The sequence below is a fragment of the Limosilactobacillus sp. genome, from assembly GCF_022482365.1.
Classification (GTDB): domain Bacteria; phylum Bacillota; class Bacilli; order Lactobacillales; family Lactobacillaceae; genus Limosilactobacillus.
Map to the genome: position 1 here is coordinate 1,668,282 of NZ_JAKVPE010000001.1, position 56,367 is coordinate 1,724,648.

General features: G+C 51.1%; 57 protein-coding genes, 1 tRNA gene, 2 rRNA genes, 1 pseudogene and 1 other annotated feature (2 of these 62 running past the window's edge). Of the genes and pseudogenes, 37 read left to right on the plus strand and 24 right to left on the minus strand.

Annotated features, from left to right (window positions below):
• The 7 genes from LKE23_RS07810 to LKE23_RS07840 all read left to right on the plus strand — a co-directional run.
• Positions 1-948 (plus strand): 23S ribosomal RNA (locus LKE23_RS07810); it begins 1,975 nt to the left of the window's first position.
• 76 nt (positions 949-1,024) lie between these two features.
• A 5S ribosomal RNA gene (rrf, locus tag LKE23_RS07815) occupies positions 1,025-1,141 on the plus strand.
• A 4-nt stretch (positions 1,142-1,145) separates the two neighbouring features.
• A tRNA-Thr gene (locus tag LKE23_RS07820) sits at positions 1,146-1,218 on the plus strand.
• A gap of 738 nt (positions 1,219-1,956) precedes the next feature.
• Positions 1,957-2,547 carry a plasmid mobilization relaxosome protein MobC gene (gene mobC / locus LKE23_RS07825; protein WP_086142742.1) on the plus strand — a complete coding sequence of 197 codons (591 nt, stop codon included), beginning with the start codon at positions 1,957-1,959 and terminating at the stop codon, positions 2,545-2,547.
• Complete coding sequence (locus tag LKE23_RS07830; RefSeq protein WP_225358214.1) at positions 2,510-3,709, plus strand: relaxase/mobilization nuclease domain-containing protein; 1,200 nt, start codon at positions 2,510-2,512, stop codon at positions 3,707-3,709. The genes mobC and LKE23_RS07830 overlap by 38 nt, the downstream gene beginning before the upstream one ends.
• The gene (locus LKE23_RS07835; RefSeq protein WP_291976794.1) at positions 3,645-4,343 is read left to right on the plus strand and encodes a hypothetical protein; all 699 of its coding nucleotides are present in this window, start codon (positions 3,645-3,647) and stop codon (positions 4,341-4,343) included. The genes LKE23_RS07830 and LKE23_RS07835 overlap by 65 nt, the downstream gene beginning before the upstream one ends.
• A complete protein-coding gene (locus tag LKE23_RS07840; protein WP_225358213.1) occupies positions 4,343-4,642 on the plus strand; it encodes a hypothetical protein in 300 nt (99 codons plus the stop codon). The genes LKE23_RS07835 and LKE23_RS07840 overlap by 1 nt, the downstream gene beginning before the upstream one ends.
• A gap of 449 nt (positions 4,643-5,091) precedes the next feature.
• Here LKE23_RS07840 and LKE23_RS07845 read toward each other — a convergent pair whose 3' ends face one another.
• A complete protein-coding gene (locus LKE23_RS07845; RefSeq protein ID WP_366512174.1) occupies positions 5,092-5,460 on the minus strand; it encodes a helix-turn-helix domain-containing protein in 369 nt (122 codons plus the stop codon).
• A 23-nt stretch (positions 5,461-5,483) separates the two neighbouring features.
• Positions 5,484-6,407, minus strand: coding sequence for an IS30 family transposase (locus LKE23_RS07850; protein WP_152720014.1), 924 nt, complete (start codon positions 6,405-6,407; stop codon positions 5,484-5,486).
• Between the two features lie 259 nt (positions 6,408-6,666).
• On the opposite strand from LKE23_RS07850, the gene LKE23_RS07855 reads away from it, so the two are divergent.
• Positions 6,667-8,904, plus strand: coding sequence for a KxYKxGKxW signal peptide domain-containing protein (locus LKE23_RS07855; protein WP_291976795.1), 2,238 nt, complete (start codon positions 6,667-6,669; stop codon positions 8,902-8,904).
• A gap of 160 nt (positions 8,905-9,064) precedes the next feature.
• Here LKE23_RS07855 and LKE23_RS07860 read toward each other — a convergent pair whose 3' ends face one another.
• Together LKE23_RS07860 and LKE23_RS07865 are read right to left on the minus strand one after the other, a co-directional pair.
• Positions 9,065-10,300, minus strand: coding sequence for an ISL3 family transposase (locus tag LKE23_RS07860; protein WP_291976796.1), 1,236 nt, complete (start codon positions 10,298-10,300; stop codon positions 9,065-9,067).
• A gap of 227 nt (positions 10,301-10,527) precedes the next feature.
• Entirely contained in the window at positions 10,528-11,658 is a 1,131-nt protein-coding gene (locus LKE23_RS07865) for an IS30 family transposase (protein WP_291976173.1), read from the minus strand.
• A 225-nt stretch (positions 11,659-11,883) separates the two neighbouring features.
• Here LKE23_RS07865 and LKE23_RS07870 point away from each other — a divergent pair, with 225 nt between their 5' ends.
• On the plus strand, positions 11,884-13,185 hold the full coding sequence (locus tag LKE23_RS07870; protein WP_291976797.1) for a replication-associated recombination protein A: 1,302 nt from the start codon (positions 11,884-11,886) through the stop codon (positions 13,183-13,185).
• A gap of 31 nt (positions 13,186-13,216) precedes the next feature.
• Here the strand turns inward: LKE23_RS07870 and LKE23_RS07875 are convergent, their stop codons facing one another.
• From LKE23_RS07875 to LKE23_RS07885, 3 genes are all read right to left on the minus strand, one after another.
• Positions 13,217-13,714 carry a hypothetical protein gene (locus LKE23_RS07875; protein WP_291976798.1) on the minus strand — a complete coding sequence of 166 codons (498 nt, stop codon included), beginning with the start codon at positions 13,712-13,714 and terminating at the stop codon, positions 13,217-13,219.
• Between the two features lie 171 nt (positions 13,715-13,885).
• Complete coding sequence (locus LKE23_RS07880; RefSeq protein ID WP_291976799.1) at positions 13,886-15,061, minus strand: CynX/NimT family MFS transporter; 1,176 nt, start codon at positions 15,059-15,061, stop codon at positions 13,886-13,888.
• A gap of 7 nt (positions 15,062-15,068) precedes the next feature.
• A complete protein-coding gene (locus LKE23_RS07885; protein ID WP_291976800.1) occupies positions 15,069-15,734 on the minus strand; it encodes an HAD family hydrolase in 666 nt (221 codons plus the stop codon).
• Between the two features lie 260 nt (positions 15,735-15,994).
• On the opposite strand from LKE23_RS07885, the gene LKE23_RS07890 reads away from it, so the two are divergent.
• From LKE23_RS07890 to LKE23_RS07900, 3 genes are read left to right on the plus strand one after another with little or no spacing between them, the layout of a single operon-like run.
• Positions 15,995-16,879 (plus strand): ABC transporter ATP-binding protein, encoded by an 885-nt coding sequence (locus tag LKE23_RS07890; protein ID WP_291976801.1) that lies wholly within the window; start codon positions 15,995-15,997, stop codon positions 16,877-16,879.
• Positions 16,876-17,634, plus strand: coding sequence for an ABC transporter permease (locus LKE23_RS07895; RefSeq protein WP_291976802.1), 759 nt, complete (start codon positions 16,876-16,878; stop codon positions 17,632-17,634). The genes LKE23_RS07890 and LKE23_RS07895 overlap by 4 nt, the downstream gene beginning before the upstream one ends.
• 13 nt (positions 17,635-17,647) lie before the next feature.
• Positions 17,648-18,418, plus strand: coding sequence for an ABC transporter permease (locus LKE23_RS07900; protein ID WP_291976803.1), 771 nt, complete (start codon positions 17,648-17,650; stop codon positions 18,416-18,418).
• Between the two features lie 45 nt (positions 18,419-18,463).
• On the opposite strand, the gene LKE23_RS07905 is transcribed toward LKE23_RS07900, so the two are convergent.
• Entirely contained in the window at positions 18,464-19,006 is a 543-nt protein-coding gene (locus tag LKE23_RS07905; protein WP_434737616.1) for a L,D-transpeptidase, read from the minus strand.
• A gap of 314 nt (positions 19,007-19,320) precedes the next feature.
• Here LKE23_RS07905 and LKE23_RS07910 point away from each other — a divergent pair, with 314 nt between their 5' ends.
• Positions 19,321-19,548: a hypothetical protein gene (locus LKE23_RS07910; RefSeq protein ID WP_291976805.1), complete on the plus strand. Its 228-nt coding sequence runs from the start codon at positions 19,321-19,323 to the stop codon at positions 19,546-19,548.
• Positions 19,549-19,604: 56 nt separating this feature from the next.
• Here the strand turns inward: LKE23_RS07910 and LKE23_RS07915 are convergent, their stop codons facing one another.
• The gene (locus tag LKE23_RS07915) at positions 19,605-20,207 is read right to left on the minus strand and encodes a nitroreductase family protein (protein WP_291976806.1); all 603 of its coding nucleotides are present in this window, start codon (positions 20,205-20,207) and stop codon (positions 19,605-19,607) included.
• Between the two features lie 125 nt (positions 20,208-20,332).
• On the opposite strand from LKE23_RS07915, the gene LKE23_RS07920 reads away from it, so the two are divergent.
• Entirely contained in the window at positions 20,333-20,668 is a 336-nt protein-coding gene (locus LKE23_RS07920) for a winged helix-turn-helix transcriptional regulator (RefSeq protein ID WP_291976807.1), read from the plus strand.
• Here LKE23_RS07920 and LKE23_RS07925 read toward each other — a convergent pair.
• The 8 genes from LKE23_RS07925 to LKE23_RS07960 all read right to left on the minus strand — a co-directional run bounded on the left by LKE23_RS07925 (position 20,637) and on the right by LKE23_RS07960 (position 28,358).
• A complete protein-coding gene (locus tag LKE23_RS07925) occupies positions 20,637-21,827 on the minus strand; it encodes an MFS transporter (protein ID WP_291976808.1) in 1,191 nt (396 codons plus the stop codon). The two genes, LKE23_RS07920 and LKE23_RS07925, sit on opposite strands and share 32 nt — an antisense overlap.
• Positions 21,828-21,940: 113 nt before the next feature.
• On the minus strand, positions 21,941-22,723 hold the full coding sequence (trpA, locus tag LKE23_RS07930) for a tryptophan synthase subunit alpha (protein WP_291976809.1): 783 nt from the start codon (positions 22,721-22,723) through the stop codon (positions 21,941-21,943).
• Positions 22,716-23,930: a tryptophan synthase subunit beta gene (trpB, locus tag LKE23_RS07935; RefSeq protein ID WP_291976810.1), complete on the minus strand. Its 1,215-nt coding sequence runs from the start codon at positions 23,928-23,930 to the stop codon at positions 22,716-22,718. The genes trpA and trpB overlap by 8 nt, the downstream gene beginning before the upstream one ends.
• A complete protein-coding gene (locus LKE23_RS07940) occupies positions 23,927-24,517 on the minus strand; it encodes a phosphoribosylanthranilate isomerase (protein WP_291976811.1) in 591 nt (196 codons plus the stop codon). Before LKE23_RS07940 ends, trpB begins: the two co-directional genes overlap by 4 nt.
• Positions 24,517-25,299, minus strand: a complete 783-nt coding sequence (gene trpC / locus LKE23_RS07945) for an indole-3-glycerol phosphate synthase TrpC (RefSeq protein ID WP_291976812.1) — start codon at positions 25,297-25,299, stop codon at positions 24,517-24,519. Before trpC ends, LKE23_RS07940 begins: the two co-directional genes overlap by 1 nt.
• Entirely contained in the window at positions 25,300-26,313 is a 1,014-nt protein-coding gene (gene trpD, locus LKE23_RS07950; RefSeq protein ID WP_291976813.1) for an anthranilate phosphoribosyltransferase, read from the minus strand. It abuts the gene before it with no gap.
• Positions 26,306-26,902 (minus strand): anthranilate synthase component II, encoded by a 597-nt coding sequence (locus LKE23_RS07955; protein ID WP_291976814.1) that lies wholly within the window; start codon positions 26,900-26,902, stop codon positions 26,306-26,308. The genes trpD and LKE23_RS07955 overlap by 8 nt, the downstream gene beginning before the upstream one ends.
• The gene (locus tag LKE23_RS07960; RefSeq protein ID WP_291976815.1) at positions 26,886-28,358 is read right to left on the minus strand and encodes an anthranilate synthase component I family protein; all 1,473 of its coding nucleotides are present in this window, start codon (positions 28,356-28,358) and stop codon (positions 26,886-26,888) included. The genes LKE23_RS07955 and LKE23_RS07960 overlap by 17 nt, the downstream gene beginning before the upstream one ends.
• 646 nt (positions 28,359-29,004) lie before the next feature.
• Between LKE23_RS07960 and LKE23_RS07965 the strand changes: the two genes are divergently transcribed.
• The 5 genes from LKE23_RS07965 (at position 29,005) to LKE23_RS07985 (ending at position 34,392) form a co-directional block, all read left to right on the plus strand.
• Entirely contained in the window at positions 29,005-30,351 is a 1,347-nt protein-coding gene (locus LKE23_RS07965; protein WP_291976816.1) for an SLC45 family MFS transporter, read from the plus strand.
• A complete protein-coding gene (locus LKE23_RS07970) occupies positions 30,351-32,117 on the plus strand; it encodes a glycoside hydrolase family 13 protein (protein ID WP_291976817.1) in 1,767 nt (588 codons plus the stop codon). The genes LKE23_RS07965 and LKE23_RS07970 overlap by 1 nt, the downstream gene beginning before the upstream one ends.
• A gap of 240 nt (positions 32,118-32,357) precedes the next feature.
• Entirely contained in the window at positions 32,358-33,014 is a 657-nt protein-coding gene (locus LKE23_RS07975; RefSeq protein WP_291976818.1) for an HAD hydrolase-like protein, read from the plus strand.
• A gap of 123 nt (positions 33,015-33,137) precedes the next feature.
• Complete coding sequence (locus LKE23_RS07980; protein ID WP_291976819.1) at positions 33,138-33,803, plus strand: DNA alkylation repair protein; 666 nt, start codon at positions 33,138-33,140, stop codon at positions 33,801-33,803.
• A 13-nt stretch (positions 33,804-33,816) separates the two neighbouring features.
• Positions 33,817-34,392 (plus strand): TMEM175 family protein, encoded by a 576-nt coding sequence (locus LKE23_RS07985; protein WP_291976820.1) that lies wholly within the window; start codon positions 33,817-33,819, stop codon positions 34,390-34,392.
• A 257-nt stretch (positions 34,393-34,649) separates the two neighbouring features.
• Here the strand turns inward: LKE23_RS07985 and LKE23_RS07990 are convergent, their stop codons facing one another.
• From LKE23_RS07990 to LKE23_RS08000, 3 genes are all read right to left on the minus strand, one after another.
• On the minus strand, positions 34,650-35,096 hold the full coding sequence (locus tag LKE23_RS07990) for a GNAT family N-acetyltransferase (RefSeq protein WP_291976821.1): 447 nt from the start codon (positions 35,094-35,096) through the stop codon (positions 34,650-34,652).
• Positions 35,097-35,111: 15 nt separating this feature from the next.
• Positions 35,112-35,540, minus strand: coding sequence for a MarR family winged helix-turn-helix transcriptional regulator (locus LKE23_RS07995; RefSeq protein WP_291976822.1), 429 nt, complete (start codon positions 35,538-35,540; stop codon positions 35,112-35,114).
• Between the two features lie 116 nt (positions 35,541-35,656).
• Entirely contained in the window at positions 35,657-37,252 is a 1,596-nt protein-coding gene (locus LKE23_RS08000) for a cation:proton antiporter (RefSeq protein WP_291976823.1), read from the minus strand.
• A gap of 123 nt (positions 37,253-37,375) precedes the next feature.
• On the opposite strand from LKE23_RS08000, the gene LKE23_RS08005 reads away from it, so the two are divergent.
• The 3 genes and pseudogenes from LKE23_RS08005 (at position 37,376) to LKE23_RS08015 (ending at position 39,017) form a co-directional block, all read left to right on the plus strand.
• Positions 37,376-37,720, plus strand: a complete 345-nt coding sequence (locus tag LKE23_RS08005; RefSeq protein ID WP_291976824.1) for a cyclophilin-like fold protein — start codon at positions 37,376-37,378, stop codon at positions 37,718-37,720.
• Positions 37,721-37,852: 132 nt separating this feature from the next.
• Positions 37,853-38,578 (plus strand): SDR family oxidoreductase, encoded by a 726-nt coding sequence (locus tag LKE23_RS08010; RefSeq protein WP_434737594.1) that lies wholly within the window; start codon positions 37,853-37,855, stop codon positions 38,576-38,578.
• A 13-nt stretch (positions 38,579-38,591) separates the two neighbouring features.
• A pseudogene (locus LKE23_RS08015) lies at positions 38,592-39,017 on the plus strand (MerR family transcriptional regulator).
• Between the two features lie 56 nt (positions 39,018-39,073).
• Here LKE23_RS08015 and LKE23_RS08020 read toward each other — a convergent pair.
• Genes LKE23_RS08020 through LKE23_RS08030 form a run of 3 tightly spaced genes read right to left on the minus strand, consistent with a single transcriptional unit; the run spans position 39,074 to position 41,448 of the window.
• Positions 39,074-40,054 carry an NAD(P)H-dependent flavin oxidoreductase gene (locus tag LKE23_RS08020; protein WP_291976825.1) on the minus strand — a complete coding sequence of 327 codons (981 nt, stop codon included), beginning with the start codon at positions 40,052-40,054 and terminating at the stop codon, positions 39,074-39,076.
• A 26-nt stretch (positions 40,055-40,080) separates the two neighbouring features.
• Positions 40,081-40,755, minus strand: a complete 675-nt coding sequence (locus LKE23_RS08025; protein WP_291978283.1) for an NAD(P)-dependent oxidoreductase — start codon at positions 40,753-40,755, stop codon at positions 40,081-40,083.
• 21 nt (positions 40,756-40,776) lie between these two features.
• Positions 40,777-41,448 carry an NAD(P)-dependent oxidoreductase gene (locus tag LKE23_RS08030; protein WP_291978284.1) on the minus strand — a complete coding sequence of 224 codons (672 nt, stop codon included), beginning with the start codon at positions 41,446-41,448 and terminating at the stop codon, positions 40,777-40,779.
• A 163-nt stretch (positions 41,449-41,611) separates the two neighbouring features.
• On the opposite strand from LKE23_RS08030, the gene LKE23_RS08035 reads away from it, so the two are divergent.
• The 4 genes from LKE23_RS08035 to LKE23_RS08050 all read left to right on the plus strand — a co-directional run bounded on the left by LKE23_RS08035 (position 41,612) and on the right by LKE23_RS08050 (position 44,980).
• Positions 41,612-42,496 (plus strand): LysR family transcriptional regulator, encoded by an 885-nt coding sequence (locus LKE23_RS08035; RefSeq protein WP_291976826.1) that lies wholly within the window; start codon positions 41,612-41,614, stop codon positions 42,494-42,496.
• Between the two features lie 112 nt (positions 42,497-42,608).
• Positions 42,609-43,424, plus strand: a complete 816-nt coding sequence (locus LKE23_RS08040; RefSeq protein ID WP_291976827.1) for an aldo/keto reductase — start codon at positions 42,609-42,611, stop codon at positions 43,422-43,424.
• Positions 43,421-44,053: an NAD(P)H-binding protein gene (locus tag LKE23_RS08045; RefSeq protein ID WP_291978285.1), complete on the plus strand. Its 633-nt coding sequence runs from the start codon at positions 43,421-43,423 to the stop codon at positions 44,051-44,053. The genes LKE23_RS08040 and LKE23_RS08045 overlap by 4 nt, the downstream gene beginning before the upstream one ends.
• A gap of 12 nt (positions 44,054-44,065) precedes the next feature.
• Positions 44,066-44,980, plus strand: coding sequence for an alpha/beta hydrolase (locus LKE23_RS08050; protein WP_291976828.1), 915 nt, complete (start codon positions 44,066-44,068; stop codon positions 44,978-44,980).
• An 86-nt stretch (positions 44,981-45,066) separates the two neighbouring features.
• Here LKE23_RS08050 and LKE23_RS08055 read toward each other — a convergent pair whose 3' ends face one another.
• A complete protein-coding gene (locus LKE23_RS08055; protein ID WP_291976829.1) occupies positions 45,067-45,807 on the minus strand; it encodes an SDR family NAD(P)-dependent oxidoreductase in 741 nt (246 codons plus the stop codon).
• A 185-nt stretch (positions 45,808-45,992) separates the two neighbouring features.
• Between LKE23_RS08055 and LKE23_RS08060 the strand changes: the two genes are divergently transcribed.
• The 11 genes from LKE23_RS08060 to LKE23_RS08110 form a co-directional block, all read left to right on the plus strand.
• Positions 45,993-47,024: a zinc-binding dehydrogenase gene (locus tag LKE23_RS08060; protein ID WP_291976830.1), complete on the plus strand. Its 1,032-nt coding sequence runs from the start codon at positions 45,993-45,995 to the stop codon at positions 47,022-47,024.
• 130 nt (positions 47,025-47,154) lie between these two features.
• Positions 47,155-47,970, plus strand: coding sequence for an aldo/keto reductase (locus tag LKE23_RS08065; protein ID WP_291976831.1), 816 nt, complete (start codon positions 47,155-47,157; stop codon positions 47,968-47,970).
• 130 nt (positions 47,971-48,100) lie between these two features.
• A complete protein-coding gene (locus LKE23_RS08070) occupies positions 48,101-48,502 on the plus strand; it encodes a hypothetical protein (protein ID WP_291976832.1) in 402 nt (133 codons plus the stop codon).
• A gap of 146 nt (positions 48,503-48,648) precedes the next feature.
• The gene (locus LKE23_RS08075; RefSeq protein WP_291976833.1) at positions 48,649-48,936 is read left to right on the plus strand and encodes a DUF1828 domain-containing protein; all 288 of its coding nucleotides are present in this window, start codon (positions 48,649-48,651) and stop codon (positions 48,934-48,936) included.
• Positions 48,937-49,218: 282 nt separating this feature from the next.
• The gene (locus LKE23_RS08080) at positions 49,219-50,133 is read left to right on the plus strand and encodes a PLP-dependent cysteine synthase family protein (RefSeq protein WP_291976834.1); all 915 of its coding nucleotides are present in this window, start codon (positions 49,219-49,221) and stop codon (positions 50,131-50,133) included.
• 22 nt (positions 50,134-50,155) lie between these two features.
• Positions 50,156-51,301 carry a trans-sulfuration enzyme family protein gene (locus tag LKE23_RS08085; protein ID WP_291976835.1) on the plus strand — a complete coding sequence of 382 codons (1,146 nt, stop codon included), beginning with the start codon at positions 50,156-50,158 and terminating at the stop codon, positions 51,299-51,301.
• 149 nt (positions 51,302-51,450) lie between these two features.
• On the plus strand, positions 51,451-51,927 hold the full coding sequence (locus tag LKE23_RS08090; protein WP_291976837.1) for an S-ribosylhomocysteine lyase: 477 nt from the start codon (positions 51,451-51,453) through the stop codon (positions 51,925-51,927).
• Between the two features lie 163 nt (positions 51,928-52,090).
• Positions 52,091-52,336, plus strand: a binding site (T-box leader).
• Positions 52,337-52,542: 206 nt separating this feature from the next.
• Positions 52,543-53,352, plus strand: a complete 810-nt coding sequence (locus LKE23_RS08095) for a 2-keto-4-pentenoate hydratase (RefSeq protein WP_291976838.1) — start codon at positions 52,543-52,545, stop codon at positions 53,350-53,352.
• 45 nt (positions 53,353-53,397) lie between these two features.
• Positions 53,398-54,348 carry an L-lactate dehydrogenase gene (locus LKE23_RS08100; RefSeq protein ID WP_291976839.1) on the plus strand — a complete coding sequence of 317 codons (951 nt, stop codon included), beginning with the start codon at positions 53,398-53,400 and terminating at the stop codon, positions 54,346-54,348.
• A gap of 770 nt (positions 54,349-55,118) precedes the next feature.
• On the plus strand, positions 55,119-55,571 hold the full coding sequence (locus LKE23_RS08105; protein ID WP_291976840.1) for a methylated-DNA--[protein]-cysteine S-methyltransferase: 453 nt from the start codon (positions 55,119-55,121) through the stop codon (positions 55,569-55,571).
• A 50-nt stretch (positions 55,572-55,621) separates the two neighbouring features.
• Positions 55,622-56,367: the start of a glycoside hydrolase family 3 C-terminal domain-containing protein gene (locus tag LKE23_RS08110; RefSeq protein WP_291976841.1), read on the plus strand. It continues 1,477 nt past the right edge of the window; only the first 746 of its 2,223 coding nucleotides appear in the window; its start codon is at positions 55,622-55,624; its stop codon lies beyond the right edge, outside the window.

Genomic DNA, 56,367 nt, shown 5'->3' on the forward strand with positions numbered 1-56,367 from the left:
GTTCCGACCCGCACGAAAGGCGTAACGATCTGGGCACTGTCTCAACGAGAGACTCGGTGAAATTGAAATCCCTGTGAAGATGCAGGGTACCCGCGACAGGACGGAAAGACCCCATGGAGCTTTACTGTAGCTTGATATTGAGTGTTTGTACTGCTTGTACAGGATAGGTAGGAGCCGTAGAAAGCGGAACGCTAGTTTCGCTGGAGGCGTTGGTGGGATACTACCCTTGCATTATGACCACTCTAACCCGCAGCACTGAACGTGCTGGGAGACAGTGTCAGGTGGGCAGTTTGACTGGGGCGGTCGCCTCCCAAAAGGTAACGGAGGCGCCCAAAGGTTCGCTCAGAATGGTTGGAAATCATTCGCAGAGTGTAAAGGCACAAGCGAGCTTGACTGCGAGACAGACAGGTCGAGCAGGGACGAAAGTCGGGCTTAGTGATCCGGTGGTTCCGCATGGAAGGGCCATCGCTCAACGGATAAAAGCTACCCTGGGGATAACAGGCTTATCTCCCCCAAGAGTCCACATCGACGGGGAGGTTTGGCACCTCGATGTCGGCTCATCGCATCCTGGGGCTGTAGTCGGTCCCAAGGGTTGGGCTGTTCGCCCATTAAAGCGGTACGCGAGCTGGGTTCAGAACGTCGTGAGACAGTTCGGTCCCTATCCGTCGCGGGCGTAGGAAATTTGAGAGGACCTGTCCTTAGTACGAGAGGACCGGGATGGACATACCGCTGGTGTACCAGTTGTTCCGCCAGGAGCATCGCTGGGTAGCTATGTATGGACGAGATAAACGCTGAAAGCATCTAAGTGTGAAACTCGCCTCGAGATGAGATTTCCCATTCCCTTCGGGGAAGTAAGACCCCACAAAGATGATGTGGTAGATAGGATGGAAGTGGAAGTGCAGTGATGCATGGAGCGGACCATTACTAATCGGTCGAGGACTTAACCAAGAAGAGCGGTTAGGTTTATTGAAGGGAATAGATATTGTTTAGTTTTGAGAGCATAAGCTCTCACCCGAGAGGGTAGTGTGGTGATGATGGCTTGAAGGATACACCTGTTCCCATGCCGAACACAGCAGTTAAGCTTCAACACGCCGAAAGTAGTTGGGGGATCGCTCCCTGCGAGGATAGGACGTTGCCACGCTAATGCTGACTTAGCTCAGTTGGCAGAGCACCTCACTAGTAATGAGGAGGTCGGAGGTTCGAGCCCTCTAGTCAGCATAAGTTACACTTTATAAGTGTTCAGAAGTCTTCATGTCAGGTTGTTAAAAGCTTGATATGAAGGCTTTTTTGATACTTCTGATATTAAAATGAATTCTTTTTATATTGATCTAAATTACACCTCAGACACAATATCAGACACACTGGACGAGAAGAACAAAAGTTGTGTGTCTGAAAAATTAGAAGGGGCCTCGACACCTGATATATCAGCATTTATAAGCTAATTGTCAGTGTGTCTGGTGTGTTGAAAATCAATATTACGATATGATTGACTGTTGGCTACCTTATCGTCATTTGATAAGGTAGTCATTTTTTGTTTCTTTTTGATGATGCAAAAAGAAATGCTGAAATCCAAACAGAGCAGTCAGTTTGGTCGTTGTTGTTACTTATGGCGAAATCATAAGTAAATCAGATATGAAATCTCAAAAATGACCTTGAATGTCAATCTCGAGGTACTCATTTTTGAATGTAATATCTGATCGCTCGACAGGGTGCAGGGAAGCCTCGCAGGCTCCTCGCCAAGCTATAATTCGTATTACAAACTTGTTTGATATTACGAATTTAATTGCTTGCAAGTTCGTTTGTTCTTGTATTATAATATAGTTGAATAATTGGTCTAGACCAATACAAAAAACAAACGAACCCGACGAAATGAGGAATTTAGTCAGTCGTTGTCACGAGCACGTGAAGACTGAAAATTTCTTTTGCCGTCAGGCAAACTGAGGAGGTCAAGAACGAATGAAGCCATTGAAAAATAAATTGATTCAAACTCGCCTAAGTGAAGATGAACTTGCGGATTTTGAAGCAGTGAAGCATGAGCTAGAAATTGCTGGAAGTTCCAAGGCGATGCGGCAGATGATTCGAGATGAGAAGCTATTAATGCAAGCTAAGAATAACTGGCAAAAGGGCAAGTATGACGCGGTAACGATTTTAGTTCAGCAACTGAATGATCAAGGGCGGTTGCCATTAGTCGAAGCGTTATACGGCTTGACAAATACTAGTACATCAACCGAATTGAACCTTGTACGGGATCAATATACTGACATTCAACAGCAACTCGAATCAATCATGTATGCCGTGACCAAGAGTGGAAATAATCTGAATCAAATTGCCCATGTATTAAATGCCGCTAAGCAACAGGCAGAACAAGAAGATGATGACTTAGCTGACGATGATTTGTGGCAGTGGGTCGCTAAGCAGTTGGTTGAAAATAGCCAAATTTTGACTGACCTGCGATTAGAAATTAATAACCTTAAACATGATACTAGACGTGACAAACAGGAGGGCGGTGGTGAAGTTGTCAGTCCTGGAAACACACTCGTGTCGTAGTAGCTATAGAAGATTACAATACCTATTTCAGGAGCCACCACATAGCTACCGGAAGACATCACGAAGGGTACTTGCCTGCACTGGATTTAATATAAAGCTACTACATGATCCGGATGGCAATATTTCAACGACCCAAAATGGTGGATACCTAGAAAAGCAATTCAAGGATAACTTAAAGAAAGCTCACAATCCCAAACGAACCTACCAAGCACAAACATTGATTGTCTCATTTTCACCTGACGAGTTTGATACGAAAGACCTTAACCTACAAGCCAAACAAGCCTTAACGCTAGTCCAACACTTTGTCCACCAACATTTTTCTGACGCCCAATCCGTAATTGCAGTTCAGGCGGACGGTCAGGGCGGCAAGCTTCATGCTCATGTTGTTTTCAATACAGTCAAGCCAAATGGCAAAACCATTTCTACCAGCCGCTTTAACATACATCAACTACGAACCAACTTTGACCATGAAATGAGTCAGAACTACCAACGAGTAACTTGTCATAGTTGGACCAACCCCATACATAACCAACAAAAGCGGCAAGACGCTAACAATTTAACCACACGATCTGAATGGCAACAGAACTTAAAACAGATCATCACCCAAGTTAAGAGCGAAGTAGCTTCACTTAAAGCCTTTATTCAGCGATTAGGCGAACAAGGAATAACTGTGACTGACCGTAAAAAGAAAACGTCTTGGACCTACCATCAAATGGTCGATGGTAAAGAGTACAAAGTCCGAGATTTTTATCAACGGGTGAATAAGCAAACCGGTGAAGTACTGTCTACTCGTGGCCTGGGCCAGGAATTTACGAAGAGTTATTTAACAAGTTACTTTAAACAGAAAGAAAATGAAGAGGAGGAAGATACCAATGACAGAAAAGAAAACGACAGACTCGAAAAAGTCCGAACAATGGCAAGAGATGCTAAGATTAGGATTGCTAGACAACAACGCCTCAATCAGCTCAACCGACAGCGAAGTGAATCCGCTCAAGCTCGGGAGCAGAAACAAAGATCTATCAAAGAAGCTCGACTATCTGATCGACGAGACAGCAAAGCAAAACGACGTCAATCAAGTGTCGAAGAACGTCGACAACTTGAGCAACAAGCTCGACGAAAAAGGGCAGAAACTCAAAGATCAGCTGACGGACCAGAACTCTAAAGTCGTGAAGGCAGTGGCAGACGCCCGGGCGATTGGGTATGCTGATGGTATAGTTGACCGGGTTGACGCAATAGATCAGAAAATGCAAGGCTTAGAGGCTGACATTAACTTGCGAGAACAAAACTTGGACCAAAAAACTCAAGAATGTGTTGCTAAAGTGGCAGACCTTAACCAAGTTGGAAAGTACCTGGAACGATATACACAAGTCGTTAATAATCGCTTAGTGCCAACAATGCGTAATTTGATTTTGGCAATGAAAAATGGCATCACGCACCACACGGAAGACGTGGCTAAAGATGTTTATGAGCAGTTTAAGATGGATACTAATTTAACAGTTCAAGAGGTTATCAAACAAGCTGTAAGTCAGAATTTTGACAAAGAACGCAAAAAGACTGAGGGAGCGAGTGCCAGTGCCAAACTTAGTGCTAAAGCAAGTCAACAAGCAGTAAGGCAAGTCTCAGCAATGCTTAACGAGTTTATAAAATTTTTAGTTCTGTTTGGTATTGAGCTTGTTATCTTAGGGGCAATCGTAGCAGTAACCCCCGGCTGGCCAAAATTGTTAGCAGCACCAATTGGGCTGCTGTTAGGCGGCGTTATTGATTGGAAGATTTATAAGAACGGGGGCTGGGGCTAATGTCTTTCGATGTTGAGGTAATGAGTGACCAACAATTGGATGAATTGCTCTTAAAGCCAAAGAAGATTCCAACTTGGCGACTTGTCAATACGCAAAGTGAACGCGAGAAGAAGCGTATTCGGCAAATGGAGCGGCATAATAAGCAATTGGAAGCTGCTAGGTTGTATCAAAAGAAGAAGCAACGAGCACGATTATTGGCGACTAAACGTAAACAGGAAATGCAACGGCAAGAGCATCAAGAACGAATGAAACATAAGAAAAAGCCGTCAAATGAAAAGGATGACGGCTTGGAATTATAGTCATATAAACAGAAAGGCCGCCCAGCCTGCGAAGGCCAGACGGTCGCCAAAGTTGCTAACTCATGCTATAATATAGCTGTACTAAAGAAATATTATATTCAATAGTTGGGCTGATAAGTTTAGCAAGAGCGCTTCTATTCTGGTGTACTGCAATACACCACCAGCCAAGCGCAACAGAGTACACCCTCAAGGGGATCAGCTCCTAAGTTGACATCTTGTGCATTGGTGGTCGCCAGTGCACATTTTTTATTTTACCATGATTTAACAACTGGTGTTGTATCCGATTTTTTACGCAGGATTTAATTATTGCGTAGTTTGCGTTTTAATAAAAAGTCTCGTCAGTGGGGAATTATCTATGTAATTAAAAAACGGCCCTATTGGGGAAGACCCCAATTATACCAGTTTATGTAATTTATCATTATAGAAATGAAACGGCAAGCAACATTTTGTTACTTGTCGTTTTTGTTATTTATATCAGTTGTTGATGCTGTTTTGATTATTTCAATAAATAATTTTGACAATTGTTCACTCGTACTATCTTCGAGCATATCTAGTAAGTTGAAAAGCTTTTGTTGGTAAGGGTTTAGTTTTATTGCTTTGTTTTTATAACTGCCACTAATAAGTTCATCAATACTAACCTTTAAAGCATTTGCAATTTTAAGAAGATTAATTGCACTAAAATTTTTAACTTCACCACGCTCTATTCGTGCCATATAGTTCGAAGACACCCCAGCTAATTCTGCTAACTGTTCTTGACTTAAGTTTAATTTTCTTCGTTTTGCGGCTATATTTGTGCCAATTTTATGTATATGGCAGATTGCAAGAAATAACTTGAACGAATTTAATGACGTAAATTAAGCAGGAAGATCTCGATTGGTGTGCGCCAGTTAAGACATTTAAGTGGCCGGGAATTCAGATACCAATTGATTTGAACCAGCTGGCGATCGCTCAGCTCTTCAATAGCTTGTCCCTTGGGAATAAATCGTCGCAAAACTCGGTTACGGTTCTCATTACTACCGCGTTCATGTGGTGAATAAGCATGGGCAAAATAAACCGGAGTACCAGTTTGCCGTTCAATTGTCTGATAGTTAGCGAACTCTTTCCCATGATCCACGGTCAGCGTCTTGAGCTTGTCTTGAAGTTGACTAGCTAGTTCAAGTACGGCTTGAGTCATAGACTGACTGTCGCGGCCATGGAGCCGTTTAACAATTGTCAGGCGACTCTTACGCTCCACAAAAGTAGCCACAGCTTGACCTTTACGTTTGCCAGAAAGTACGGTATCAGCTTCAAAGTGGCCGAACTCCTGGCGAGTTTCGACTTTATGAGGACGCTCCTCAATGGAGCGGCCGTGACTGAACGTACCACGCTTTTCTTTAGCACGATGACGACGAATTCCATGATCAGGCAAATCGGGTAGCTGTACATCAAGCCAGCCTTGATCAATCCAGTTATAGACCGTCTTGTAGGCAATCCCAACCACATGGGCAACTTGTTCAGGGGACCACTTCTGGACTTGAATCTTTTCCTCGACCAAGTGTTTAAGGTTTTTAGTGAGCGAAGACTTCCGCCCCCGTTGACTAACCTTTTGTTCAAAGTCAGTTTGCGCTAGCTCAGCCTGGTACTCACTATTTAGCCGGTGAAGTTCGTTAAAGATGGTGGTCTTACTAAAGCCTAAGTAGTTAGCGATGTATCGCAAGGAACGTCCTTCATTATGAAGTGTTTCAATGACAACACGGTTCTGGAATGATAAAATAGTGGTGCTCATCAAGGCCCTTCTTTCTAATGGATTGTACGGTAACACCATTAAAGACCTTGATGGGTTTTTCTGTCCACTTAAATGTTCAACTTAAATTTTACAATCTACCATAATGATAAATTTGGGGTGGTTGTATTAGTCGGTAATAACACGTATAATGAATGTGATTCAGGGAGAGCTATTATTATCGGACATAATTTATCGGACATAATCACATCTCTGGGTTAATTTACTAAATTTAGTTTGTTATTTTTAGGAGGAATTTTCCATGAAGAATAATGTAATGCATTATAAGATGTACAAGGCTAAGAAGAACATCGTCTTCGCTGGTCTTGCTACCACTGCTGTTTTGGCAGGCCTGACCCTTTCTAACGTTAACAATACTGCTTCTGCTGCTACTACTTCTGCAGCTCCAGCTAGTGCACAAGTAACTAGTGACTCCACTGCATCATCATCAGCTGCTACTACTTCATCAGCTACTAGTGACTCCACTGCATCATCATCAGCTGCTACTACTTCATCAGCTACTAGTGACTCCACTGCATCATCATCAGCTGCTGCTAGTTCCGCTGTTGCTTCAAACGCTGTTTCCGCAGCTAACGCTAAGGTTACTAGTAACAACGCTGCTAACTCCAGCGCTATTGCTACTAACTCCGCTGCTGTTAAGAGCGACGCTGAAAACCCTGTTCCTGCTTCCAGCAACACTACTGACCCTAAGGCTGCGGTTTCCGAAGCTAACCAACTGACTAGCCAAGCTAAGCAAATCACTGACAACACCGCTACTGCTTCTCAAAACTTGAGCAACGCTAACGCTACCCTTGCCAGTGCTTCCGCTAACGTTACTAGCGCTACTGCTGCTTACTCCGCTGCTAAGAAGGCTGCTGACGCTGCTTCCTCTAACGCTAACGCCGCTGATGCTGCTTACACTGCTGCTAAGAGCGCTGCTGAAGCTGCTAACTCCGCTGCCGTTGTTGCTCAACAAAAGGCTAACGCTGCTGGCCAAACCTACACCACTGCTTCTGACGCTCTGGTAAAGGCTAACAAGGCTGCTTCTGACGCCCAAGCTGCTGCTAACGCTGCTGGTGAAAAGCTTGAAGAAGCTAAGGCTGCCCAAACTAAGGCTGAAGCTGACTTAGCTACTGCTCACGACGCAAACATTACTGCTATTGACAACTACAAGGCTGCTTCAAATGCTGCTAGTGACGCACAAGTTGCTTACAACAACAATGCTTCTGTTCAAAACTACACTGCTGCCCAAAACGCTTACAGTGACGCAGCCGTTGCTGAGAGCACTGCAGCTGCAACTTACAAGAAGGCACTCTCTGACTGGCACGCAGGCAACATCAGTGATGTTGAATGGAATCAAGCACAAGATGCATACCAAGCAGCAGTTGATGCATATGCTACTGCAGAACAAAACATGACTAATGCAATGCCAGAAAATGTTTACAAAGCTGCTCAAGATGCTGAAAGTGCTGCCGCTGCCGCTTACAAGAAGGCACTTTCAGATTGGCATGCAGGCAACATCAGTGATGCAGAATGGAACCAAGCACAAGATGCATGGCAAAACGCTGTTGACACTTACGCTGTTGCTGAAAAGACATACAACGATTACAAGAGTCTTGGCGAAAAGCTTAACACTGCCAACGATAATCTGAAGGCTGCTCAACACCAAGTAATCGTTGCGCGGAACAACTACCAGGCTGCTGCTGATGCTGTTAAGACTGCTAAGGCTAACGTAGCTGCTGCTCAAAAGGCCTTCGATGACGCACGTAACGCTGAAACCGCTGCTGACGACGCTCAAGCCGTTGCTCAAGAAGCCTTCAACAAGGCTCAAGCTGCCTTTGACGAAGCACGTAACGCTGAAACTAAGGCTGACGATGCTGCTAAGGCTGCCAACGACAAGCTGGCTACTGCTACTAAGGCTTACGACGATGCTGAAAACGCTCTGACTAAGGCTGACGAAGCTGTTGAAGCTGCTCACCAAGAAGTTCTGACTGCTAACCAAAACCTGAAGGACGCTCAAGCTAACGTTGACGCTGCTCAAAAGGTTGTTAACGAAGCTGCTGCTAACGCTGCTAAGGCTTCTCAACTTCTTCAACAAGCCCAAGACTTACTGAAGAACATCAACTGGAACCAAAACAACAATGGCAACAACGGTGGTAACCAAAACAATGGTGGCAACACCAACAACGGTGGTAACACCAACAACGGTGGTAACACCAACAATGGTGGTAACACCAACAATGGTGGTAACACCAACAATGGTGGTAACACTAACAATGGTGGTAACACTAACAATGGTACTACTAATGGTAACAACGGTGTTGTAAGCGGCGGTGCTGCTAACAACGGTGCTACTGTTAAGGACCATGTTATCCCTTCAAAGCAACCTGTTGCTGCCTTACCACAAACTGGTAACGAAAACAGCGCTGCAGTTGTTGCCCTTGGTGCCGTTGCTGCTATGTTCGGTCTTGGTCTTGCTTCCAAGAAGCGTGAATTCTAATTAATCTTAATTTAGAATTGTAACCCAGTAGATTTATAAAATTATGTTCGGACTATTAAACCCATTTGCCATTTAGCAATGGGGTATAGAAAACCGGGGTATCTGTCAACTGGTATTGATGGATGCCGACACCTCCCACTTAAATGTGAGAGGTGTTTTTTTACGCAAACAGACAATCAATTCTTAAAAAGAAAAATTCTTGATTGGCAAACCCATAACAAGAGCGCTTTAAGACTTTGATCTTTCGGTTAATTCCTTCAAGAGGACCATTGGAAAATTCATACTTAACACTATTGATAACTGCTTTGAGATTCTTACGCAGAGTAGAGATAGTTGTGTCCATCTCGGTTTTAGTGGTTTGGTAGTCACGAATAGCTGATATCAATAGGTCGCTATCGCGACCAGCGATTGCCAGGGTAATATCTTGATAAGTGTCATAAACGGCTTTGAATCTGGGAAACTTACTAGTAATTAGATCAACGGCATTTTGGCGAGTCATATACTCATTGATGCCGAGTAGATAAACAGGCTTTTCAGGTCTTAAAGTGGTTGCCTTTTGATGAAATAGGCGCCACTGTGACTTAAGAATGCGGTATTCGCGACTGTGTTTGTCTAGCGTCTTAAGTAGACTAATGCGACTATTATCAAGGGCGCGACCGGCCAGTTGGACGATGTGGAAACGATCAATAATAATTTTAGCGTTAGGAAAAAGGCGATAGATAAAGCTTTGATACTGAGCATTAAGATCAATGACTACTGATTGGACTTGGGCACGTTCCTGCTTAGAATAACGATTTTCAAAGTAATTGATAATCGAGGAAGATAGCCGATCATAAAGCTTAACGACTAATTGATGGGTTTCGCTATCACAACAAATAAAGGACATCGTTGACTTAGTGGAACGAAACTCATCAAAGCAAAGATGTTTAGGAAGCTTAGCCATGCGATAATGTGGTTGAACCCGTTCAATGATAGTTCGTCGAACGCTACTAGGGGAGCAGTGACATATTTTGGCAATCAATTCACCATTAAGGCCCTGCTTAACGAATTGCATAACCTGGCTTTTAAGCTTTTTAGATAGGGTGTGATTTTCTTTGGTTAGGCTGGTAATAGCACCAAAGGTGCTATTACAGCATTTACAGTAGTACCGTTGTTTCCAGAGAATTAATTCATAGCGAACCCCGTCTAAACTAGCTAAGCGAATATGGGTTTTACGGTAACCATTTCTAACGACTTTAGTAAAACCACAATTACGACAACGCGTAATTGGATACGTTAATTTAGCTGTAATTTCTCTAACGGTTTCAGGGCCAATTTTCTTTTCCTCAACAGTTTGAACTTTAATATTGGGGTCTTTAATTCCAAGGACATCTAAGATAAAATGATTTTGGGACATTTGCATAGCCTTCTTTAACATGATTTTTGTGGTGAATTGATTGTACAACAGGGCACGGCAGATGTCCTTTTTTGTGTACAAAAAAACTGGTATTGATTTTCATCAATACCAGAAAGTGTAGACCCGAAAACCGGTAAGGGCTTGTCTCTTACCGGTTTTTGTTTTAAGGCCCGAAATGTCAATTTAAGTTAGAGACCTAAATTTCAAGAATAAGTTAGCCACTGGACTCAAATAAATAATACTGACCAATTGATTATTGGTTGATGGAGCTGTGATATCTCTTGGTAGAAGGCCTTACGATAGATATCCATTGACGAATGTCCATTAAACATAGCTCGTGGATAGTGATTCATCCAATCATTAGTCGCTATGATCTGAGCACTACTATAGTTATTTATAGCTTCACCTTTGGTAATCTCCTTGCGGAGAAACCGGTTATTGATCTCATTGGATCCACGTTCCCAAGGGGAATACGGATCAGCATAGAAAACATGATCGTGAACTTGTGTTAACTCACTAAATTCTGAACCGTTGTCAGAGGTTATTGTCTTAAAAATGCGATAGTAAGCATCTGTGCCCATTTTCTGGCGCAAATTTATAAAGAACTGATTTACTGCATGCGCAGTTTTACCAGCAATTTTACTCGTGATATTAACTCGTGAAAGGCGATCAGTCATTACTAGTACAACACTGTCATTACCGTTTTTCTGTCCCTGAACTGTATCCAGTTCCCAATGGCCAATTTCGGACCGTTGGTCCGCAGTTTGAGGTCGTTGAGCAATATTAGGCCCTAAGCACCTTTTAGCTTGCGGATGAGTTTGATGATGCTTACGTTTAGGTTTTTCAAAGAGGTCTAAATTGGACGTACGAAGCACACCCTCATTAATCCATTGATATAAAGTTACAACCGACTTTGGGATCAGGGTGCCATCATTCATTAAATCTCGAGCCTTATAAATAACCGCTTGTGGGGAGTAATGGTGGTCGTCAAACTCACCAAGCATTAGCTGATCAGCTAATCGTAAAAATTGCTTTGAAGAATAATATAAGCGACGACGACCAGAATGGCGGTGATGTTCAAGATATGTGGCCTGACCAGCTTCATAACTATAGATGTAGTAAGAATATTCGTAAATCTTACCATTAGATTTTTGACGACGAAGTTGGCGGACCGTACCACGGTTGAGCTCGTTATTAATTGTTTGATGATTAACTCCTAATTGGCGACCAATTGCGCGATTGGAAAGTCCTTGCGACTTTAAAGTCGCAATCATCACACGTTCTTCTTTAGTAAGATGAGCATTCTTTTTATGAGTAGTCAATAAAATAGTAGACATGGTATCATTTAAGTGCGTCATTTGACGGACATCCTTTCATATAGGTTTGGTTCACTTAATATGATACCTGATGTCACGCCGAATGGCGTTTTTTATTTACCACCAACTGGGTGGCTAACTTCATTCTATAATCTACCAGAAGAAAACAAATAGAACTGTTAGCAGCAATGGCTTTGACTGGTAATTATTTCCCACTAATCTTATTATTAGTAAGTAGAAAATGCATAGCTAGAAAGGGAGGTTAAAATGACGTTTAAGCAACCACTCGCCGACTTAATGCGGCCCGTCTCGCTGGAGCAAATGGTCGGGCAGGAACATTTGCTTGCCCCGGGGCGACCGCTCTATCAGATTATTAAAGAACACCTGGCGGTCAGCCTGCTGCTCTGGGGGCCACCTGGATCTGGCAAGACGACGCTCGCCTATGTAATGTCGAAAACGCTCCAGCTGCCCTTTGAAAAATTCAACGCATCCATTCAAAACAAGAGCCAGCTGCAGAAGCTAGTCGACCGGCACCCAGATGAAAGTTTTGTTCTCTTGCTGGATGAAATTCATCGCCTGACGAAGCCCATCCAGGACTACCTGCTCCCTTACCTTGAGAATGGCCACATCTTGCTGGTGGGGACGACCACCGAAAACCCGATCATGGCGATCCAGCCGGCGATCCGCTCCCGGTGCCAAATCTTTGAATTTTATCCGATTTCTGCCAGCAAAATTGAACCGGTGCTGATGCGGGCGGCCAAGGAACACTTGGACTTCACATTAACAGCGGAGCAGGCCCACGCGATTGCCAACAGCGGCAACGGGGACGTCCGCGTTGCCCTAAATATCCTGGATACTCTCCACGCAATGCACCCGAATGAATTGTCGATGAAGGAGATCGCGGAGTTTGCCCGCAACCAGCACTTCGCCTTTGACAAGGATGCGACCAAGCACTACGATTACCTGTCTGCCTTTCAGGATTCGATCGAGGGCTCGGACGCGGATGCGGCCCTTTACTACCTGGCGGTAATCCTAAAATCTGGTGACCTGGAATCGGTCGTTCGCCGGCTCAAGGATGCAGCCGCGCTAGACGTCGGCCTGGCTGATCCGGCACGCGCCACCCAGGTGATCACTTTGGCAAATACCGCCCTGGAGATCGGTCTCCCGCGGGCTTCGACCCACGTAGCGATGGCAACCATCCTGTTGGCGGTGGCGCCACGTTCCGATTCGGCGATGCAGGCCTATTACCAGGCGGTGAAGGATGCCGAGCACCCGACGAATCATCCGATGCCAAAGTACCTGCAGGATTCGCACTACCAGGGAGCGGGCAAGTTACGCGGGGCGGGGGAGATGCAGAACATGTTTGACCTGCCGCACAAGATTGCCCGCCAGGAATACCTGCCCAAGGATTTGGTCGGCAAGCATTACTATGTTCCGGCACCGAACCGGGCGGAACAAAAGCTTTACTCCCAGTACCAGGCTCTGTTCAGGTATATCTATCAGCGGCCCTTTGTCCCGACCGAATTCCCAGATCACTTTGAGCACTTCACGAGCAGCCACATTAAGTAGCAGTCATCGGAAAAGCTCCAGCTTGGCGAAATCAAGTTTGACTTGCGTGCGACGTCGCCAAATGCGTTCTAAAGTAGTGCTCGTAACGTTCGATATACCATTCGTCATAGGGACGATTGTTTGCTAAGTAAAAGCTCTTATTCTGCTTCATGATGTACCCAATCAATGGGGCGTTATCGAGCGGCATTGGTGGTCGCTTTTGTGGTGCGGTCAGCAATTCGATCTTCGTCGGGTATTGAAGCCGGTAATCTTTGCTCTTGGCATTGCAATACCCCTTGTAGTAGGTGCCGACCCGGGCATTGAAGGCTAGCTGGTCGCCGGGACGCAGCTCGCCCAGGCAAAGAAACTGCTTGCCATAGTTAAACCAGAGATGATTGGTGATCAGCTCGCCGGTGTCAAGCAAGCGGATGTTAGTCAACAAGATCGTCGGCTTGAAGGTCTGGTAGACGCGCTTATAGCCGGTGCGGGCAAATTCACCAACAAATCTTTCGCGGGTAGCGGCGCCGATATTCTTGAGTGATTTTCGCATACGATTTTCTCCTTTAAGCATTTGGGCGTGGGGCCCCTACTGTTTAAAGACGTAAAATAATCAAAATGTTACGAAATTTTTTGTGGAGCAAGGAAATTATCTAAAATTAAAGCTGCCATTTTCCACGCTGATCTTTTTCAGTACGGGAAATGGCGGCTTTAATTTTACTTATTACACAAACTCTTCCCGTTCAGCAATTACCCCGCAAACTGTAAAGCAGACGATGATAATTACAAGCAGGGTCAAGCTGACCGACCAGTGCTGGCCGAGCACGGACAATTTTCCCGTGACCAGCGGGCCCAAAGCCGCGATTAAATAGCCACCCGACTGGACCATCCCCGAAAGGTTGCGCGTCTCGGCCACGCTCCGTGCCTTGAGGCTGAATAACGTCATCGCCAGCACGAATGTCGTCGTTGTCCCCATTCCCAGGAAAAGCGCGGCGCAGACGTAGTAAACAAAGGAGCTTAGCGGGAAAAATAACATTCCGACCCCGATTAGGGTGATCGCTCCTGCCAAGGCCATGATAGGTTGCCGATTTTTCAGTCGGGTCGTAATGACCGGAACCAGGAAAGCAAACGGCATCGAAAATAGCTGGAACAGTCCTGCGACCAGGCTCGCCTGATCACTGGTCAGGCCGGTGTCCACCGCGATGGTCGGCAGCCAGGTCACAATGCTATAGAAGACAAAGGATTGCCCGCCGAAGAATAGCAATAGCCACCAGGCATTCGCGTTTCTCCACATGTTTTGTCCCCGCTCATCCTGCCTCAACTCCTCTTCGCGCCGGTTATAGCGCAGGTTCGGGGCCCAAACAAGTGCGGCCACGAGGATAATGATGCTGATGATAATGACGGCGGCCTGCCAACTGGTGGCATGGGTAATTGGCGTGATGGCGTAAGCCCCGATGGCCGCGAAGAGGGTGATTGCAACGTTGTACATTCCAGTGACGCTGCCGATTTTTTCGGGAAGCTTGTCCGCGATGATTGTTGGCAAAAGGACGTTGGCACAGGTGATCGCGGCACCTACCAGAATTGTCCCAATTATTAGTGCAGCGAGGTCAAAAACGCGGAGAAAAGAACCGCTGACCATGACGATCATCGCCAGCGCGATCGTTAGCTCGTTGCCGATGCGCCGTGCCACTGCGGAGATCATCGGTGCGAGCAATCCAAAGCAGAGCAGCGGGATCGTGGTTAAAATCCCCAGGCTGGTCGGGGTGACGTTAAAGGACCGAGCAATCTCTCTGATCACCGACGGAACTGCCGTGATGGGCATTCGCATGCAGATGCCCAGGAACAGAAAGCCGGGGACTAAAAATGGGCTGTGGTGTTTCATCTTCTTCAAAAAAATCATCCTTTCGTTAATTAATCAACATTTTGAGCAGCTGGCGGTAGTCATCGATTCCACCCGGCTGGGTCTTGTCTTGGGGATGGTACCAAATACTATCAATCCCGACCTGCCTAGCGCCCACGATGTCTGCCTGTCTGCTGTCACCGACCATCACAATGCTGCTTTGGGCATCTGCCGGCAGCTGGGCTAAGAGGTGGGTAAAAAATTCCGGCGCTGGTTTGGCCGCCCCCAGTGCCTCCGAAGTGAAGACGTTCGCAAAACTGTCAAGCAGTCCGGCCCCGGTCAGTCGTTGAACTTGAACGGCCTCTTCGCCATTGCTGCCGACGAAGAGCCGCACCCCACGCTGGCGCAGTTGTCCCAACAGGTAGTGACTGCCGGGAATGACGCGGTAGTTTTGCGCCAGGGTTGCCGCATACTTAGCCTGCAGCCGGGTTCCGTTGACGTGCTGGCCGTAAGTTGCCAGCAGGGTGGCGAAACGGTGGTTGAACAGGGGCGTGCGTGGGTGGCCCGCCTCGATCTGCGCCCACACGCGCTGGTTAATCTGTTGGTACCGGCGTAGTCCTCCTTCCACATCCGTAATGCCGTGGGCGAGCAGGATTTGCCGCACTCCTTCCCGTTCCCCGGCATGAAAATCCAGGAGGGTTCCATCGAGATCAAAAATAACGTTGCGATACATTGCTGTGCTCCTTTCTAGACAAAAAAGAGCACCCTCATCGGCCGAATTTCCGGCCCAATGAGGATGCTCATCAGTAACATGACGACTAATTGTCGCTATTGGAATTAGTAATCGTAAATTTATTCGTATTATACATTTTGAAGATTGAAATTGTCAAAGCCTATTATGGGTTCTTGACTAAATCCATTAAAAACATGCACATTCTCCCCCCCATTGTATAATAAAGTTAATGGGAGCTTGAAAAATCGAGGCGAGGGATAATGTTAACCGTTAAGAATCTGAATATTTACTATGGCCGTAAGCGGGTGATTGAAAACGCCAGCTTTACCGTCCGGCCCGGGGAGATCGTCGGCCTGATCGGTCCCAACGGCGCTGGCAAGTCGACCATCATGAAAACCCTGCTGGGGCTTACCAAGTTTAACGGCTCGGTTGTCTTCAACGACCAGCCGATCACCGAGAACAGCCACCAGGTCCTCCAGCACGTTGGCGCCCTGATCGAAAATCCGGCGCTGTACCCGTTTTTGACCGGTCTGGAGAATCTCGAGCTGTATGCCAAGGACAAACAGGGGATGCACCAGCTGATCACCACGCTGGGGATGGATTCCTACATCGCCAAGCGGGCCGGCGACTATTCGATCGGGATGAAGCAGAAGCTGGGGATCGCCCTGGCCCTGCTCGACCACCCGGACCTGGTCATCCTGGATGAACCGATGAACGGGCTGGACATCGAGTCGACGATCTTGATTCGCCGGATCATCCACGAATACGCCGCCCGTGGCACGGCCTTTCTGATCTCCAGCCACGTGCTGAGTGAATTGCAGAAGGTGATGACGTCAGTGATCATCCTCAATCACCACCGAATCATCATGGACGAACCGATGGCCAAATTCCAACGGACGGACACCAGCAAGTACCAGCTGCTGACGGTCGACATGCCAGCCACCGAACGGCTGTTGGACCAGGCCGGCATTCACTTTGGGCGGCAAGATCCTTACCTGTTGGTCGCCGCCGAGGACATTGATGCCGTCCAACGGGTCCTGGCCGCCCACCAGATTCTGCTGCGGGAACTGGCGCCGCGGCGGCTGAGCTTCGAACAGGTCATTGTCGGCATTCTGCGTGATGAGAAAGCGGGGGATCAGCAATGAGAACTACGCTTGCCCACGAGTTCTATAAACTCATTCACCAGAAGACCACTTGGTTGACGATCCTGGTGTTGCTCGGCTTGATGATCTATGCCTGCATCCCCACGGCCTACATCACTCGGAACCTGGTTGCCCAAGATTTTGGTGCGGGTCAGTGGGCCACCATCATCATGATCGCCATCAGCGCCAATTTCGTGACAATGGAATTTCGTAACAATACGATGCCGACGGTTTTGTATAAGAGCCCCAGCAAGCAGGCCGTCTTCTGGGCCAAGCTGTTGACGCTGCTCGTCGCCAGTGTCGTTCTCCTGCTGGTTGGGCTAGTCTTTGCCCTGATCATCAAGGCAATCCTGGTCGGCAACAGGTTTCCCTGGGGCTCAACTTACCACCAGCACAGCCTGTTTGACGCCCTGCTGCTCAACATGCTCGGCGTTGCCCTCTATCTGCTCTTTACTGTCACCCTGACGCTGCTATTGGTTTCGTGGTTTAAGTCGACCGCGACCGTGATCATCATTGGCTTCTTCATCGGCTTCCTCGGTGCCAGCATTTCGGCGGTCGTCATGCAGGCGATCCCCGGCCTGGCCAGCATCTGGGCCTGGAACCCGCTCAACATGATTAACGTCATTTCCCAGCTGGGGGACGGCACCGTCATCAAGCTCAGCCACCTGACCAACGGCGAACTGATCGCGGGTAATCTGATCTACGCCCTGATTTTCCTCTTGCTGGGCCTGCACGCCTTCAAGAAGCGCCGGATTTAAGGGGGTGGAAACGATGCTTGCTGAATTATACCAAGAGCTCTTTAAGCTTAATCACCGGAAACTGTCCTGGCTGATCATGCTGCTGATGCCGCTCTACATGTTGGTAATTGGTTTTGCGATGGGACGGGTCTACAGCAGCCTGCTGGTCATGTCCTGTTACGACGTCAGTACCGTCATCATGCTGATCCTAATCATCGTCGGCTCCACGATCTTCTCCATGGAGTTTCAAAACGGGACGATTATCAACCTGATGTACCACACCAACAGCCGGGCGACAGTCTTCTTCGCCAAGTTTCTGGCCCTTCTGCTCTACGACGTCTTGCTCCACGTCGTCGCCATGGTCATCACCGTCCTCTTGAACATTGTCCCGCTAATCAACAGCCCAGTTTCCTGGACGGGAATTTACAAGTACCACCAGCCGCTGGTCGTCAACATGTTCATGCACGCCGGGGTCGACATGGTGTCCACTGGTCTAATTGTCAGCCTAATTTGCCTGGTATCGTGCCTGATCAATTCCAACGCCATCGTGATCGCGGTCAACGCCCTGTTCATTTTCATGAGCAGCGGCCTTTCGACCAACCTATTGATGGCCCACGTCGGCCCGTCGAAGATCATTCGCTGGAATCCGTTCAACATGATCAACCTGACCGACCAGTACCACAACTACGCGACCTACCACCTGACCACGATGCTGTCGACCAACCAGCTGCTGGTTGGAACGCTGTGCTACACGGCCCTCTTCACGCTGATCGGCTACCTGATTTTCCGGAAGAAGCATTTCTAAAATAGTAAAAAGCGTTTGCCGCAACCAATTGGCAAACGCTTTTTATTAATCGGTAATTACAATTTTAGTTCCCACCGGCAGGTTCTGTGACATCCACTTGGCGTCTGGGACCGAGAGGCGGATGCAGCCGTGGGAGCCGGTCGACTTCCCCAGCTTTTTGGCTTCCTTGACGTTGTAGCTGCCGTCGCCCTGGGTCGGGACGCTGTGGAAGAGGTACTTGCCATGATCCCGCCAAGAGACGTAGTAATTGGCCCCCTCGTTGAGTGACCGGTTAAAGAAACTGTTGCCCCGTTCACGCTGGGCGTAGAAGGTGCCGGTCGGCGTCATGCTCTTGAGCTTGCCAGTCTGCTTGTCCCTAACGTACATTCCACCCGTGCTGTACATGGTATAGATGAGTTGGTTGCCGTCATACAGGTAAGTACGATTCTTCTTGAGCGACACCTTGATCCAAAAATTCTTGACCTTCGCGAGGTCGGGGTAGGGGACGGTTTCCGATGACTTGCGCCAATCAATCGGGGTCCGCATGTGAGTGCTTGAATCTCTGGTTGAAGAAGTAGTATGATCGGAGCTGGAGCTAGTCTGTGACACCGACTCGCTAATGGCCTGCTTAGCGGTGGCTTCGGTCCGGGCCTGGCGCTGGACATGGTCCCGGTGTAGCTCGGGACCTACGCCGATCAGGGCCACGAGCAGGCAAATGCCGGCGTAGATTAAGTTTTTAGTGGACAGATTCAAAATTGGTACTCTTTTCTCTATATTAATTTTTATTATAAAGGGATTAATCACCAAATCAACAGACAGAGGGATGGAAAAATGAGAAATAATTTGAAGCTTTCGTACCTGACCGCCCTATTTTTCTTCATCGTGGCGGTCATTTGTGCTAATTTTTCATGAGGTGGGGGACAATGTTAAAACGCTGCTGGGATTATATCGTAAGCCACAAGTGGTCCAAGGACATTTTGCGGGCTAATCTTCTCTTCATTGCTCTGGTGATCTGTTACAACCTTTTTCACTTTCACCTCAAGCCAATCAGCTTTCACTTCTTCAACAAGACCTTCTGGCTGATGAACCTCTGCCTGTTCATCAAGCTTTGCTGGGATGCATTTGATCGACTGCAAAAACAGACAAAATAAGGGAACAAGCACCGTCTCAAGATGACGGGGTGGCTTGCTCCCTTATTTTGTACGCGTTATTTAATCAGCTTGAAGACCTGATCCTCATCCAGGTAGTCCTTATCACCGGCCGGGGCCTCGATGGAGCCGAATGGCATTTCCGCCCGGAGCTGCCATTCAGCCGGCAGATCAAAGGCCTGGTGGATGGCGTCATCGATCAGCGGGTTATAGTGCTGGAGACTGGCGCCAATGCCTTGCTCGGCCAGCGCTGTCCAAACCGCCTGCTGGGCACCACCGATTGCCTGTTCCGCCCATGGTGCGAAGTTGGCAGCGTAGGTTGGGAACTTCTTCTCCAGTTCATGGACCGTCGTGGTGTCCGTCAGGTAAAGGATCGTTCCGTAGCCTGCCCGGAAGGTAGCAATCTTCTTCTTGGTTTTCTGAAAGGCGGCCGGGTCGGTCACGATCTTTTGCAGGGCTTCCTCGACAATGTCCCAAACCTTATCGCTGGCCTGGTTGAAGAGAACCACGGCCCGGACCGTTTGGCTGTTGAAGGCTGATGGCGAATTGCGCACCGTTTTCTTTACCAGGTCGTAGATTTCCTCGGGAGTCGCGGTGACTTGATCACCGAGTGCATAAATTGACCGCCGCTTGGCAGCAAGCTCATTGAATTCTGATTTCATGATAAAATTCCTCCTTTGGTCTTTCTACTTACTAATAGTAACTTCATTTCGGAAGGCGGGCAAGACGTGAATTATTTTTCACTAGCCGATCTATGCTAAGATTAATGGAAAAGGAGGCCCTGAAAATGAGCAAAGCAATCGAAAATTGCCCCGTTGACCATACGATGAGGCAAATCGCTGGCAAGTGGAAAGGGGCAATCATTCTGATGCTATTGAACCAGTCCCACTGTCGATTTAATGAGTTAGAAAAGAAGCTACCAAACTGCTCACGCCGGATGCTGGCCCTACAACTTGGCGAACTTGTCCAGGACGGCATCGTTGCCAAGCAGGTCTACTCGACCGTTCCACCGAAAACATCCTACTCCCTGACGGCACGGGGGAAACAGTTGCGGCCGATTATCGAGGGGATGCAGCAGTGGGGTAGCAAGCCTAATCGTGCGCCTTCTTCAGCCGCTGACTAATCACGACCAGCAAAACTAGTGCAACGAGGGCGTAAGCAAAGGAGTTCCAGCCCAGGTTGACCAGGCCATAGCGGCCGAGCACCTTGGCTGCCGTCAGCGAGCTGATCGCGATCCCGACGTTGTAGAAGATTGCGCTGAGCGAAGAGGCGAGCATGATGCCGGCCGGGTGCCGCTCTGTTGCGATATTCAGGAAGTAGAGCTGGACCGGGGCACTGAAGATTGGCACGATCAAACCGAGCAGGAGCAGCATCGCTAGCCCGGTGCCCGCTTTTTGCATGGCCGGGGCAAAGAGAGCCAGCAGGATCAGAATGATGACGTAGCAGACCCGCAGTCGCTGCATCCCGTTGCGCTCGCCGAGTTTTCCGGAGGCGAGGGTGCTGAGGATGTCCATGACCCCTAGCAGGACCAGAATCCAACTCAGCATCCCCGTGCTAAAGCCCAGCGTCTGGCGGATCAGCGGCCGGATGTAGGTGTAGTAGCCGTAGAGGGTCGCCGCCGCGCAGGTGGTGAAAACGATTCCGAGCCAGATGTCCCGGTCACCTAAAAGGGTCAGCTGATTCTTGATGCCGCTGCTCTGCATGGCCAGCTGCCGCGGAACCAGCAGGCTGGTGACCACCATCGCGATCGCGGTGATGATGGCAACCATCACGAAGGCGTCCTGCCAGCGCCAGTAATCGGCGATCAGGGTCCCAATCGGCAGGCCCATGACCGAGGCGACGCTAAAGCCCGAGTACACCAGCGCAGTCATCATCGACTGCTTTTTTTGTGTCGGCGCGATCTCGAACACGATTGCCTGAATCAGGGATTCCAAGACCCCGGCGACCGAGGCGGTGATCATCCGCGAGACCAGGAAACATGGGTAGGTTGGCGAAAAGGCGCTGATGATGGTGCCGACCAAAAAGATGCCCATCAGGACCATCAGGAGCCGGTACTTGTTGAAACGATTGGTGTAGAGGGTGACGACCGGCGTCATGAAGGCGTAGGTCCAGGCGAAGATCGAGATCAGCCCGGCAATCCGGGTCAGCGATTCGTGGTAGGTGTTGGCGATCGGCGTCAGGTTCCCGACGACCATGAATTCGTTGCACCCCAGCATGAAGGCGATCAGCACGAAGGCAGCCGTGATGATGTTGAGCCGGTGATTTGATAGTTGTTTTGGCATAGTATCCTCCCTTCCTGTAAGCGCTTCATCTTCATTGTAACAGACTTGAGAGGAAAAGCATAAAGAGCTAGATCCCGTCAAATTAGGGTTCTAGCTCTTTTTAGAAAATTATGTTATTTCACTGGTGCAATTGCCTGTTTGATCTGCTTAGCGTAGTCAGCCAAGGCCGCCGGGGCATCCGGACCCTGCTCTTCGGTAATCTTGACACAGGCGGAACCGATAATCACCCCGTCCGCAATTTCTGCCATTCCCCGGGCCTGCTCGGGGGTGTGGATCCCAAAGCCGATCGCGGTCGGCACGTCCGTGACCTGGCGGATCCGGGCGACCAGTTCCTTCAGGTGCCGGTCGAATTCGCTCCGTTCGCCGGTGACCCCGAGGGAGGAGACCACGTAGATAAAGCCGGTCGCGCTCTTGGCGATCTTTTCGATTCGGTCCCCGGACGTCGGTGTAATCAGGGGGATGACGTCGACACCGTGGGCATTGGCAATCGGTGCCAGCTCGCCTTGCTCCTCCAGTGGCAGGTCGGGAATCACTAGCCCATTCACTCCCACCTTGGTGCATTCCTCAACGAAGGCTTCGTAGCCGTATTTGAAAACGATGTTGAGGTAGGTTAAGAAGACCAAGGGGACGTCCGTTTGCTTGCGAATGGCCTTCACCATCGCGAAGAGCTTGTCGGTCGTCAGGTCGCCCTTCTTCAGTGCCTGGACGTCCGCGGCCTGGATTACCGGCCCATCGGCAACCGGGTCGGAAAACGGGATTCCCAGCTCGATGATGTCCGCCCCGGCCTGAGCCAGGCTGACGACGTTGTTCACCGTTGCGTCTGCATCCGGATAGTTAGCGACGACGAACGGAATAAAGGCCTTTTGATTCTGAAATGCTTCTTGTAACTTAGTCATTAATATCAACTCCCCGGTACTTGGCAATTGCGGCAACGTCCTTGTCTCCCCGACCTGAAAGGGTGCAGACGATGATCTGATCCTTATCCATCGTCGGCGCCAGCTTTTGAACGTAGGCGACCGCGTGGCAGCTTTCGATCGCCGCGATGATTCCTTCCGTCTTGGCGATGTATTCAAAGGCGTCGACCGCCTCGTCGTCGGTGATGCCGACGTACTGTGCCCGCCCGATCGCGGCCAGGTGGGCGTGCTCTGGTCCGACGCCCGGATAATCAAGACCGGCGGAGATCGAGTAGACCGGTTTGATCTGGCCCATGGCGTTTTGAAGGAAGATCGACTTCATGCCGTGGAAAATGCCCTGGTCGCCCCGTTCGATTGTGGCGGCGGTCAGCTCGGTGTTAACCCCCTTGCCGGCTGCTTCAACCCCAATCAGCTTAACTTCCGGGTCATCGATGAAGTTGGCAAAGCTGCCGATGGCGTTGCTGCCGCCGCCGACACAGGCCACCACCGCATCGGGCAGGCGGCCTTCTACCGTTTTCAGCTGCTGTTTGGCCTCCTGACTAATCACGCTTTGGAAGTCCCGGACCATCAGCGGGTAAGGGTGGGGACCAGTGGCAGAGCCCATGACGTAGAAGGTGTCGTCGACCCGTTTAGTCCAGTCCTGCAGGGCCGCGTTAATCGCATCTTTTAAGACCATTGACCCGGACGTGACGCTGTGAACCTTGGCGCCCAGCAGTTCCATCCGGTAGACGTTCAGCTTTTGCCGGTCGGTGTCCTCCTTGCCCATGAAGATCTCGCATTCCATCCCGAAGAGGGCGGCGATGGTTGCCGTGGCTACCCCGTGCTGGCCGGCCCCAGTTTCCGCGATCAGGCGCTTCTTGCCCATCTTCTTGGCGAGCAGGGCCTGACCGATAACGTTGTTAATCTTGTGGGCCCCGGTATGGTTCAGATCCTCACGCTTAAAGTAGATTTTGGCTCCGCCGAGGTCCTCGGTCATCCGCTTGGCGTAGTAGAGCAGGGATGGCCGGTTGGCGTAGTTGACCAGCAAGTCCTGCAGCTCCCGTTTGAAGTCGGGGTCATTCTTGTAATGGTTGTAGGCCTTCTCCAGGCGCACCAGCTCGTTCATCAGTGTTTCCGGGATGTATTGCCCACCGTATTCGCCATAGCGGCCGGTGGTGTTTTGCGCGTAGTTTAAGCTCTTTTCTGTCATTGTTCTTCCTCCATTGCTCGTACTGTCGTGATAAATTCGGCGATCTTTTGCGGATCCTTTTCTCCGGTTGTTTCAACGCCGGAGCTAACGTCCACGCCATCGGCTTGAGTTGCCTGCAGTGCGCGGCCGACGTTTTCCGGTGTGAGCCCGCCCGCCAGGATCTGGGGCTGCTGGGCCCTTTCAAAAGGTTGCCAGTCGAGGCGGGTTGCCGTGCCGGCGCCACCGTCGTACATGATCAAGTCGGCGGTGGTGGGGTGGCTATCGGCAATTTGGTGACGGACCTGGATCACCTTGGCACCCGCCGCCTGCAACCTTTTTACTAAGTTCTCGTCCTCATCCCCGTGGAGTTGAACGTGGGAGATGACTCCGGCTTGTACCAGCTCCAGCATGTTATCAAATTCGGCGTTGACGAAGACGCCGACCGTTTGGATCGCCGGGTCCAGAAGCTGGCGAAGCTCCAGTGCCCGCTCGAAGCTGACCTGGCGCCGGCTGGGGGCGAAGACGAAGCCGACAAAATCGGGTTGGTATTGGTTCAGCACCGTGACCGTTGCCGGGTCCTGGATGCCACAGATCTTAATCAGGGTCATCAGCTCTCCCCCTTTAACTCCTTGACCTTAGCGACTTTATTTTTCGCCCGCATCAGGGTTTCCCCGATCAGGACGCCGTTAACCCCGGCAGCCTTCAAGAGCTGAATGTCCGCCGCGCTCTTAATGCCGCTTTCCGCGATGAAGATCTTGTCGGCGGGAACGGCCTCCCGGAGGCGCAGGCAGTTGTCCGGCGCGACCGTGAAGTCCTTTAGGTTCCGGTTGTTGACGCCGATCATTTGGGCGCCGGCCTCTAAAGCAACCTTGACTTCATCGGCATCGTGGGCTTCGACCAGAGCGGCCAGTCCCAACTGGTGGGCGAGCTTTAGGTAGTCGGCCACCTGCTGGGGGGTCAGAATTGCCACGATCAGCAGGATAATTCTGGCGCCAGCGGCCCGGGCCTGGTAGATCATGTAATCATCAATGATGAAGTCCTTCCTTAGTACCGGCACCGAAACTTCACGGGTGATGTCTTCCAAATAGGCGAGGCCTCCGCGGAAAAAGTCGGGTTCGGTTAAGACGGAGATGGCGGTTACGCCGGCCTGGGCGTATTCTTTAGCAATCTTTTGGTAGTCAAAGTCTGGAGCAATCAGGCCCTTTGATGGTGAAGCCTTCTTGACCTCGCCGATGATGTGAACGCCGTCGTCGCGGAAAAGCTGGTAGACGGCATTGGCGTCCGGTCGTGGCGTTGCCAGGGCCCGCTTTTTCATCTCCGCGCGGTCAGTTTTGGCAAGGGCGGCCGCCAGTCGCGTCCGGCGCTTGGCAACAATTTCGTCGAGGATCATTTAGTCCACCGCCTTCGTTGCGGCAATCACCTCGTCCAGCTTCTTGGCCGCGGCACCGGAGTCGATCAGCCTAGCGGCCTGGTTGACCCCGCCCTGGATGCCCAGCTCTGGGTAGGCGGTGTAGATTGCTAGTCCGGCGTTTAGGAGAACGACATCGCGCTTAGCACCGTGCTTGCCGGACAAGACGTCGCGGGTGATCTGGGCGTTTGCGGCGGGCTCGCCACCGACAATTTCTTCGTGCGGTGCGCGGGTCAGTCCGTAGTCTTCCGGCTTGATCACGTACTGCTTGATCTCACCGTTGCGCAGCTCCGCAACCTGGGTTGGCGCCGAGATGGAGGCTTCGTCCAGCCCGTCTTCACCATGGATTACCAGGGCGTCGGTGATTCCCAGCCGGTCCAGCACCTGGGCCATTGGGACGAGCAGGTCGGCACTGTAGACGCCTAGTACTTGCTTCTTGGCATGGGCCGGATTGGTGAGGGGCCCGAGAACGTTGAAGATGGTGCGGATGCCGAGCTCCTTGCGAACGGGCCCGACGAAGCGCATGGCCTGGTGGTATTCCTGGGCGAAGAGGAAGGCAAAGCCGGTCTTCTTGAAGATGGCTTCGTTTTGCTCAACCGGAATGTTCAGTCGCACGCCCAGCGCTTCCAGTACATCGGCAGCCCCGCTCTTGGAGGAGGCGGCCCGGTTGCCGTGCTTGGCAACGGGGATGCCCGCGGCGGCGATGACGAAGGCGGAGGTGGTGGAGATGTTGAAGGAGTTGGACCCGTCGCCACCGGTGCCGACGATTTCCAGTGCGTCGTCGCTGGCGTTGAACGGCAGGGCGTGACTGCGCATGGAGGAGGCGGCGCCGGCAATTTCATCGGCGGTTTCGCCCTTCATTGCCAGTGCGGTCAGGAAGGCGGCTTTTTGGACCTCGCTGGCCTGGTTTTCCATGATTTCGTTGGTGACCTGGTTGGCCTCCTCAAAGCTCAGGTTTTCGCGGTTAGTTAATTTTTTAATTGCTGCATCAATCATTGTGGTTTCCTCCTGTCATTTGTAAGTAGTTTTTGATGATTTGCTGGCCGACTTTTTGATCGGTCATTATTGATTCGGGGTGAAATTGGACGCCGTAGACTTTCTGCTCAGGATCCTCGACTGCTTGGATCGTTCCATCGGTGGCCGTGGCCGTTACCTTGAGCTGGCTCGGAAGCGTTGCCGGATCGATCACCAGTGAGTGGTAACGAGCGGCGGTGAACCGGAGCGGGCAGGCAGCAAAGAGTTCGCTAGCCGTATGCTGGCTGATCGTGTCGGTCTTGCCGTGCATCAGTTCCGGCGCGTGGATGATCCTGGCCCCGTAGGCTTCGCCGATTGCTTGGTGCCCGAGGCAGACGCCCAGGATGGGGATTTGCCCCAGAAAATGTTTCAGGATGGCCAGGGTATTGCCGGCATCTTGCGGCTGGCCGGGCCCGGGTGAAAGGATGATGCCATCAGGGTTCCGAGCCGCCAGCTCGTCAGCTGTGACCTGGTCGTTTTTGAGAACCTTCACCGGCTGGGGGCTGAGGGTGCCAATTAGTTGGTAGAGGTTGTAGGTAAAGCTATCGTAGTTATCAATTAAGTACAGCATCTTCAACCCTCCGATCCGCCTGCAGCAGTGCGTTCTTGATGCCGCTGGCCTTGTTGTTGAATTCCTGGTATTCGCGCTTGGGGATGCTGTCGGCGACGATTCCCGCACCGGAATGAATGACGACTTGGTCACCCTTCCGGTAGGCGAGGCGAATACCGATGCAGAAGTCGAGGTCGCCGTCGAAATCAAAGTAGCCGAGGCAGCCACCGTAGACGCCGCGCTTGCGACCCTCCAGCCGGTTAATGATCTGCATTGCCGAGACTTTGGGTGCCCCCGAGAGGGTACCGGCGGGCAGGACGGAGTTGATGATGTCGATCCCGTTTAATTGGGGTGCGACCGTGCTCTCAACCGTTGAACCAAGGTGCATGACGTTTGAAAACTTGAGCAGGGCTCGTTCCTTGGTCACGTGAACGGTGCCAAATGTGCTGACCCGGCCCAGGTCGTTGCGTCCTAGATCGATCAGCATGTTATGCTCGGCGACCTCCTTGGCGCTGGACTGGAGCTCACGGGCGAAGCGGTCATCTTCGGCCTTCGTCTTGCCCCGGCGCCGGGTGCCCGCCAGCGGGTAGGTGTAGAGGCTTTCCTGGCGCTTCGTAATCAGCGTCTCCGGTGAAGCCCCGAGGATTTCAAAGTCGCCGTCGTGGAAGTAGAACTGGTAGGGCGAGGGGTTGGCTTGGAAGACGGTAGTGGCCGCTCCCAGTAGGCTGCCGGTCATGTGAGCAATCTGTGGGTTGGAGAGGATCACCTGGAAGATGTCACCGTCGACAATGTGGCGCTGGGCGGTTGCAACCTTCTCGACGAACTGGTCGAGAGTGAACTGCATTTGAAAGTCGCCCAGCAGCTTGAACGGTTCCTCTCCTTTGCGGGTTAGCTGAAGTAGCTGCTCCTTCATTTTCGCCAGTTTGGCAAGCGTGTCCTGGTAGGAGGAGGTAAATTCCTCTTTTGTCAGGACCTGACTGAGGGTGATCTCCTTGGTGCGGTGATTGAAGGCGATCACGGACTTAACCAGCAACAGTTCGGCGTCGTCCAGCTTCAGATCATCTCGGAGGGGAACATCCAGCTGGGGCGTGACGTACTTGGCATAGTCGTAGGCAAAGTAGCCAGCCAGGCCGCCAGTGAAGGGTGGCAGGCCGGGAAGCCGCGGCGTGCGGTACTGGTTCAGCAGGGTGGTTGCAAGGGTTGCAAAGCCACCGTTTTGAGAGTGTTGCTCGTGAGTCTGCAGGTCGGTGACCGTCAGCTGGTGATCACGGTAACGAAATGATTTTTCGGGGTTCAGGCAGATGAATGAGTAGCCGTCCTCCTTTTCCTTGGGCTTTCCTGTTAAGAGAAATGCCGGGGAGTCGGGATGATTGAGGGCCCGGAAGACTTCGCGGGGGTTGAACGTGGCGTCCTGGTACGTAAGCGTCACGGGAACGGCGGGGAAGTCAGCGAGGTATTGACTGAGTTCTTCTTTCATTGTTTCGCGTCCTTTCTAAGGGGGTACAAAAAAATCCGCCCATAACATTTGCATGATCATGCAAAGTTAAGGACGGATTAATTCCGCGGTGCCACCTTAGTTCGGCTATGGTAAAAAAGTATCCACTTATCCTAATAGACACTTACATAACCGCTCCTCAGCAGAGTACGTATTCATACTCCTAGCAACTGACGTATGCTTGTACGTTTTCCCATACTTGTCAGGGACTTTCAGGGAAACCCTCGGTGGTCCATTTAGCTGCCTGCGTTCGATTACACTCTCACCACGGTAACTCTCTGTGCGTGCACAACAGCCTTGATCTCCACCTCATTGGTTTGTATGGACGAATTATTAAGTTGTCACCATCGTAAAGGAGAGCAGATTAAAAGTCAAGGAGTTTTTTAATCTTTTTTTAATTTTACGATTAATTCAGATTTGTTAAGGCCGTTGATTTTACTTTCCACAGTACACTGCTTAAAAAAAGAATAAATGAGAGAAGACTTAAGTAAAGTAAAAGGAAACACCTCTTTGATAAATGAAAAATCAAATCACCTATGTGCAAACGGTTGCATTGAAATTTATTCGGCAGTAATATGAAAGCGTAATCATTTTATAATTATTCATTTATCATTGGAGGCGCAATTATATGAGTGGGAAAAAAGTAAAAAAACAACTACCAACTCTCGCTTTCTCGGTATTGATGCTAATGACGTTTGGGAACCTGGGGACCTCGATGGCCTTTGCTCTGCAGAGTGCCAACATGGGGCGGATCTTCCAAACCCTGGGTGCTGACCCAACCAAGTTAGGCTGGTTCTTCATTCTGCCACCGCTGGCGGGGATGGTTGTTCAGCCGTTAGTGGGTTACTTCTCCGACCGGACCTGGATCCCAAAGATTGGGCGGCGGCTGCCGTATCTGATCTTGGGGACCATCGTGGCCGTCATCGTGATGTGCCTGCTGCCTAATTCCGGTTCTTTCGGTTTTAAAACCTCAACAGCACTGTGGTTTGGTGCCATCGCCATTCTGTTCATGGATCTTTCCTCGAACATGTCGATGCAACCATTCAAGATGATGATTTCCGATATGGTTAACGACGAACAAAAGGACCAGGCATGGTCATGGCAGACGATTTGGGGCAACATTGGTTCCGTTGCTGCGGACCTGTTTCCATTCTTCCTGACCTGGATCGGTGTTAAGAACATCGCCGCTAAGGGTGAACTGCCTGATTCTGTTAAGTGGTCGTTCTACATCGGTGCTGCGATCCTGGTTGTTTCTTCTGCTTTCACGATTTGGAAGGTTGATGAATACGACCCAGAAACTTACGCTAAGTATCACGGTTTAGACCAAAACACCCAAATTAGTGAAAACTTCTTCACGATCGTTAAGCATGCTCCAAAGGTCTTCTGGACCCTAGGGATTGTTGAGTTCTTCTCCTGGACTGGTTTCCAGTACCTGTGGACTTACGGTGCCGGTACGGTTGCCCAAAATATCTGGCACACTACTAACGCATCCAGTGCTGCCTACCAGGCTGCCGGGAATTGGTTTGGTGTTCTGTCCGCCGTTGAAGTCGGCGTGGCCATTATTTACGGTTTAGTTCTACAAAAGCTGAATGATAAGATCCGGAAGCCCGCTTATGCGCTGGGAATGGTTCTAGGTGCCCTTGGTTTCTGGGGACTGTCCGTTGCACCAACTAAGCTGTGGTCATTCATTGCCTTCATCGGAATTGGGATGTGCTGGGTTACGATTAACTCGATTCCATTCACGATCTTAACCAATGCGCTGGATGGAAAGCACGATGGTACTTACATGGGACTATTCAACTGCTGGATTTGCTTCCCACAGATCGTAGCTTCTATCTGCTCATTCGCACTTTACCCAATGCTGGGCAACTACATGCCACATATGCTGGTAGTTTCTGCTGTCTTGGCCCTGATTGGTGCGTTCACGGTCTACGTTGTTAAGGAAACTTCTGTTGAAAAGGGTGACATTGATTAATGAATTTAGCTGCTATTTACCATCGTCCCGAAAGTGAAATGGCCTTTCTCTATGACCCACAGACGATGCACATTCGCTTGCGGACAGCTAAGGGCGATGTCAAAGCTGTTCAGCTGTTGCACGGTGATCCCTACAGCCTGCGCAGTTTGGCCGGGATCGAACCGCCATTCTATACGAAGCCAACGCCGATGAAGAAAATTCTGGCGGATGACTTGTATGATTATTGGCAGATTGCGGTCACCGAACCGAAGAAGCGTTTGGCCTACGCCTTTGATATCACCGGTGTTGACGGAACTCGGGTTATTTATACCGATCGGGGTTACATCCAGCCAAACGATCAAGAAGCATTGGACGAGATGAACACCTATTTCCGGATGCCATTTTTCCAGGAGATCGATATGTTCCATGCTCCAGAATGGGTTAAGAAAACAGTCTGGTACCAAATTTTCCCGGAGCGCTTTGCCAACGGTGACAAGACCAATGACCCGGCTGGCACGAAGCCGTGGAATTCTAGTGACCACCCCGGCCGGCAGGATTTCTACGGTGGTGATTTGCAAGGGGTTCTTGATCATCTTGATCACTTGCAGGAGCTGGGAGTTAATGGAATCTACTTTAACCCGCTCTTTAAGGCACCGTCGAACCATAAGTACGATACTGAGGATTATTACCAGATTGATCCGCACTTCGGTAATGCCGATCTGTTCAAGAAAGTTGTCAAGGAAGCACACAAGAGAGGCATCAAGGTGATGCTCGATGCCGTCTTCAACCACATTGGGGATAAGTCGCCACAATGGCAAGACGTTCTCAAGAATGGTCAAGATTCTAAGTATGCTGGCTGGTTCCACATCAATCAATTCCCGGCAGCCTATACGCCGACTAAGAATTTTGAATTCACACCGGACGCTACCTACGACACCTTCGACTATACGCCACACATGCCAAAATTAAATACTGCTAATCCTGAGGTGCAGGATTACCTGCTCGGGATTGCCAAGTATTGGATCGAAGAGTTCGATATTGATGCCTGGCGCCTGGACGTGGCGAACGAAATTGATCATCACTTCTGGAAGAGATTCCACCAGGAAACGACGGCCCTTAAGCCAGACTTCTATATCCTGGGTGAGATCTGGCACACTTCACAGGCTTGGCTGAACGGGGATGAATTCAGTGGTGTAATGAACTACAGCTACACTGGTGCCATCCTCGACCACTTCGTCAACCACCGACTCGGGGCTGATCAAATGATCGAGCAACTGAGCAATCAGTTGATGAAATACCGCGATCAGACCAATCAGATGATGTTCAACGTCCTCGATTCTCACGATACGGCCCGGATCATGACTCAGGCTCATGATAATCGGGAGTTGGTCAAGCAGACCTTCGCCTTTACCTTCCTGCAGCCGGGGACACCGTCGATTTATTACGGAACTGAATACGGGATGGATGGTGAAAACGATCCGGACTGCCGGAAGCCGATGAACTGGGAGCCGGACACAACGGCCCAACAGATGTTTGCAAGCTTTAAGGACCTGGTTGCCCTGCGCAAAGATTATGCTCATCTGATCGCAGGCGGTGAGATCAGCTTTAAGATTCTGCCAAACGGTCTGATTGAAGTTCGTCGCACGGGTGCGGGGCATGAGCTCACCGGCCTTTTCAACACCACCGGCGCACCGGTTGATGCGGAAATTAAGGGCCAGTTGCTCCTTAGCCAGGGGATCTCGAATAGTCAACTTGCTCAGGATGGCTTCGCAATTACGCTCAACTAAAATTAATTGACTCTCTTTAATACAACAAGCTGAAAAGGCTCGGGAATTTCATCCCGGGTCTTTTTTTACGATAAGAGGTAGGAGAGTGGGGTAGCTATGTTAAACCTTAGAAGAATTTATCGGTGCAATCATCAGAGTATCGGTGCAAAATCGGCTAATTTTGCACCGATACTTTTTAAATTGCACTGATTAGGCCAAATGCGATAGTATTAAACAAAATCAATTAAGGAGAATTTCACTATGCAAGCAATCCTCTTCGACCTCGACGGGACCTTGACCGCCTCGGGCCCCGGCATCATCAAATCGGTTCAGTACACCCTCGAGCAGATGGGCTGCCCCGAACCCGACCCGCAAAAGCTGCGATTCTTCATCGGGCCGCCGATTATCACGGCACTGCGCCAGTATCGTCCGTTCAGCCTGGCGGAGGCCAAACGGGCGGCCGCAATTTACCGGGCCTACTACCGTGAGCACGGCGTCTTTGACAACCAGCCTTATCCCGGGGTCGCTCATATGCTGCGGGCCCTCCAGAAAACTGGCCTCAAAGTAGCGGTGGCCTCCTCTAAGCCCGAGAACCTGGTTCACCTGATCCTGGAACACTTTGATCTGGCCCAGTATTTCGACGAGCTGGTGGGTGCCAGCCCGGACGGCACGCGCGCCGGCAAAGCGCTCGTGATTGAAGAAGCCTTGCGCCGGTTGGATCTGGCGGATGCCCGTGACCAGGTGCTGATGGTCGGCGACACCTACAACGACGTCAACGGCGCCAAGGAGACCCGGCTGGATTGCTGGGGCGTCAGCTACGGTTACGGGACCAAGAAGGAGCTGCGCGATGCCGGGACCACGGTGATTATCGATGACGTGCCGACCCTGGAAGAAAAACTGCTCAAACTTGCTAATTAACGCATTGCAAAACACAGCGTTCACGCGGAAGAAATGCTTCTTCGGCGGGGGCGCTTTTTACTTGTCTGCGAAACCGTTTTCGCGGATAATTGAAGATAAACAGTGTCACGAGGAGAGAGGGAAATGCTTACTTACCAAGCCCTCCGCACTGCCTTCGAGCAGGATGCCGATTCTGTTGCGGCCGCGGGGATGAAGAAATATATGCGCAACCAGTTTGCGTTTTACGGCTACCAGACCAAGCCCCGCAAGGCCATCTACCACGATGGACTGCGGGATGCCAAAAAGTCCGGGCAAATTGACTGGGAGTTGCTGGAACAGTGCTGGCAGGACCCGCACCGTGAGCTGCAGTACTTCGTGTGCGACTACCTGATTGCCATGGAGAAGCACCTGCAGATGACCGATCTGCCGAAGATTGAACGCTTCGTCCGCTCCAAGCAGTGGTGGGACACGATCGACACCCTGGTGAAGCCGATCAGCTACCTGACCTGGAACGATCCGGCCGGTCCGACGTTGATGCTGAAATGGTCCCAAGATCCCGACTTCTGGGTTCGCCGGGTGGCAATTGAATTTCAGCTGCTGCGCAAGGGCGAGACGGATACCGCGTTGCTGGCGCAAATCATCGAGAATAACCTCGGCAGTCAGGAGTTCTTCATCAATAAGGCGATCGGTTGGGCACTGCGCGATTATTCAAAGACCAATCCGGCCTGGGTGGCGGACTTCATCAATCGGCACCAAGAAGATTTAAGCAAGCTGTCGATCCGCGAGGGCAGCAAGTATTTGAAGAATTGAAAGGGTGATGAAGATGAACAAAAGTCGATTAGAGGCGTTTACCGACGCGATCGTGGCGATTGCGGCGACGATCATGGTGCTGGAATTGCACACGCCACAGGAACCAACGATTCACGGGCTACTTGAGGAGGGGCCAACTTTTCTGACCTACATCGTCAGCTTCGTGCTGATCTACCTGGTCTGGTACAACCACCACAATATTTTCAAAAAGGCCAAGGTGATCACGACTCAGACCTACATTTACAACGGACTGTGGATCTTCTGGTTGACCCTGATCCCGTTCACGACGCGCTGGGTAGGGACCGCCCCGGATCAAACGCTGCCGGAACTGATCTATACGCTGGACCTCTTTCTCTGGAGCCTGTCCTTTCAACTGATGGATCGGCAGATTATCAAGGACAATCCAGAGGTGCCGCGAGACGAGACCAATTCGTTCGGCTTCCGGGCGGCGCTGTATTCGGTCTACGCAATTTCAATAATCATGGCCTTCTTTATTCCGGTGGGCTCGTTGATCCTAATCGGCTTTATCGACATCGCCTGGGTATTCATCGTCAACCGCAGCTACTGGCAACAAAATGAGACAAAGTAAAAGCAGCTTAATTCTGTTTCACGAGAAACAGAATCGAGCTGCTTTGCTTTTTATTGTACCGCCTTGCGCCCGTACCGCACCCAATACAGTGTTGAAATCACGATCAGGAAGACGACCCCGATCGACACGGAGATTCGAGTATCCGGATTGATGAGCATGAAGATCAGAATCAAACATTCCTGGCAAAACGCTCGAATCGTAAATTGCCAATTCGGTCTCCTGAATAGTGGATTTTGTCAACTATTACTGCGAAAAAATTAACCAAGCGGTGCATGGGTCATCTTGACGTGGGGCGTGGACTTGTAGATAAACGGCGCGCCTTGGCTTTCAAAGCCAACCCGGCGGTAGAAGCCCTGGACCTGTTCCTGGGACTCGATGGCGATTGGGGCATTAGGATAGTTGGCCTTAATCGTCTGCATGATCTGGTCCAGCAGCTGGCCGCCCATTCCCTGACCGCGCACGGCCTTGCTGGTGACGACCCGGCCGAATGAAACGGTCTGGCCGTCGTCGAGCAAAAAGACCCGGGCGTAGGCAACAATTTGGCCGTCCGGCGTCTCGTTGAAGATGTGGATGGCGGCTAAATCGCGGCCGTCGACTTCCTGGTAGATCCGCTTCTGGGCGACGACGAAAACGGACATCCGCAGCTGCAGGATGGCGTAGAGTTCCTTAGTAGTCAGTTGATCGAAGTGCTTGATTTTCCACATAGTAGTCTCCCTTTCTTACTTAAACAACAGCTGATTGATGGTCATGATGCACTTGAAGTAGCGCTCCTGCTCCTCTTCCGAAAGGTCGCTGATCAGGCCCTCGATGAGCAGGTTGGATTTCTGGTTGATGTCGTCGCAGACCACTTGGCCCTTGTCGGTCAGTGCGATGTTGACTGAGCGGGAGTCTGTTGGCGATGGGGTCTTGGCAATCAGACCCTTGTCGGTCAGCCGCTTGATGGTCCGACTGGCGTAGCTTTTGTCCAGCTGGAGCCGGTTAGCGACCATCATCGGTGTCGACAGGTGGTTGATGCCGATTTCGAGGAGGATGCGCCCCTCCGGCCAGGTCAGCTTGGTGTCAAAGGTGCGCTTGTTCAGCACCCCCAGGACCTGGGTGTAGTGACGGTTGAACGCCCGGACTTCGTTGATTTGTTGTTCAGATAGCATCTTTTGGCCTCCGTTTATTTGTTGAAACTGATTATAGTGTCTTTAGTTGATTTTGTCCACTATTTTTCAAAATAAAAATCCGTGACCAAGTTTGCTGATCACGGATGGATGCAAATTTAGTTGATGTAGGAATCCAAAACGACCATCTCGGCATTCATAGTTTCGCGGTAGAGGCGGTTGTAGTCGGCGGTACTGAGCCCCAACCGCTGGTAGTTGGCCAATAGAAAGGCCCGCTCTGCCCGAAAGGCAACGCGGAAGGTATTAAGGGCAGTGTTGATCCGTTCCTCGGTAAATTCCTCGTGCCGCACCATCCGGGTCCATTCGTGCCAGAATTCCTTCAACGAGGTCTGTCCCTTCTGACTCCGCAGGTCAAAGGAGACCGCTAACTTAACCTCGTCAGGGATGCTGAGTTGCTGAATTTCGTGAATGGCGTGGCCGACCATTTCGTCCCGCAGCTCCTGGATCCGACTCGCCCGGTCCTTGTTAAACTTTTGTGGCTGCAGAATAAAGCGAAAGGCGATTGTTGGGACAATCATGCTGAGGATGATCAGCGTACTTTCCGCCATCAGAATCAAGTTGAAGTCCTGGCGATGAACCTGCGTTTCGGCAATCGTAAAGGCCAGGGCGAAGGTGACAGCACCGTGAATTCCACCGAGCGAGAAAATCCAGGCAGCACGCCGGGAATTGTGATGGACGATCCGGACGTAGAGGTAGCGGATTAGCAGATTCGCGACGTAAAGAGCGATGCCGACGCCGACCCAAACCAGGGAGCCGTAGTGAATGGCTGGATTCTTGATCATCCGGACCAGCATGATTCCCAAGATAACAAAGACCGCGCCGTTCAGGGTGTCATTAATTAGGCGGACGATCTCGTTGCCATCATAGGCGAGAACCGGGTTGCTGAGTTCGCTTCGTTCGCCCTCGGCGTTGTGAATCAGGCCGGCAAAGACGACGGCGATGATTCCGGAGACACCGCACGCTTCGGCTGAGTAGTAAATGAGATAGGGGGTCAGGAGGTACATTAGCTTCAGGGGCGTTCCGTTGTTATAGGTGTTACCAATGAAATTCATCCGGGACCGCAGCATGGCCTGGCGGATGAATACCAGGATGATGGCGATGATGGCCCCCAGTGCCACACCACCAACGGCTGAGTAGAGAAAGTTCCAGAGGGTCTGGCCGTAATTAATATAGCCGTTGACGTACCAAAGAAGCGCCATGTTGAGCAGAACAATCCCCGAGGCGTCGTTAAACAGTGATTCGAGCTTTAGGGAAGTATTCTGCTGGCGCGGCACGATCAGGCCGTTGGTGACGGACTCGGTGGCCGTGGCATCCGTCGGTGTGCTGATTGCGGCAAGAATGAAGGCCAGCGGCAAGCCGATCGGAAAGAGGGCCGCGACGGCAAAGCCACCGGCGAGGGCGCAGAGAATCACCATCCCGACCGTCAGGCTGATGATCAGTTTGAGGTTGCGTCCCACCAAGTTCATCCGGGTGTGCTGTCCTTCGAAGAATAGTAGGGGTGCAATAATGATCCCCATGAAAAAGTCGGCGTCAAATTCCATCACGTGACGGTTGAGAAAGGGAACTAGGGCGATGGCCATTCCAATGAAAATACTGATGTAGTTAACCGAGATCTTCGAAAACAGCCACCTGCTGATGACGATGCTGAAGATGACGGCCACGGCGATGACGGCGGATGAAACTAAAATTTCCATGGTTGCTCACTCCCCTGCTTAATATAGGTTTATTATACTAAGTGGGCATAGAACGTTACAAATGATAGGCATTTCACATTGCAGATAACTGTGATTAAAATTGGTATTGAGAGGTGAATGAAAATGCAAATCAAGGTAAGCAACAGCCAGTATGAGATCAAGTTTGAATTGAACGATAGCCAGGCGGCCCGGGACCTTGCCGCCCAGTTGCCAATCAAGACGCAGGTGAAGGACTACAGCAACGACGAGAAGATTTTCTATCCCGCCAAGAAGCTGGGAACCAGTGCGACGCCGGAAACAGCCACCCATGCTGGTGACCTGGCCTACTTTGCCCCCTGGGGAGATGTGGTCATGTACTACCGTGATTTCGGCGCTTATCCGGGACTATACCGTTTGGGTCACGTGGTTGCGCACCAGGAACAAATCGAACGGCTGACGGGTGAAATTACGATCATCCGGGTGGAATAAATGCTAGTCGCGCTCATGATGTTTGGGGATATTTTTGCATTTTTTCAAAATTCCGCTTTACTTGGAGTTCACTCCAAGTGCTATCCTCTTTTTCGTTAGGAAGTTTAATCTAAGCTAGAAAGGAGAATTATCATGAGTGTTAAGGATAAAGTTGTAATTATTGCAGGTGCTTCGAGCGGGATCGGTGCGGCGACCGCAAAACTGCTCGCCCAGCAGGGAGCCAAGTTAATGTTGCTGGCTCGGCACCAGGAACCCCTGAACAAAATTAGAGACCAGTTCCCTTCGGCGGCAATTCTCACCAAGGCCGTTGACGTTACCGACCGTGCTCAGGTCCAAGCCGCTGTCAACGAGACCAAGGAAAAGTTCGGGCGGATCGATGCGATGTTCAATAATGCTGGAATCATGCCGATCAGTAATCTGGCGGACTTGAAGTACGATGATTGGGCGAATACCATTAACATTAACGTGATGGGCGTGCTGAACGGGATCTACGCGGTTCTGCCAATCATGCGTGCCCAGGGACGGGGACACATTCTGTCGACCAGTTCCGTTGCCGGCCACAAGGTCTTTCCGGGATTCGCGGTTTATAGCGGGTCGAAGTTTGCAGTGCGTGCGATCATGGAAGGGTTGCGTCAGGAAGAGGCTGCCAACCACATTAAGTCCACGATCATTACGCCGGGTTCGGCCACGACTAACCTCTACACGCCAACGACCGCCGATGAGCAGGCAGCTCGGGAAAACGCCAACGTTTCCCTCCGGCCGGAAGACGTTGCCCAGCAGGTTGTCCGGGCAATTGACACGCCGGATAACGTGACGGTCAGCGAGGTTCAGGTGCGGCCAATCGAACAACAATACTAATGGGGAGGTCACCATGGCGGATTTAACAATTACTCAGATGAGTAAGAAATACAAAATTAAGACTGACACGCTGCGCTATTACGAGCGGATTGGTCTGTTGCCGCCAGTTCCACGCCGGGCCAATGGCAATCGCTACTACAACGAGGGCTTGCAGGACTTGCTGGAGATGATCATTTGCCTGCGTCATTCCGACGTTCCGGTGGAAACCCTGATTGATTAAACACAGCTCCTTCAGCAGGGGGATGCCACTCTTCAAGCCCGCCAGGATCTTCTGGAGGAACAGCTTGCAATTTTGAAAAACAAGCAGGCAGTTCTGCAACGGGCGGTGGATCGGTTGGCCTTCAAGGTTAAGCTGTACCAGACCGGCGAGATCAAGAAAAACAAGAATTACTTTAACGAGCTCCACATCATGGACGACGATGTGGATGCGAAAAACTAGCTAAAACCCGGACTTCAGCAATTTCTGCCGAAGCCCGGGTTTTACTGATTAATATTTTAGATCAGACCGTCGCAAAGTTCGTCAATAACGTCCTTTACCGGCTTGATTTCGTGAATCGTGCCGATCCCAGTACCGGTCGAAACGTAGCCGTTATCGGTGTCGCCCATTAGCATCCCTACGCGCATTCCTTGTGTGCCACCCATTGCTTTGTTAATTTCAGCATTCGGTGCCAGTTCCTTATCGAGCTTCAATAGTTCAGCAGGCTTTTTGCCAGGCAGGGACCGCCAGTATGATGGTTCAGAACGGAATAAACCGAGATCCTCACCGGTAGAATTGACAATTTGCTCTTTAATGTTTTGGGCAACGGGACTCTCGTCAACAGGAATAAACGCACTTCCGCAGAAGAGGCCTTGTGCTCCTAGGTCGAATGCAGCCTTAGCGCTTCGGTTATCGCAAATTCCACCAGCGGCCATGACGGGTGTGTGGTCAACCGCGTCCACAATCATTGGAACGATGGAAAAAGTACCGATAACCTTGCTTGGCAGCATTCCTCCCTCATCGAACCCGGTGGCGACAATCACATCAACGCCGAGCTTCTCAGCCTTCTTGGTTCCTGCAATAGTGGGGTTGAGTTCACGGAAAATAATCTTGACGTTGTGCTCCTTTAGCTGGCTGACGATGTCTTCGTGCAGTTCACCTGAATAAACAACCGCCGGCACGTTTTCCTCGAGGACCATTTTGAGCATCGGGGTAAAGTAAACATCATTCCCCAGCACGTCGGTCCCTTCTGCGCGGTACAGATTGACCGCAAATGGTTTATCAGTTAACTGGCGAACTTTCTTGACTTCGCGCCGCATCCGTTCTGCGGTCTCCTGTGGCGATTTGGTGACAGTAGTTTGACCGGCGTTGGGGCCTAGACAGCCTAAACCACCGGCATTGCTGACCGCTGCGACAAGGCGAGCGTCAGTAATCCAGCCTAAAGGTCCTTGGACGACTGGCTTGGTAATGTTTAATGCTTCGCAAATTTGGTTAGTCATAATGAATCTCTCCTTAAATGATTTCTCTAATAGCGTTGAGTGGGAATGGGGTTGTTGCCACTGACTAGGGTGATCCGTTGACGGATAAATTGATGCTGTTCAACGATATCGATGACCGCTTGAGCATAGTCGGCATAGCTAATGTAATCATGTTTGCCGTTATTGGGGTTTTTGGAATGGGCGGGATGAAATTCCTCACCCTCCACGACATAATGCCCGGTTTTACGACCATTTCGATCGAAATTATAGGTTGGGGTTGCATAGGTCCAGTCAACGTCGCTAAAGCTGCGTAAAATCTTTAATCCTTCGGCGTGCGCACTGCAAAGGTCCTGCATGTAGTCAGGGTAGTAAAGTGGCAATTCCTGTAAAGTCCGGGTGTGTTCCCGATTGATGTAGAGGGTATTCGCGCCGCCGACCTTAATGTAGTGAACAGAGGTGTGACGAATGAGACGAATAACGTGTAGAAGGCCGTTATAGTGGACGGTTTCAGTCATTGGCGACCAGGCGCCGATTGCGTCCACAATTGCATCAATCCCTTGTAAATCGGTTTTGTCTAGGTCAAAAATACTTTTGATGATTAAACGCTGGGCAGGGAGATTAAGTCGGTGCTTTTGGTGAGCAAGGCCGATCATTGTATGACCGCGACGGGCCCCTTCGTTAATAATCAGACGCCCAGCATGACCATAAGCTCCAATTACCATGATTTTCAAATTATCACCTCGTTATCGTTGCTGGTGGGGTTTATCCCCGTGAATGAGTGTGACTCGTTGGCGAATGAACGTTTGCTGGATAATACTATCGACAATTCCCTGGGCGAAATCGGCGTAGCTAATGTAGTCATCCTTACCGTTGTCTCCTGCAAAATTGGCTTTAAACTCCTCGCCAGCGACGTGATAATCACCAGTTGCCGGACCGTGGGGATCAAAATTGTATGCGGGGGTAAAGTATGTCCACGGAAGGTTAGAATAAGTTCTGAGAAGATCGAGTGCCTTTTGGTGAGCATCGCACATAAACTTAAATTTGGTTGGGTAATAGCTAGTCAGGCTCTGCAGGGTTTGCGAGTGGTCGGGATCAATGTAGAGCGTGTTGGTGCCACCAACTTTAAGCAACCGGGTGCTGTTTTGAAAGCTTTCCAATAATTGGGCAAGGTGCCACAGTCCTTGGTAGATGTTGGCAGCCGAGGACTTATTCCAGCCCGCTGTGGTGTCTAAAATTGTGTCATAACCGGTAACGTCATTTTGCGTGAGCTTCTTAATATCCTTGATTAGAACCTCAGCCGTGCCCAAGTCAACATCAGGATGCTTGCGGTGACCAACTGCCGTGACTTGAATTTCTTGTTTCTGTGCTAAGCGAACTACTTTTTGACCAACTTTTCCGAATGCGCCAACTACCATTATTTTCACAATATTACCTACTTTCTATTGATTGGCGATGAATAATAAGATTATCAGTTCAGCGCTTACATTTGTTATCATAAGTGGTAAGACGAAACGAACCAATTTCGTTTTTTAATCGAATCAATTAAATTTTTAGATACGTTGAATTGGGAGGGGTAGAATGTTCGATCAGATGAAGTGCTTTATTGCCCTAGTTGAGGCCCGCAGTTTTACAAAGGCTGCCGAAAATCTGAATATGTCACAGTCTTCGCTATCACAAAAGATCAAGAACTTAGCCGTTTCAAATAATTTGACCCTCCTGACCCACCACGGACGGAGCTTTGAACTGACTAGGGCCGGCGAATACTTTTATCAGCACAGCAAGAACATTGTGGACGATGTTGAAAAACTGGTTGCCGAGACAAAGCTGATCGAAAAGGAAGATAATGGAATCTATACCTTGCGGATTGGCTATCTTCGGAAGTTCGGAACGCAGGACTACCTCAGAACGGTGAACGAATTTTCCAAAAAATATCCGGATGTTGAAATCCAGATCGCCAGTGGTTCCTATCAGCAACTGTTTGAGATGATTCAAAATGACCAGATTGATATTAACTTTTCTGATTCCCGCCAGGATCTCTCGGATCGCTATCAAAATCAGTATTTAGCGACGGCCGATTATATGGTGGCCGTCTCCACAAAGTCCTTCTTAAACTATTCGAACAAGATTGATACGACCGACTTAGTGGATCTGCCGTGCATTCTAGTGGCCGGCGTCGATGACTTTGAGTCGGAACGGACCTACTATCGGGAGATTTTAGGGATTGCGAGTCCCTTTAAGGTTGTTAAAAGTTTTGGCGAGGCTCAGATGTTGGCCGCGGCCGGGCAGGGCTACTATATTTGCAACCGGCGGACGGCCAAGCAGATCGACCCGACGATCAATAAAACGTTGCAGCTATTCAATCATCAAAATCGCCTTGTCGAGAAATACTACACTTACTGGAAAAAGAATAATTCCGGTTACTATATCGAGAGCTTTTCCCAAATGCTTAAGGACATGTTTTAATCGCATGTCTTTTTTTTATTGCAATTTTTAATCAAACCAATTCAAAAACAAAATTGGTTGGCGTCTGCTGGCCACTTATACTGAACGTAAAATCACAGGAAGGAGTGAGTAGATGAAAACAATAACCCTCAACGATGGGCTGTCAATGCCACAGCTGGGCTTTTGCGCCTATGGAATTTCAAACCAGGAGGTCGGCACGGCTGTTCGGGAGGCAATCCGAGTCGGTTATCGGGGAATTGATACCGCACAATTTAATCGCAATGAGGCCGGTACTGGCCAAGGAATTCGCGCTTCGGGGATTGAACGGAGCCAGTTGTTTGTAACTACCAAGGTGCAAACGGATGGCTTTACAGCTACCAAGCGTGGATTGGACGATTCCCTTCGTCGAGCCCAACTAGATTACTTTGACCTAGTCTTGATCCACTGGCCGATGCCGGACACGCTGGGAACCTATCGCGCGTTAGAAGAAGCCCGCCGCGAAGGCAAAGTCCGCTCGTTAGGACTCTCGAACTTTAATATTGCTCAGATCAAGGAGCTGCTAGCGGCTACGGATGTAAAACCGGTAGTTGATGAAATTGAAACTCACCTTTTTTCCCAACAGAAAAAGCTTCACCGGTTTTTAGAGCAGCACCAGATTGTCCACGAAGCCTATGCGCCATTTGGAGAAAATGTCTCGTTGATGACGGAAATTCCTTTAGTTCAGTGGTTAGCCAAGAAGTACCGGAAAGCACCAACGCAAATAATTCTGCACTATCTCATCCAATCGCAAATCGTGGTTAATGTCCGCTCAACCAATCCGGCCCACATTAGGGCCAACTTAGCGCTCTTTGATTTTCAGCTGCTGTCAGAGGAAGTGGCCGCGCTCCGGGACCTCGATCGGCACCAACCACTAATTGACTGGCCGCTGACGATGCGAGTTGACGAATAGGAAAATCTACAGGAGGTAAATTTTTGATGAAAAAGGTATTGATTATTGGTGCGACCGGGAACGTTGGTTCGGCTACCCGGAAGCAGCTTTTGCAAGAAACAAATACCCAGCTAACGCTCTTTTCGCGTCACGCGGATCAATTGACAATCGATCCGCACCGTGAACGGGTGCTTAATGGGGATGCCAATCAAATGGCAGATCTCACGGCAGCAATTGAAGGGCAGGATGTCGTCTTCGCTGCCCTGAGTGGTCGCGTTGATCAATTTGCCCAAAACATTATCCAGGCAATGGATCAGCAGGATGTCCACCGGTTAATCTTTATTTGCTCAATGGGAATCTATAACGAGGTTCCAGAAAGCATCAGCACTTATAACCTGAAGAACGAACCGATTCTCAAATTCTATCGTGCAGCGGCCGATGCCATTGAGGACTCTGACTTAGATTACACAATTATTCGGCCAGGCTGGTTTACTGACGGTCCGGTTAATTATGAAATTACACATAAAGGTCAACCATTTGCCGGCCATGATGCTTCCATCAGCAGCATCGCGGATTTAGTCAAGCAGCTAATCGTTAAGGATGATTTTGGCAACCGGGACAACTTGGGGATTAATACCCCGAACAAGTAAGGAGCAGGAAAAATGAAAAAAGTTAGCTTTTACAATTACAACGGTCAGGGAATTACGATGGTCGCGAATGTTTTCTTCCCGCCTGAATTTGATGAAAAAAAGCAGTATCCGGCAATTATCTTTACTCACCCTGCCGGTGGCGTTAAGGAACAGACAAGCGGCCTATATGCCCGGCAAATTGCACAGGCAGGATTTGTCACAATTGCTTTTGATGCCAGTTACCAGGGTGAAAGCTCTGGTCTGCCTCGCCACCTGGAGAATCCCTACATTCGGGTGGAAGACATCAGTGCGGTCGTTGATTACCTTACGACCTTGGAATACGTTGACGCCGCACGGATTGGTGCAGCTGGAATTTGCGCTGGCGGTGGCTATACCGTTAACGCCGCAATTAACGATAAGCGGATTAAGGCACTGGCAACAGTCAGTGCAGCTAACTTTGGTGCAATGATGCGTAATGGCTGGACAAATAACCAGGATGATGCCGCCGCACTGCCGATGTTGAAGCAAGCTGCCGAAGCGCGGACAAAGGATCGGCTTAATAATACTTATCAAACTGTTCCGTTGGTTCCCCTCAAGGAAGAGGATGCGCCAACCGAAGAAATGCGGCAGGCATGGGAATATTACAAGACGCCGCGGGGGGCACACCCAAATTCTGTAGGTTACGCGACATTCCGGAACTTTACTCAGGTACTGACTTACGACGCTTTCTTTAAGGCCAACGTATTTCTAACCCAGCCGCTGCTGGTGATTTACGGCACCCAGGCAGACAGTAAGTGGGTGAGTGAACGTTTAATGGCGGAGGCGGCCACTAAGGATAAGCAGGCTGTCGAGATCGCGGGGGCCAATCACATGGAACTGTACGACAAGCCTGAATATGTCAGCCAAGCGGTGGCCGCGATGGATAAGTTCTTCGCTGCAAAACTGTAAATTAAAAATGTCGGATGGATTATGCATGTAAACGAAAACCCGGACTTCAGCAATTTCTGCCGAAGCCCGGGTTCTTTAATTCAATTTTACATTGGTTGGCCGGTCGAGATCTCAAAACCCGCGGTGACCGGGATCGTCTCCCCGGTAATCGCGCTGCCGGCGTCACTTGCGACAAAGTAGATGGCCGCGGCCACTTCTTCTGGTTCCACGATCCGGTTGAGGGGACTGTTCTTGGCGAACTTAGCCTTGTCCTGGTGGAAGAGCGGCGTGTTGGTCGGGCCCGGTGCAACGACATTGACCCGGATGTTGTGCTTGCCGTAGTCAATCGCCATCGCCCGGGTCATGTTGAGAATCGCTCCCTTGGCGGCGTTATAGGCGACCATCGCCCGGTCCCCGGCCATTCCGGACACCGAAGAGATGTTGACGATGCTGCCGCGGTTCTGTTTGATCATGCCCGGCAGGAAGGCCTTGCTGACCAGGTAGGTGCCTTTGACGTCGACCGCAAAGATCCGGTCCCAGTCCTCCTCACTGGTCTCGTGCAATTCGCCGTGGATGACGATCCCGGCGTCGTTGACCAGGGCCTCGACCGTCCCGAATTTGGCGATGACCGCCTGGCGCATCTTTTCCACCTCCGCGGCCTTGCTGACGTCGGCCTGGCAGAAGAGTACCTGATCCGGCGAATACTGCTGGCCCAGCTGCTGTTCTACCTGGGCGCCCTTGTCCGCTTCCAGGCCAACGACGGCGACGTTCCACTGGTGTTTTAAGAAGAGCTCGGCGGCCGCCAGCCCGATGCCGGAGGTGCCACCCGTAATTACGACTGTTTGCATATTTGCATGCCCCTTTCGTTTTCCGTTAACTCTATTAAGCCACCATTTCACGCAATCGGCAATCGAATTGATCATTCATAAGTTTTTCTAATCAATGCAATAAGAAGGCAGAATTGGAAGGCGGCACGATCCCCGGTATGATACAGGTGTAATCACGAATTAGTAAATTAACGAGGTGGATCAAAATGAAAAAAGCATTCTTAGAAGGCAAGGGTCAGGTTGTCATCAAGGACGTTGACAAGCCAAAGATCGAACATGACGATGACGTTATCTTAAAGCTCGTCCGGGCCAGTGTCTGTGGCTCCGACCTGTGGTTCTACCGGGGCATCGACCCTGCTACCAACGACAACAGCGGTCACGAATGTATCGGGATCGTTGAGGAAACCGGGAGCGCCATCACCACGGTCAAGAAGGGCGACTTCGTGATCGCGCCGTTCACCCACGGCTGCGGTCACTGTGCCGCCTGCCTGGCCGGTTACGATGGCAACTGCCTGACCTACAGCGACATCTGGTCCGCAGATTGCCAGGCCGAGTACGTTCGCTACCAGCACGGTCAGTGGGCCCTGGTGAAGATTCCTGGCCAGCCGGAAGACTACAGTGACGGGATGCTGGCTTCCCTCCAGGCATTGTCTGACGTCATGCCGACCGGCTACCACGCTGCCCGGAGCGCCAACGTTCAAAAGGGTGACACGGCCGTCGTCATCGGTGACGGTGCGGTCGGCCTCTGTGGTGTCATTTCCGCTAAGCTGCGTGGCGCTAGCCGGATCATCCTGATGAGTCGGCACGAAGACCGGGCCAGCTTGGGTCGCGAGTTCGGTGTCACCGATGTCGTGGCCGAACGGGGCGACGAGGCGGTTGCCAAGGTCATGGAACTGACCAACAATGCCGGTGCCGACGCCGTGCTGGAATGCGTTGGTTCTCGCCAGTCGATGGAAGAAGCGCTGAAGATGGTTCGTCCTGGCGCCGTGATCGGCCGGGTTGGTGTGCCTCACGACGAAAAGTTCGACCTGGGAATTTCCTTCCACGCCAACGCCGGAATCACCGGTGGGACGGCGGCCGTGACCACCTACGACAAGGGCTTCCTGCTGAAGGCGGTTCTGGACGGCGACATTCAGCCTGGGAAGGTCTTCACCAAGTCCTACAAGCTGGACGACATTGAACAGGCATACGCCGACATGGACCAACGGAAGACGATCAAGTCCCTGCTGACGTTCTAATGGCATTAAGATTGATGGGTTGGGGATCCGGCTGCGGTGGCCGGGTCCTTTTTTGCATTTACGGATCGTCAGCGCTGAAGATTTGGCGGAAGACGGTTATAATTAGTAAGTAAAGAGGAGATGACATTTGATGGAATATCTAACGTTAAATACCGGTGCCAAGACCCCCGTGCTGGGCTTCGGCACCTACCAGATCAGCCCACGGGACACGGCCGCGGCCGTCGAAACCGCAATTGAGACTGGCTACCGGCTGATCGACACCTCGCAGGACTACTACAACGAACGACAGGTCGGCGACGGGATCAAGGCGTCCGGCATCGATCGCCACGAGCTTTTCCTGACGACCAAGGTGGACACCGACGGCTACGAAGACACGAAGCGGGGGATCGAGGAGTCGCTGAAAAAACTACAGACCGACTACCTTGACCTGATGATCCTGCACTGGCCGCGGCCCCAGTCACTGGGCGCCTACAAGGCCCTGGAGGAATACTACCGGGCTGGGACAACCAAGGCGATTGGTCTGTCGAACTACAACATCCAAGAGACCAAGGACCTAATCGCCCACACCGAGGTCATGCCGGCGGTCGACCAGATTGAAACCAACCTGTCACTTCAGCAGGGCAAGATGCACAAGTTCCTTACCGGCCAGGGGATCATCCACGAAGCGTGGTCCCCACTGGCCCAGGGTGGCCGGGCCCTCAACAACTACCCGACGCTGAAGAAGATTGGTGACAAGTACGGTAAGACCGGCGTCCAGGTCCTCCTGCGTTTCCTGACCCAAGAGAAGATCATGACGATTCCGCGGTCGATTAATCCGGCCCACATCAAGGCCAACTTTGAAGTGCTGGACTTCCAGCTGACCTCAGACGAGCTCAAGCAGATCCGGGCACTGGACCAACACCGGTCGGCAATCGGCTGGCCAGCGAATATGGTCGTGGATGCGTAAAATTACAGTTAAAGCCCACGGTGCTATTTGAGTGCCGCGGGCTTTAATTATCTTTAGGGGATTATTAGGCTTTGCATCCGCGTGCCAGGAAGGTATACTATTAAAAAAATTATTTTCTGGAGGCCCGGAGATGAAGCTGAAATACCTAACCCGTTCCCTGTTCGGAATTATCGTTGCCATGTTCTTGCTGCTGCCGGCGGTCCATGCGGAGTCCACGCATTCGCAGGTCTGGATTTACGACCGCAACGGCAAATTGCTGAAGCACTACACCCATGCCAAAAACAAAAAGAAGGTTCACGAGATCAACGTGGCGATCGGGGACGCGGGTGGTACGGCCGAAAAGTCAGCGAACCTCTATCCCAAGAAGCCGAAAAACGTTCCGGTGAAGTATACGTACGAACTGACGGACTACCACCACAAGAGCAAGGCGGTCATCTATGCCAACCGCGAGATGTATATTCACGCCCACGGAATTGTCGTTAAGGTGAAGCTGAATCGGCACCAGTATAGGGTGTTGACGGATGTGGATTAAAATGTACATGATAAAATATAGAGGCTAGGTTTAAGGAGGCGAACACCATTAACACAGAGCGGCTACTGAACAGTAATTATAAATGGCCTAAAAATGGGTATTTCGTTAAGAAACATGGCAGTAGTGACGAAATTGTCACGCCATTTGTGGATAGTATCAATGACAAAATCTCCATCTATGTTGACCGATTACCTGATGGGAAAATTCTCTTAAACGATGACGGGTATACGCTAAATAATTTAGAAATGTTGGGTATTGCCTGGACCTCATCAAAAAAAGAATTACTCGATGAGGTTTGCCAACGCTTTAAGCTTAAGATCATTGAAGAAGAAACTTTAGCAATTCAGGGTAATAAAAATGAATTCTCATTAATGAAAGATCGGCTTATTTCGGCAATTTTGCAGATAAATGAGCTTGCTTTTACGCAGCATTGATTGTCAGAAAAATATTAATCCTTGACAGCTTACTTTTAATCAGCTATGATGATTGCAAACTTGAGAAGGGAAATTTGCCATGCTGAACAATTTATTTGTTAACGCAAATACTTGTTGTTGTGAATCGCGTCTAATGCGGTCCACAATTTTGGCGTCCTCATTTTTAAGTTAAAAATGAACTAGTTCAAATTAAAGTGAAACCCATTAGGCGCAAATTCAAGGAAATCATTCCGTGAATTTGCGCCTTTTTGTTTTTAAATCTTGCAAAGAAGTGATTCAACCATGCTTGTAACAGACACCTACCAGCTCATCGGCCACACGCCGTTGTTAAAACTAGCGATTGACGCGCCCAATCATGCCAACATCTACGCCAAGCTTGAGATGTTCAACCCCGGCGGCAGTATCAAGGACCGCCTGGGGATGGCCCTGATCCAGCGCGGCCTGGCAGAGGGCAAAATCAACCCGGCGACGACGATCATCGAACCGACGGCGGGCAACACCGGGATCGGGGTCGCCATTGCCGCCATCAAATACCACCTGAGGGTCAAACTGATCGTCCCGGAGAAATTCAGCTTTGAAAAGCAGACCCTGATGCGGGCCCTCGGCGCCGAGGTGATCAACACGCCGAGCGAGGACGGAATCCGCGGCGCCATCGACTACGCCAAGGACCTAGCGGCCAAGCTCGGCAACGCCTACGTCCCGTTGCAGTTCCAAAACCCCGCCAACCCGGACGTCTATCAACGGACGCTCGGCCCGGAGATCCTGGCCGACATGGACAACCAACCGATCGCGGCCTTTGTCGCCGGGGCCGGCAGCGGCGGCACCTTCGCGGGAGCAGCCAAGGCCCTTCAGGCGGCCTATCCCGAGATCAAGAGCTACGTGGTGGAACCGGCGGGCTCAATCTTAAACGGCGGTCCGGAACACCCGCACCGCACCGAGGGGATCGGGGTCGAATTCGTCCCACCGTTCTTCAAGGGCCTGGACATTACGGGCGTCAAGACGATCGAAGACGATGACGCCTTCTACTACGTCCGCTGGGCCGCCAAGAACCTGGCGCTCTTCATTGGCAGCTCGAGCGGGGCAGCACTGGCGGCCAGTCTGGAAGTGGCCAAGGACCTGCCGGCGGGCGCCAACATTGTGACGATTTTCCCCGACTCCAGCGAACGTTATCTGAGCGAAAACATCTACGAAAAGTAATTTGAAAAGAGAGGTAATTAAAATGACGAAGTTTAACACCCAATTGATTCACGGCGGCAACAGCGAAGACCCAGCAACCGGGGCGGTTTCAACCCCAATCTATCGTTCCTCAACCTTCCACCGGCACGTCCTCGGTGGCGAGCCTAAGTGGGAGTACTCGCGGACCGGCAACCCAACCCGGGCATCGCTGGAAAAGCTGATGGCCCAGCTGGAAGGCGGGGTGGCCGGATTCGCCTTTGCCTCTGGCTCTGCCGCCATCCACGCGGTCTTCTCCCTCTACTCCCAGGGTGACCACTTCATCGTCGGCAAGGATGTCTACGGGGGCACCTTCCGCCTGATCAACAAGGTCTTGAAGCGCTTTGGGATGGAGTTCACCGTCGTCAACACCCGCGACTTGCAGGCGGTTGAAGACGCCATCCAGGGCAACACGGTCGCCATCTACTTCGAGACGCCGACGAATCCGCTCCTTCAAATTACGGACATCGAAGCGATTGCCAAGATCGCCAAGAAGCACGGCATCAAGACGATTATTGACAACACCTTCGCCACGCCGTACAACCAGCGGCCGCTGACCCTCGGCGCGGACATCGTCGTCCACTCCGCCACCAAGTACCTCGGCGGCCACAGTGACGTCGTGGCCGGGATTGCGGTGACGAACGACCAGGAGATTGCCGACCAGCTGGCCTTCCTGCAGAACTCGATCGGCAGCACCCTCGGCCCGGACGACAGTTGGCTCCTGCAGCGGGGGATCAAGACATTGGCGGCGCGAATGCGGGTGCACCAGGAAAATACCGACGCGGTGATTGACTTCCTCCAGGGTGACGACCACATCGCCAAGATCTACTACCCAGGACTGAAGAACTTCCCTGGTCACGACATCGCGGCCAAGCAGATGAGAAACTTCGGCGCGATGATCTCCTTTGAACTGCAGCCAGGACTGAGCGCCAAGAAGTTCGTCGAGAGCCTGCAGTTGATTGACCTGGCCGAGAGCCTGGGCGGGATCGAAAGCCTGATCGAGGTGCCGGCCGTCATGACCCACGGCTCGATTCCGCGGGAAATTCGGCTCAAGAATGGGATTGCCGACGAACTGATCCGCCTGTCCGTCGGGATTGAGGACCCTGAGGACATCATCGCCGACCTCAATCAGGCCCTCGCCAAGTTGGACTAGGGGTAAGACGATGAATTTTCTCCAAGCCCTTGAGTTCAGCCATCTGGATCGCCAGCCACCCGGTCCGCGCAACTCCTGGTGGCAAAGACTGCTGCGGACGGTCGCAGGCAAAGTCAAAGCGTGTAATAAACGGAAAGGAATCCTAGATTATGGCAAAAGTAGAAAGTTTTACATTGGATCACACGAAGGTTAAGGCCCCCTATGTCCGCCTGATTACGGTTGAGGAGGGGCAGCGAGGCGACAAGATCAGCAACTACGATCTTCGCCTCGTCCAGCCCAATACGAATGCGATCCCGACCGCGGGCCTACACACGATTGAGCACCTCCTGGCGGGCCTGCTGCGGGATCGCTTGACCGGCGTGATCGACTGTTCGCCCTTTGGCTGCCGGACCGGCTTCCACTTGATCACCTGGGGCGAGCACTCCACGACCGAGGTCGCCAAGGCACTCAAGTCTTCGTTGGAGGAGATCGCCTACGAGACCAAGTGGGAGGACGTTCAGGGGACGACCATCGAATCCTGCGGGAACTACCGCGACCACTCGCTCTTCTCCGCCAAGGAATGGTCGAAGAAGATCCTGAGTGAGGGGATTTCGGATAAGCCGTTCGAGCGCCACGTCGTTGATTAACGTGACTGGGGAAACTCCTTAAGATTGTTATGCATTTTTCACCTGGGGGCGGGCAATTTCTCCCGCACCTAGTTAATTTTATAATTTCCTCATAGAATTTTAATAAATATCGTTGCATTTCTCAGAATCCGGTGCTAATCTACTGACAATCAATTCAAGCAAAACAAAGACGTTGACCGAGAATGGATGGTCCGCTCCGTTGCAGAGAGCCGGTGGTTGGTGAGAACCGGCAGAAGAGCGAACCCTTCCTAATCACTCGTGAGTCGTATGTCGAACGTGATTTTCTAGTAGAACGTACTGGTAGCACCCATTATCGTGCCGGCTAATTGCCACGAATTGTGACTGTTGGTTGAGGCGGCATTCTGTATGCCGTAAAGAAAGGTGGTACCACGCACTCAGCGTCCTTTTTAATTCCCCAAGCGGGAGTTAGAAAGGACGCTTTTTTTAGCATTAAAGGTGGTGATGGACATGTCAGATAGCGACATTGCAGGCATTATTAAGATTAGAAAATTATTAAAGAAAACAAATAACAATCGCTTAGTCGTAGTTAACGATTAACGGGGGAAACCCCACTAAGAGGTAACGGCGACTGGGCACCAAGAGGAGGAAATACCCATGACAGAACAGAACGTTACCTTAAATTCCAAGCAAGAAGAATTCGCCCAAGCACTCTACAAGGCCTACCAAAGCAAGCAGCCGCTGAAAATGGCCGACTGGGACGGGGTTGTCACCGATGACGATACCGCCTACGCAGTTCAGGACCGGTTCGCCGAACTAAAGAAGCTGCCGACCGGGGGCTACAAAGTTTCCCTGACCAGCAAGCAGACCCAGGACATGTTTGATTCCGACAGTCCCCTCTATGGTCAGCAGGTCGACTCGCACTTCCTGCCGTCACCGGCCCTGCTTTCTCTTACGGAGCAAACGATGGCCCCGCTGTTAGAAGTTGAGCTTGGCTTCCGGGCTCGCGAAGACCTCAAGCCGAGTGACAGCCTCGACGACCTGTTGCACAAGACGACCGTTTGCGGCACCCTGGAGCTGCCCGACAGCCGCTTTGCCGACTGGTTCCCCGACCTGAGCAAGTATAACGTCATGAGTGACTGCGCGGTTGGTGGCTACGTCGTCTACGGAACGGAACGCCCGGCGGATGAAGCCTTCGCCAGCGTGGACGAGGCGGCTGAAGTCAATGCGACCCTTTACCACGATGGCAAGGAGGAGGCCAGCGGCAAGTCGAGTGAGGTCCTGGGCAACCCGTTCAAGTCCCTCGCCTGGCTGGTCAGCAAGCTCGCCGACCAGGGCAAGACCTTCCGTGCCGGCCAACTGGTTTCATCCGGCACCTTCCTTCTCCCACCGCACCTGACCAAGGGGAAGTGGGAAGTTGAATTTGACCACGGCTTCGGCAAAGTCACGGTCAACGTTACGGATTAATTGAATGAAGAGAAGAAGAGAGAATTAAGAGAGGAAGGATTGCTTATGACTAGAAAAGTAGCAGTTGTTGGAATGGGACACGTTGGCGCCACGGTTGCGCACTACCTTGTTGCTGGCGGATTTACCGATGATTTAGCACTGTATGATACCAATGAGGCCAAGGTGCGTGCCGACGCCCTCGATCTGCGGGACGCGATGGCCAACCTGCCTTACCACACGAACCTGACCGTTAACGACTATTCACAATTGCGTGACTGTGACGTGGTCGTCTCCACCCTGGGGAAGTCGAAGCTGGTCGACACGCCTGACCACGATCGCTTCGCCGAATTCAAGTTCACCCGTACCCAAGTGCCATTGGTGGCCAAGCAGCTGGTGGACAACGGCTTCCACGGCAAGCTGGTCGACGTCACCAACCCGTGTGACGTCATCACCTCGATGTATCAAAAGCTGACCGGGTTGCCGAAGAACCACGTGCTGGGAACGGGAACCCTGCTGGACTCCGCCCGGATGCGGGCCTGCGTCGGGGATGCCCTGCACGTCGATTCCCGCTCCGTGGATGGCTTCAACCTGGGGGAGCACGGTAATTCCCAGTTCACGGCCTGGTCCACGGTGCGGGTCCTGGGCAAGCCAGTTCTTGATCTGGCTCTGCAACGGCATCTCGACCTGGCCAGCATGGAAGAACGGGCGCGCCAGGGCGGCTACCTGGTTTACAAGGGCAAGAAGTACACCAACTACGGGGTTGCCACCGCGGCGGTTCGGCTGACCAACGCGCTCCTCAATGATTCACGAACTGTGATGCCGGTCTCCAACTACCGGGAGGAGTACGGGACCTACCTGTCATACCCGGCGGTTGTCGGTCGCGATGGGGTCGTCGAACAGTTGCACCTCGACCTGACGCAGGCAGAAGAAAAGAAGCTGGAAACCTCCGCCAACTACATCAAGGACCGCCTCCAGGCCGAGGAAGAACGGGCCACCCAATTGGAAGCAGAAGCATAATAACGAAAATCTCCCTCTACATCGAAATAAGCCACGTGCAGTTCTTTCAGGCAGGCTGGCGTGGAAGTCGGCAAGGGGCTGCGGAAAAGTCCCTTACCGATAGAAGCACCGTTTGAAATTTCATTTGAGATTTCAAACGGTGCTTTTGGTTTATTTAAAAAGAAAACAGCGACAACCGAAGTTACCGCTGAAATAGTCATTTCCCGCCGGTATCAAATTACATTGAGATTTACCTCAAGCGATGATCGATCCAGCATTCAATAGCCTTTTTAATTGCAAATTTGATTACCCTTTTAAAAGTTTTCAAAATTTGCTTAACGAGCCTATTAGGCACGATCAGGATAATAAGGAACCAATGTCCCACAGGAGTCACCTCCCACTGCACATGGTTAAAGAGGGAGCTACCCACTTCGCTGTGCATTATTATTGTATCATGTTCCAAATATGCTATACTTTATGTATCAGGATAATAAGGTCGGTGTGCAAACCGATATAGAGGTAGCCCCTCTTATCGAGCCGGCGGGGCATCTGAAAAGACGCCCTTTTTTTGTTTGTCGTGAATCTATTACCAACTAATATGCTAAAATATATGGATCACATAAGGAGTATTGGCACGGGCTTCAGTTCGTTGCTTGATTCGAGCTGACAAGACGGCGGGACAGAATTTGTTTGTGAGTTCTGTCCCGCCGTCTTTTGCTTTATATCGATTGTTTATCTGCCCGGCTTCCATCGGCTATAATTTAAGAAAAGGATCATAGGAGGAATTTTAGATGACAAGCTTCGCAATCTATCCATTCTCTTTCGGCAATTTACGGATTGGCGTTGCTGATGGGCTGATCGTTTCGATCCAAAAGACGAATGCGACAGAGCCGGGAGAGTGCACGCCACTGACGGAGCGCGCGAATGCCCAGCTTACCGAGTACTTGGCAGGTAAACGGCAGAAGTTTGATCTTCCCTATCGTTTCCACGGAACGGCATTCCAGGAGGAAGTCTGGCACGCTTTGGAACAAATTCCCTACGGCACTACCCGAACCTGCCAGGAAATTGCCACAAGCATTCATCGTCCTAAGGCTGTGCGAGCGGTTGGGTCTGCGATTGGCAAGAACCCGCTGCTGATCGTGGTACCCTGCCACCGGGTACTGGGCGCCAATGGCCGATTGACCGGTTATGCGGGTGGCCTGGCGATGAAAAAGGATCTGTTAAAGATCGAAGCTAACTCGTGATAAGATTGATTTGACGAATCTATAACGGCAGAAACGAACGGCTTCTTTTAATGAGGGGATGGGTTATTTTGACAACGATCGATTTGAATTTTGTTGAACAGCTTTCACTTGAAGAGCGTGCGGCCCTGGTTTCCGGAAAGGACTTCTGGTTTACCGCCCCGGTCGACGGGGTTCCGGCGATGATGATGACCGATGGTCCGTCCGGCCTGCGAAAACAGGTCGACACCGGGGATGCCCTGGGCATCAATAAGTCGGTGGATGCCGTCTGCTTCCCGGCGTCCGCGCTGACCGCCAGTTCCTTCAACGATGACCTTCTTTACCAGCTGGGGGAGCACCTGGGCGTGGCGGCGAATGCCGAAAACATTGGAGTCCTGCTCGGCCCCGGCGTTAATATCAAGCGGAGCCCGCTGGCCGGGCGGAACTTCGAGTACTTTTCCGAGGATTCACTGCTGGCTGGCCGGATGGGAACGGCCTACGTCAAGGGTGTCCAGAGCAAGGGTGTTGGGGTCAGCGTCAAGCACTTTGCCGCCAACAACCGTGAGGACCAGCGCTTTACCTCCAGTTCAAACATCAGTGAGCGGGCCCTGCGCGAGATCTACCTGGCCCAGTTTGAACGAATCGTCAAGCAGGCCCACCCGGCAACGATCATGTGCTCCTACAACCGCCTCAACGGGACACTGAATTCACAAAATCAGCGCCTCTTGACCGATATTTTGCGCAACGAATGGGGCTTCCAAGGCCTGGTCATGTCCGACTGGGGCGCGGTAGCCGATCACATTGCCGCCATCAAGGCCGG

Bases quoted from the DNA above. Each gene is read 5' to 3' on its own strand.
- mobC (WP_086142742.1), top strand. From the start codon at position 1,957: ATGAAGCCATTGAAAAATAAATTGATTCAAACTCGCCTAAGTGAAGAT.
- LKE23_RS07840 (WP_225358213.1), top strand. From the start codon at position 4,343: ATGTCTTTCGATGTTGAGGTAATGAGTGACCAACAATTGGATGAATTG.
- LKE23_RS07850 (WP_152720014.1), bottom strand. From the start codon at position 6,407: ATGAGCACCACTATTTTATCATTCCAGAACCGTGTTGTCATTGAAACA.
- LKE23_RS07855 (WP_291976795.1), top strand. From the start codon at position 6,667: ATGAAGAATAATGTAATGCATTATAAGATGTACAAGGCTAAGAAGAAC.
- LKE23_RS07860 (WP_291976796.1), bottom strand. From the start codon at position 10,300: ATGTCCCAAAATCATTTTATCTTAGATGTCCTTGGAATTAAAGACCCC.
- LKE23_RS07865 (WP_291976173.1), bottom strand. From the start codon at position 11,658: ATGACGCACTTAAATGATACCATGTCTACTATTTTATTGACTACTCAT.
- LKE23_RS07870 (WP_291976797.1), top strand. From the start codon at position 11,884: ATGACGTTTAAGCAACCACTCGCCGACTTAATGCGGCCCGTCTCGCTG.
- LKE23_RS07875 (WP_291976798.1), bottom strand. From the start codon at position 13,714: ATGCGAAAATCACTCAAGAATATCGGCGCCGCTACCCGCGAAAGATTT.
- LKE23_RS07880 (WP_291976799.1), bottom strand. From the start codon at position 15,061: ATGATTTTTTTGAAGAAGATGAAACACCACAGCCCATTTTTAGTCCCC.
- LKE23_RS07885 (WP_291976800.1), bottom strand. From the start codon at position 15,734: ATGTATCGCAACGTTATTTTTGATCTCGATGGAACCCTCCTGGATTTT.
- LKE23_RS07890 (WP_291976801.1), top strand. From the start codon at position 15,995: ATGTTAACCGTTAAGAATCTGAATATTTACTATGGCCGTAAGCGGGTG.
- LKE23_RS07895 (WP_291976802.1), top strand. From the start codon at position 16,876: ATGAGAACTACGCTTGCCCACGAGTTCTATAAACTCATTCACCAGAAG.
- LKE23_RS07900 (WP_291976803.1), top strand. From the start codon at position 17,648: ATGCTTGCTGAATTATACCAAGAGCTCTTTAAGCTTAATCACCGGAAA.
- LKE23_RS07910 (WP_291976805.1), top strand. From the start codon at position 19,321: ATGTTAAAACGCTGCTGGGATTATATCGTAAGCCACAAGTGGTCCAAG.
- LKE23_RS07915 (WP_291976806.1), bottom strand. From the start codon at position 20,207: ATGAAATCAGAATTCAATGAGCTTGCTGCCAAGCGGCGGTCAATTTAT.
- LKE23_RS07920 (WP_291976807.1), top strand. From the start codon at position 20,333: ATGAGCAAAGCAATCGAAAATTGCCCCGTTGACCATACGATGAGGCAA.
- LKE23_RS07925 (WP_291976808.1), bottom strand. From the start codon at position 21,827: ATGCCAAAACAACTATCAAATCACCGGCTCAACATCATCACGGCTGCC.
- trpA (WP_291976809.1), bottom strand. From the start codon at position 22,723: ATGACTAAGTTACAAGAAGCATTTCAGAATCAAAAGGCCTTTATTCCG.
- trpB (WP_291976810.1), bottom strand. From the start codon at position 23,930: ATGACAGAAAAGAGCTTAAACTACGCGCAAAACACCACCGGCCGCTAT.
- LKE23_RS07940 (WP_291976811.1), bottom strand. From the start codon at position 24,517: ATGACCCTGATTAAGATCTGTGGCATCCAGGACCCGGCAACGGTCACG.
- trpC (WP_291976812.1), bottom strand. From the start codon at position 25,299: ATGATCCTCGACGAAATTGTTGCCAAGCGCCGGACGCGACTGGCGGCC.
- trpD (WP_291976813.1), bottom strand. From the start codon at position 26,313: ATGATTGATGCAGCAATTAAAAAATTAACTAACCGCGAAAACCTGAGC.
- LKE23_RS07955 (WP_291976814.1), bottom strand. From the start codon at position 26,902: ATGCTGTACTTAATTGATAACTACGATAGCTTTACCTACAACCTCTAC.
- LKE23_RS07960 (WP_291976815.1), bottom strand. From the start codon at position 28,358: ATGAAAGAAGAACTCAGTCAATACCTCGCTGACTTCCCCGCCGTTCCC.
- LKE23_RS07965 (WP_291976816.1), top strand. From the start codon at position 29,005: ATGAGTGGGAAAAAAGTAAAAAAACAACTACCAACTCTCGCTTTCTCG.
- LKE23_RS07970 (WP_291976817.1), top strand. From the start codon at position 30,351: ATGAATTTAGCTGCTATTTACCATCGTCCCGAAAGTGAAATGGCCTTT.
- LKE23_RS07975 (WP_291976818.1), top strand. From the start codon at position 32,358: ATGCAAGCAATCCTCTTCGACCTCGACGGGACCTTGACCGCCTCGGGC.
- LKE23_RS07980 (WP_291976819.1), top strand. From the start codon at position 33,138: ATGCTTACTTACCAAGCCCTCCGCACTGCCTTCGAGCAGGATGCCGAT.
- LKE23_RS07985 (WP_291976820.1), top strand. From the start codon at position 33,817: ATGAACAAAAGTCGATTAGAGGCGTTTACCGACGCGATCGTGGCGATT.
- LKE23_RS07990 (WP_291976821.1), bottom strand. From the start codon at position 35,096: ATGTGGAAAATCAAGCACTTCGATCAACTGACTACTAAGGAACTCTAC.
- LKE23_RS07995 (WP_291976822.1), bottom strand. From the start codon at position 35,540: ATGCTATCTGAACAACAAATCAACGAAGTCCGGGCGTTCAACCGTCAC.
- LKE23_RS08000 (WP_291976823.1), bottom strand. From the start codon at position 37,252: ATGGAAATTTTAGTTTCATCCGCCGTCATCGCCGTGGCCGTCATCTTC.
- LKE23_RS08005 (WP_291976824.1), top strand. From the start codon at position 37,376: ATGCAAATCAAGGTAAGCAACAGCCAGTATGAGATCAAGTTTGAATTG.
- LKE23_RS08010 (WP_434737594.1), top strand. From the start codon at position 37,853: ATGAGTGTTAAGGATAAAGTTGTAATTATTGCAGGTGCTTCGAGCGGG.
- LKE23_RS08020 (WP_291976825.1), bottom strand. From the start codon at position 40,054: ATGACTAACCAAATTTGCGAAGCATTAAACATTACCAAGCCAGTCGTC.
- LKE23_RS08025 (WP_291978283.1), bottom strand. From the start codon at position 40,755: ATGGTAATTGGAGCTTATGGTCATGCTGGGCGTCTGATTATTAACGAA.
- LKE23_RS08030 (WP_291978284.1), bottom strand. From the start codon at position 41,448: ATGGTAGTTGGCGCATTCGGAAAAGTTGGTCAAAAAGTAGTTCGCTTA.
- LKE23_RS08035 (WP_291976826.1), top strand. From the start codon at position 41,612: ATGTTCGATCAGATGAAGTGCTTTATTGCCCTAGTTGAGGCCCGCAGT.
- LKE23_RS08040 (WP_291976827.1), top strand. From the start codon at position 42,609: ATGAAAACAATAACCCTCAACGATGGGCTGTCAATGCCACAGCTGGGC.
- LKE23_RS08050 (WP_291976828.1), top strand. From the start codon at position 44,066: ATGAAAAAAGTTAGCTTTTACAATTACAACGGTCAGGGAATTACGATG.
- LKE23_RS08055 (WP_291976829.1), bottom strand. From the start codon at position 45,807: ATGCAAACAGTCGTAATTACGGGTGGCACCTCCGGCATCGGGCTGGCG.
- LKE23_RS08060 (WP_291976830.1), top strand. From the start codon at position 45,993: ATGAAAAAAGCATTCTTAGAAGGCAAGGGTCAGGTTGTCATCAAGGAC.
- LKE23_RS08065 (WP_291976831.1), top strand. From the start codon at position 47,155: ATGGAATATCTAACGTTAAATACCGGTGCCAAGACCCCCGTGCTGGGC.
- LKE23_RS08070 (WP_291976832.1), top strand. From the start codon at position 48,101: ATGAAGCTGAAATACCTAACCCGTTCCCTGTTCGGAATTATCGTTGCC.
- LKE23_RS08080 (WP_291976834.1), top strand. From the start codon at position 49,219: ATGCTTGTAACAGACACCTACCAGCTCATCGGCCACACGCCGTTGTTA.
- LKE23_RS08085 (WP_291976835.1), top strand. From the start codon at position 50,156: ATGACGAAGTTTAACACCCAATTGATTCACGGCGGCAACAGCGAAGAC.
- LKE23_RS08090 (WP_291976837.1), top strand. From the start codon at position 51,451: ATGGCAAAAGTAGAAAGTTTTACATTGGATCACACGAAGGTTAAGGCC.
- LKE23_RS08095 (WP_291976838.1), top strand. From the start codon at position 52,543: ATGACAGAACAGAACGTTACCTTAAATTCCAAGCAAGAAGAATTCGCC.
- LKE23_RS08100 (WP_291976839.1), top strand. From the start codon at position 53,398: ATGACTAGAAAAGTAGCAGTTGTTGGAATGGGACACGTTGGCGCCACG.
- LKE23_RS08105 (WP_291976840.1), top strand. From the start codon at position 55,119: ATGACAAGCTTCGCAATCTATCCATTCTCTTTCGGCAATTTACGGATT.